The sequence below is a fragment of the Moraxella sp. CTOTU47579 genome (assembly GCF_032004885.1).
Taxonomy (GTDB): domain Bacteria; phylum Pseudomonadota; class Gammaproteobacteria; order Pseudomonadales; family Moraxellaceae; genus Faucicola; species Faucicola tetraodonis.
The window spans coordinates 1-57,671 of the sequence record NZ_DALZOJ010000006.1 but is presented as its reverse complement, the minus strand read 5'-3'; the positions used below and the strand labels follow the sequence as shown (position 1 = coordinate 57,671).

The following is a 57,671-nucleotide window of genomic DNA, read 5'->3' as shown; positions in this document are numbered from 1 at the left end:
ATATAAATTTTATAATTCTAAAATACTAAATAATGAGAGTGCTCAAAAACAGATTTCCAGTTCAATTGAGAGTGAAATTACATTAGGGGAAGCATTGAAAAAAGTTAGAGAAAATAAAGATAGATTCGAAAAAGACCCTTCAATTACAAATAAATCGAGTATATCTTTTATCATCGAGTCTAATAATTTTACAGGACTTTTCTTGGGTGATGCACATGCTGAAGACATCTTAGAAGGTCTCAAAATTTCAGGTTATATAAATAAGAAATTTAATGTTGTGAAGCTATCTCATCATGGTAGTCATAGAAATACGAGTAGTGAACTATTAGAAGCAATAGGAAAAACTGAGTATATAATATGTGCAAATAAAACCAAGCATAATCACCCTAATAATGTGACACTTGCTAGGATACTAAATTACAATCCAAATCCCACTTTCCACTTAAGTTCAGACAGCTCAACTTTGACTCAAAATATAGAAGCTTGCGTTGCCTTAGGTTTTAAACCCACAATTACGATTCCTAAATCTGGTATAAATAAATTAACTTATGAATGAAAATAATCTTATTAAAGTTAAGTTGACTAATAGTCAGTCAACTGGGTACTTATTTAAGTCCTATGATGAAAAAAAGTCATTGGTTATTACATCAAGGCATAGTATTTGTACCAGCGTAGATACCTGTAATGACCATTCTGGACATCCAAGTCAATTTAGAACCGATGATGTAGAATTCTTCCATAATGGAAATAAGATTGGAATAGAAAAAATTTATATCCATACAACCAAAGATATAGCGATTGTTTGTGTAGACTCGGTTGCAAGTGATAGTTTATTTATTAATGAACAAATTGAAAGTGACAAATATTATGCAAGTGGCTTCATTAAAACTGAGAATGAACCAACAGGTTTAGTATTAGAGGCGGCAAGAAAAAGAGGCTTATTGATTTTATTTAGAGAGTCTAGCCCTACCCCTAACTTGGAAGAAAAGAAGGATAGCTTTGATGGTATGTCTGGTTCAGTAGTTTTTACTGAATCAAATAATAGGTTTGGCATTTTTTTCGCCAAAGCATTAATCGTGCTCAATGAGACTCATAATGATTTTGGAGCAGAAAACTTAGAAGATTTAGATTTTGATGAAATAAATGCTTTTTTCGACTGTAAGGTTTTCTGTTTAAAAGAAGATTTATTGAAAGACTCTTTCAAATACTATAAAAATTTAAATGCTCAATGGTTAAATAATATTTTCCAAGACGAAGCGAAGGCTAAATACTATTTTAGGCAGTCACTCACTCCTATAAACTCTAATTTTCCACAACTGCTGTTAAGACGAAATCTAATAGACGAACTTTCTCAATGTATAAAATCAAGGAATATAGTTTTTATATTAGGAGATGAAGGAGTTGGAAAGACATGGATTACAGCGCAATTTTGGTTAACTTTAGAAGAAAAGCCTTTTTTTGTTTTTTTTACTGCTCATGATTTCATTGATACTAATTATCAAAACCAATCATTTAGAGATTTAATCATTGAAAAGATGATTAAGCAATCAGGGTATACCTTTGACGATAGTTCAATAAAAATCTTTAACGAAATTTTTGAAGTATTGAAGAGGAAAGAAAAAGAATCTGATATTAAACTATTCCTAGTCATAGATGGAATTAACCAAAAGCCTTCGGTGAATTGGGGACAAATTATAAATTTGTTAGTTATGGAATATTCACATTATGCTATCAAAACATTAGTTACCTCTAGAACTATCTTCTTCAAAGAGAAAGTCAAGCGAAAAATTATTAATAATGATTATGGTGAGCTATTAGTTTTAAATTGGTCACCCGAAGAAAGAAATAAAATATTAGAGTTAAAAAATATTGATTTTCAATATCTAAGTCACAAAGTTGCGAATTCTTTATTAAATCCCAGATTGCTAAATATTGCCATTAATCTTTTCGATGCAAATGATATTAAAAATATAAATGAACTAGATGTAAATAGAATTTTATTCGAACATATAAGGTTATTAGAGAAAGAAGATATTGAACCTGTTGAATATAGGGCATTTATAAAAGATTTACAAAATCACGCTCTATCAATAATTGAGAAATTAAAAGAAAAAAATTTTGATGATATTAAAATTTTTGAACAGGATTTAGAGAAAGTTGCTGATGGTAGGTTTTTCAAATCTATTGAAGGAGACTCATGCTTATATGAGATTAATGAGGAGGGTTTACCCTTAGCGTTATCATTTGCAATTATTTCTAATTTAAAGGCATTAGAGCGAAATAATAAGGATGTAGAGGAAGGTTTAGCAAAAATCATTGATCCTATAAATGCTTTAGATAGGACTTCGGACATTATCATGTCTTGCTTAACTGTTATCACAGTTGAACAAGAGCTTTATTCGATTAAAATTTTCAAAGCTTTAGTTAAATGTTTACTCAACCTACAAAACACTGATGATGATTTTTTTGATGCTTTTGCTAGGATTATACAATCCAAAGTATCTGAATCTCTTAATGTTATGGAAGACTTGTGTTTATGTGGTGGCAATCAATCAAATCTTGATTGGTTATTAATGATATTCATAAAAATTGATGTGGATGATTCTGCCTGGATCACAGTAAGTGACAGTATAAAAACTTGGCTAAAGTATTATTCACTATCTGTAGAAAAAAATATTGGTTATTATTCAGATAAAGATGACCCAAGTAGATTAGAAGCCATAGAGAAAAAGAAAAATGAAATCGAAGATAAACTTACAAATTTGACTAGTCAAGAAAAGTCAAAATTGACATACTTTACACAGAAATCAGAAGATATCGATATCTTATCCCTAACAGCGTTTAGAATGCTAGCTGGTAAGCCTCTAAATAACTTTGTATCATCATTTTTAGACTGGAGCTTTGCTCATAGCCTTAATCCTAGCTATCAATCTGTTGATAAAGAATTTAAAGACTTAATAAAATTTAATACAGTTGATTGGTTGAACACACATCAAAATTTAACTAGTAACTTTAATCCTGATAATAATCTTTCTAATGTTTCAAAATGGGCAATTGTAAGATTATTGTATGCAACTGGAGATTCCAATGACGCAATTTTAGCTAAATCGATTATAACGGCTATAAGGGGGCATAGAGATAATAAAAATTGGAGATCAGTTGAAAATTATTGTGATACCGATCCCTGTGACCCACAGTCCCCAACACCCAATAATATCTCTAATGCTTTACAAGCAATTGAGAGTTTAGATATTTCGAATGTCTACAATTCAAGATTTCAAACTTCAGAAAATTTATTATTGGATAGAATTTTAAGAGGTTTGGCAAGATTCAGCCCGAATGAAATTATTGAACTTTATAGAAAATTAATTTTGGAAATTTTGAATAAGTCTGGTTATGCTTTGAGATATGGCTTAATAAATATCTACAATCATAATGCTCTACTTAAGGAAGAACATATCAGTAAAGTCTTTGATATTTTCAATCATCAAGATGAATTACTTAAGGGTCTAACAAATCAAGATTCTTTGTTTGTGAAGAATTATCTTAGAGTGCTAATTGCTCCTTTTTTAAAACCGAAGAAACAAGTTGAATTACTTCTAACATTTAGTGCAGACGATAATGTGTTCATAAATCTTTTGGAAACAATGGATAGTATTGAACTAGAAGATATTGACCTATTCGTATCTCAAAATTCAGAAGAAAATCAAATTTTAAACTTTCTATTCTATGCAAACATTAAAAATCTGCCACTTACCAATCAATACAAGGATCTATTGAATAGACTTATAAAACATGAAAATTATTTAATCCGTATAGAAGTTTTTAAAACTATTCTGTTTAAAGAAGATATGGAATTATTACAAGCATTTTTAAATGAGGAATGGGATTTCTTAGATGAAAGAAATCAACAAATGGAATCATTTTATGGGTCTTTAGTATATTTATTGGCTATAAAACTTAATTTAGTGGATGAAGATCAATTTATAAGAAAAATAAATCCTATAGCCTTTGGAGAGGCTTTTAAGTATGTTTCTACTAACGGATTAAGCTTAATATCTAATTTATTGGATAAAATGTTTGAGGTTATCCTAGTTGAGAATATTCAGCCACCAGAAATGCCAGTAACAGAAGTCTTATCAGATGATAGTCCAATAAGGACACTTTCTATTGATTCTTTAATTTCTCACAATCAGGATGAGAAATTAAAATTTGTTTCTGAAACAGACGAGGAATTTCAAGAAAGACAGGAAAGGAACTATAAAGATTTTGAAAAATATCGAGAATTTTATAAGTCTAAACACATAGACCTAATCATTTATGGAATGTTACCAAAAGCTTTTGAAAAAATAGTCAACTCAAATTTAGAAATTAAGGAAAAATGGTTTACTTTATTTGTCAATCTTTCTGAAAAAGCAGTTGGTAAATTCTATAACTATATAATACTACTGGCTAGCATTTTCTCAGAAACAGATATCAATAAAGCAAAAAGATTATGGGGGAAAGTTAAAGATAATACGCCATACATGAACGTCAAAATTGGCTCAGAAAAAATACCTTTAGAAATGTTTTGCTTATGGCACTATGAAGGTAACGATGATTTAGATACTTATCGGTTTGATTTATTGGATAAAGCTACGTCGGATGAACAAATAAATGAGCATGTACTTTCTGCAATTATAAATGGAAACGAAAGTAGTATCAAAAAATATATCCAAACAAAGCTAGCTAGAATTGAACCTGCCCAGAAAGCGAGAGGGTTAATAGCTGCTGGTTATCTAGATAAAAATGAGTTTAGTGAAAATATATTAAATAACTATAGTAATTTTGATGGGATAATGGGTGCTGCATATCAAACAGCTAAATATATTTATGAACGAAATATATGGGCAAGACATTGGTATTTACAAGCTAGCTCCGCAAGTACATATGAAGATTTTTGGATTAATATGGTTCTATTAACGAAAGTTGTTGATATGAGATTTTATCAGTGGAGAAATACTATTAATGATAATAATAAAAGTTCGCTATATGAGAAATTTCATCATAGTTTCGATAATGAAATTCTTAAACGCTGTGAAAAGTGGCAAGAAAGTAGAGATAAAAAATTATTTGGACTTGAGCCACCGAATCCAATTTATATAATTTAACTGAGAAGAAAACTTGAGTAAAGAATTTTATTTGACTCGAAGATTAGTGAATCCAAAAGGTGATTTAACAGTCAATGAGTCTGATTTAAATCAATTAGGCGAAATCATTATCATCCTTGGTGAGCCTGGCATCGGCAAAACTAGTTTACTTGAAAATTTAGCTAATAAATTTCAAACAACTTGTAAGTCAGCAAATGTAATTAACTATAAAAATTCATCACTAGATAATACGTATGATAAGATTTTGATCATAGATGCTTTTGATGAACTTGTCAAAATTGATTCATCAAGCGTCATGAATCTATTAGGAAAAATTAGTTCATCCCCATTTAAAAAAATTTTCATTTCCAGTAGATCAAGTGAATGGTTAGATTCCTATAATCGCAAAATCGAGCAATTTTTTGGTAAAAGTCCAATTGTATTATATTTACAACCTTTCGATATAGATGATCAAAGATCATTTTTTAATTTTCATTTTGTTGATGAAGATTTTGAAAAATTTTATTATCAAATCAGTAAATTTGACTTACAGCCTCTACTTTCTACACCTCAAATGTTGAAAATGCTAGGAATGGCTTATATTCAAAAAAATAGAGAATTCTTAGATAAGAAATCGATTTTTCCAGCTGCATTTATTGCAGCAGCAACTGATACTAATAAAGAGCTTTCGATCCCAAGATATTTAACCACTCAGCAGAAAGTTGCAATTGCACAACAAGTCTTTGCAAATTTGCTTCTATCAGGGTCTGAAGGTGTTAGTAATACTGAAATCAATTCTGAGAGATTATTTCCCTTTTTAAATGCTATTGTAGTTAATGAGCATGTTAAGGAGATATTGGCAAGTCAATTGTTTAGACCAAGTGATAAATCTGATCATCATCAACCAGTGCACAAAATACTTGCTGAATATGGTGCAGCAGAATATCTGAGTCATAGATTAAAGGACTCTGTAAATCCCTTATCTATAAATCAACTACTAGCCATTATTGCACCCAATGGATTTGTAAGAGACGAATTGAGAGGAATGGTGGGATGGCTAGCCACAGTTGGAAATAAAAGTATTCAGGAAAGATTAATTGAATTAGATCCTTATGCAATAATTGCTAATGGTGATCCATCTCAATTATTAAACTCATCCAAAAAATTAATTTTTAAAAATTTAAAAGATTTATCTATTAGTGATCCTTACTTTAGAAGAGGTGATTTTTTTAGGTCTTCATTTAGTACTGTTGGCTTTTTTACCTTTGATATTATCGATGAAGTAAAAGTAGAGTTATTAGAAAATAAAAATAACTATTTTCGAAAGTTGCTTTTGGGCATGTTGGAGAGTTCAAACGAAGCTATTCACTTTAAAAACGAGCTTGAGGGGCTAGTTTTAGATGCACACGAAGATAGTAATGTAAGATTCGAAGCCAACGCTTGTATAGCTAATATGAAAGATTACAGTGTTATAGAGACTTTAAATTCCTTAATGATTGAGTTGTCTACTACTTCGTTGCATATGATAACTTATACTTTAACGAGAAAGGGTATTGAGAAATTCGACGATCAATTTCTTGAAAAATTATTTTTCTGCTTTATACAGCTTTACACGCCTAACAATTTTGTTAATACAAAATTTACTAGAATAATCGGTGAACGCTATTTTGTTAATGAGTTTATAAAACAACTTCCTATTTATAAAGTTATCTATTTGCTTGATCAACTAACAAATAAATTACTTTGCACTAAGAGCACCGAATCTATACTGAATGAGTCTCTTTATGCTCAAAGTAAAGTTATAGGTTATCTCCTTGATCAATATTTCACTGTAAATAATGGTTTATTTGATGCAGAAAAAATTTGGTATTGGATAAGGAATTTACGATTTGAAAACTCTATTTTAATCGAAAGCAGTGCATCTGTAAAATTCCTAAAAAATAATAATCAACTAAGGCAGCAAGTTTTTAAAATCGCATTTAATAGGATAACCGATCCTGATCATATACATGACTTATGGATTAGCAATTTTTCCGTCAAAGGTCACTCTGGCTTGACGATAACTTATGAGGATTGGCAGTTTTTTACCGATTATGCTTATGAAAGTGATAATCATAATCTATGGCGAAGACTCATTCCTTATCATAGTAGGTTTGATAGTGAAAATCATAAAAGACGGCATTATATGAGGCAGCAAGCAAAAAATAAATCAAATTTTATGCTAGCTTGGTCAGCCTTCCATTTCAGACCAAATAGAGTTAGTGAATATTATAAGTATGAGAAAAAACACAAGCGTTATGAAAAGCGTTGTAAAAATTGGCAAGAAATAGTTTTTCAAAGAAATAGACGATATATTAACGAAAACCGTCAAATTATTGAAAATGGAGAGCAATTAAATTGTCTAAAAAAATTTGCGAATTTGGTATTACATCATCCTAGTGAAATTAGCACACAGATTGGTGATGAAAATCTTGTGAGAAATTCACTATATAATGCTTTGTCTACAATAGATGGTTTACTCAACGATGATGGGAAATTTAAACCGTTAGATAAGAATGAAAATTATCATTCGTTGGTAGAAATTATTACTGCGTGCATTCATGAAAGGTTTAGAAAAAATGGAGATTTAAATAATATAAGTAGAAAGCTGTTAATTAACTACCGTTTAAATACTCATTTTTCCTATTCAGGAATAAATTTTTTAGAAAAGAAATCTATTATTGAGGAAGTTGATAAAATATTATTTAAAGATACTGAAAGTGCTGAAATTTTTATACGTGAGGTTGTTGAGTTTGAGTTGGAATCAAGAAGCGAATATTCACGAGTAGAGTGGCTTGAAATTTATGAGGTATTCCAATCTTTTATCCCGAAACTACCTTTAGAGTGGTTAAAAAAGTTTCCTGAAACTAATATTCGTTCTTTATCTGAATTATTTAATAAAGCGTATCATGAATCAACGATTCAAGAGCTATCTGGCTTCGTAAAAGAATATACAGATAATCTTTTGTTAAAGTATCCAAAAGAAACTGAAGATACAGGATTTGAAAAGCGTAGAGTATTTTGGTTAATTAGAGCCTTCTACTTAATAGAGGATAATGATGTCTATTGGGACTGGCTTAAGGAAGATGAGGATAATATTTTTGAGTTTGAGATTCTTTCAGATACTTGGAATAGAGGTGGCGATGGTAAATGGTCAGCTTTGAATGCTATCAGGATTGAGAAAATTTTAAACCATTATTTAACTAAGTGGGAAAAAATAGATTTACCTAATAGTTGGGGTACTGATAGTCCAAAAGAAGAAAGGGCATATAGGTTTTTGCAAGATTTAGTTTATCAAATAAAAGATGATAAATCTGATGATAGTGTGAAAGTTATAGAAAGATTATTGCTTAGCCCATTATTTAATGAGTTTTATGCTACCTTAAAAAGCCAATTAGCAGAGAAAAAACGCTTTAAGGCATTCGAAAATTTTAAAGCTCCCACTTCTGAAGCTATTACTGACTTTTTCCAGACTAATACGATTCTTACAGTTGAACATTTAAGGGCACTTATCAAAGATGAAATTGAAGTTTATCAAAAAGATTTGAATGGGGGCGATACAACTACAAAACGTATCTTCTATGAGAATAATAAGCATAAGAATGAAGTGGATTGTGCTCTCATTATTGCAGAAAGATTACGATTACGGCTTGAGCCCAAAAGCATAATCGTTACGCCAGAGCACCAAATGCATGAAGCTAGGCGTGCAGATATTACTTTTACCAAAATGGATGAGAAACGTCAGCTTTTAGTGATGGAAATTAAAGGACAATGGCATCCTGAGCTATTTAATGCTATGTCAAACCAATTATTCGAAAGTTACTCTATACATCCTGATGCTTATGAACAAGGCATATATCTAGTTTTATGGTTTGGTTCTAGTGTGAAAATAGCAAATAGAAGCTCTAAGGATATCGAGATGCCAGAGCAACTCCTCACGAAATTAAATAATCAACTACCTGATAGATTGAAGGGCAAGGTCGATATTCTCGTCCTTGATTTAAGTATACAAGTTTATTAGCTTTAATCTTTCTAAGAATATGAAAATTAACTTTATAGTCTAAATTTTTAACATCAATACCAATTTCGAAGGTAATATTCAAAAATCTGTGTTATTCCACTAAACTATTTGAAATAGAAGGAATGACAATATGAAAGTATAGACAGATATCTTGATCAAAACCTTAGTAGCAACTATTAAATTAGCAGTGGGCAGCTTTGAGCTAGAAACCCCCCGTGACCGCAGTAGTTAGATTTTTATCATTATTTTTATAAAAGGCACTATCAGATAATGGGAAGTTTCGATACCACGATATTGATGCTTTTCATACCAACTCATATCTTGTTGATAGAAGAGAGTGGTAGTAAAGCCTACTAGTTCAATATTCATATTGCCTAATTTAGTTGTTAAATTGCTTGAAAACTGGCAAATAAGCTGATTACGGGGAGAATAAAAACCTGATGTCACTTTATGCTTATTCCAATCTTTGATAATAAATCGACTAAATACAGCATTTGATTTGCCCCAGCCATCTTTAACAAAAACCTGAGTGACAAACTCTCGTCCTTCTTCATTGACCAAGGCTTTTGGTGTCAATACGATTTCTTCGAGTTGCAAGAATCGGTGAAAGCATAAATAATCTGGCTTACTGACTGTTGGTATTTCAAGTTTATGACCTTGGTTAGCCAACAAATCAGCTAATATTTGATGATTATTTTGTTGATGTTGCAAGACAGTAAGTGATTGCTTGGGTCGTGTTAGAGCAACATACAAGGGTCTGATTGTATCTTGGCTATTTTCTTGGTTTCGAGTGTACTTACTCACTTGGTCAATCACATAGATATGGTCAAATTCCATGCCCTTGGCACTGTGGTAACTGAGCAAGTAAACTGCTTTTTCACTGTCATATTGGGTTACTTCAAGGCGTTGTAAAACTTGTTCGTAGGTAACATTAGCTAAATCTGTGATACTACCTAAAATAGCCTGCCATGCCTTATCCAAAGCGGTTAAGTGCTTTTCTTTTCGCCAATTTTCTAAAAACGTGGTCACTTGTCCATCAATTATCGCCAAGCGTTCATTATCTAAGAACTGGTACAAAGCCTGTCCGATAAAGCTATTTAAGGGAATTAATTGCTCGCTTTCATTATAGCGTTGGCTGTTAATGCCTAAAATTTCTAGATAATGCTGTATCGCATCAAAGTCTCGCCATTGTGGGGCTAAAATGGCGATGCTAGGTTTATGCTCTAAACTGTCGAATTCAGCCAGTTTGGCTTGAATATCGTGGGCGACCCAGCTTGCCATATCAATGCCTTTTGGCTGATAAAATATGCCATAGCGAATCGGTAATTCTGGGTGAATATGAGTGGGCTTGATGCTATTATCAGCATCTTTTAACCGTTCTTCATTGGGCAATGACTGACTAATAAAGTCATTGGCAAGATTCACGATATTATCGGCACTGCGATAATTATTGAGCAGATAATATTTTTGTGAAACGTCAATATGATAGTTTTGTTCAAACTGCTGAATAAACTTGATACTTGCCCCACGAAACGCATATAAATTCTGGTCATCATCACCCACGACCATTAGATAACCACGCTGTTCATAGTTGACTGACGATCGGTTGTCATTGATATCGTCTTCAGTTTCCGCTTCTTGTAAGTCAGCTAATAAACCAATTAACTCGTATTGGTACTCGTCGATATCTTGGAATTCATCAACCATGATGTACTGAAAATACTGGGGGGATTCTTTAAGTTGGGCAATCGCTTGCTCGATAAGCCATTGGTAGCGGGCATTATTTCTGCGTTTATCGTCACTTTTTTCTTCATTTAAATGATCAATCCGAGAACAAATTTCATCCAATTGTTCATTGGTGGCATCTTTTTCTGACAGTCCTGTGATTTGTCTAGCCAAGGCATGGAAAGTCAAAATCGTCACGCCATTGGCATTATTTCCTACTAGAGCCTTTAGGCGGTCTCGCAATTCACACACCGCCAAACGGTTATAAGCCAAAATCAAAATTTTCTCAGGCTTAATTTCTTCAATCATTAACAGATGGGCGACCCGATGCACAACCACCGTGGTTTTGCCTGAACCAGGCCCTGCCAAAATCATCGATGCACGGCTTTTATCTTCAATGATTTGCTTTTGTACTTCGCTTAAATAGCTGGGTAAAATCAGTTTTTTATAATCTTTGAGATAGGGGCGAGTGACATCGGTTTCTTTGGGTATATATTGCTTAATCACATCGGATAACGGTTTTCTAAAGTAGTCTTCCATCAGTGAGCGTTTGGTATCTATGTCGCTACCCAGCCAATGATTTAACACATGGATTCGCATACAACGGTCAGTATAATGCTTTTGTAAGTAATCATAGGCTTGTTTATCGTAGCGACTTGGAGTTTTTTTACCATTAACAAACTGTCTAAAATTTTCGCCAATAAAGAAAATCGCATTGGCATCATCGTCAAGCCGTGATAGCTCAATGATGCCCAGTTTTTGTAGTTGTTCAAGTTGTTGCAAAATAACTATTGGTGAGCGGTTAAACTGCTCGGCAATATCGTCCAACGAGAAATTTTCGCCAACTTCTTTCCCCTTTCCATCAAGCTTGGCAAAAATATACTCATCCAGCAATCGGGCAAATTGATTAAATTGCTGTTCAGCAAGATTTAGCCAATTATGCCAGTTGTCACTGAGCTGCTCAGTTGCCAGTTGCTCTTTGGTCTCGGCGGTCGAGCTGACCGTAAAATACTGGCGTGAATGATGGCGTGTGGCAATGATATTTAACGCTCGTAACATTGGAAAAATGTCTTTAGCTGTGCGGAACTGATACTGATGAGACACAAGCCAATTATCTAGAGCTCTGCTGTCAAAACGCTCAAACCCTTCCACATTATTTATCTCTTGATAATGTGTTTGAAAAAAATCGCTCGCAATAAACGCTTTTAGGGCATCAAGCATACGCTTTTTCTTGTTAAACTCGCTTTTTAAATGCCTGACGGTATAGTTTAGGCGAATATTGACCACGATTTCCCATTGAGCAAACCCTAGTTTGACCAGTTGACGAAGTAAATTTAGCAATTGCTTGACCGAATAACCTAACGCTACCGCAAGTTCGGGCAGATGATAACGAGTGGGCTGTTTTTCAGCGGTTTTATAAATACTGGTTTGGGTCGGTAGGTTATCGTTAATTTGCTGCAATTGGTTATATAGTTTAAGTAGTTTACTATTATGGTCTACTGTGGGGCTTTGCAATAATTTAATGGTAATAAAAGCAGGTTGCTGTTCTTTTTCAATCAGCAAGCCATAGCGTTCTAATGCCAATAAAGCCACACGGATTTGGGTGTTAAGCTGCTCCACATCATCGTCAATGCCCAAAATTGGCAATAGTAAATTGCCTGCAAACCATTGATCACTAGGCTGTCTGCTCAGAATTGGTCTGATTTGTTCCCAACAGTTTTTTAAGGTGTCTGTATTGGGAATGCGAGAATTACGTTCTTGTTGAAACTGATTTTCGATGTCGCTATTGTCCCACAACATATAAGCGTGGGCGTGTTCATGTGATTTTCTTGCTCCACGCCCGATTTCTTGCACGTACGACTCAAGATTGTTTGGCACCCCACTATGGATAACGGTATGAATCCCTGCTTTATCAATACCCATCCCAAAGGCATTGGTACAAACAACCACATCCAATTCATTGTTTTTGAACTGTTGTAAGATTTGCTTTTTCTGTGATTCATCCAGTTTGCCATGATAGGCGACGGCTTTGAGATTTTGTTCGGCAAAGTGTTTAGCGTATTCTTCACAGACTTTGCGGTTTCGCAGGTAAACAAGGGCAATGCCTTGCTCTGGATGTTCAGGATGTTTTTGTTCATACCAGGCTTGACGTTCACGCAAGATTTGATAAATTCTGGTCATGCGGTTGTCTTTTGGCACTTGTTCAAAGTGTGGCGTGATATTCTCTCGCCAAATTTTTAGGCTTTCAATAGGTGTACCATACTGCACCAAAGGCTTATTATCGGTTAAAGCCACCAGTTTATTGACCAATTCTTTATCCAAATCTTCTTTGACACGGCTCGATGCCGTAGCGGTCACCAGGCTAACTTTTGGAGCAATAAACTCGTAATCTTTGACAGGCTCATTGACAGTTTGGGTAATATCTTCTGCTAACAAATCAAATTGGTTGTCGTTTTTACTGGGCTTTTGTGTCATCGCCTCAATGCTTGACTGTACCTTTTGAGCGATATCCGGATTGTAACAAGCAACAATATGATCAGCAATTCGCAAAAAGTCAGGACGAAAATCAGTACCCCATTGACTTAAAGTATGGGCTTCATCCAGTACCCAAAATGCAGGCGGGCGATTTTTAAACAATTGACGAATGCTGTGAGTTCGCAAGCGTTCTGGGCTTAAATATAGGATGTCAATATCACCTTGCCACACGCCTGTGATAATGTTTTTTTGCGTTTCGGGCGTTTGTCCTGATGTCAGATAGGCGATACGGCTTTCATAGTTAGGTAGTTGGGTATGAAGATTAATGACTTGGTCTTCAATCAAGGCTTTGAGCGGTGAAATAACGACCGTGAGTTGGCGTTGATACTTGCTAAAAATCAACGCAGGTAATTGGAAAGTTAGGCTTTTCCCGCCCCCTGTTGGCAAAATCCCCAATGGAATATCTTGATTGGCAAGGGTAGCTTTGACAATCTGCATTTGACCATCACGCAGTTTGTCAAACCCAAAAAATTCTTGGCATTGGCTGTTAATCCAATCCTCATTCGGCTCATGAATTTGCCAAAAAGTTTCTTCGGCTTGCTGAAAGCTTATTTTGTAAACAGGGTGCTTGCTAATCCATACAGGACGGCGAGCTTGGGGTTTGGCAAAGTAGCGAAGCCAATTAACAAAACACGCCAAACCTAAATACTGCCAAGGATTAATGTTTTCTTTTGGTGTGATTTTTTGCTGTTTGAGTGTATCACAAGCTTGCTTTAGCAAGGCAATAAGCTCATATTGATTGCCTTCGGGCATTTCGCTCGTGATATTATCCCAGTCAAAGATACAGTCATTATCGACATAAAAATACGATTTACTGGATAATTGCTCAAGATTTGGCAGTAGTTGATGGTATAAAAACTGACTATCCAAAGTTAGATTAGCCCATGCTGTCAGGCAAAGCTCAAAGATGATACGACTTTCAACACAGTCGAGCACAGGATTGTTATAGGCAGTATTGGCTTTATAAAGTTTGGCTAACGCATGGGTCGGCTGATGTGGAATCAACAGGCAACTAAGAATAAGCGTATCCCATGTTTTGGCTTGCCATTGAGTCAACGTGATATCAGTGATATTCAAATCCTCAATACCGGTAAAAAAGTCTACTAATTTTGGCAGATCAAACTCAATTAAATTATGTCCACCCAAATAATGAGCCGTCTGAAAAATCTCAAAAAGCTGGCTTGCATTGTTATTAAACAACGTTTCATCAAATTGCCAATACAAATCATCAGCGATAACTGCTCCATCAAGCAGTTTTTGAGTGTCTGGATCAATTTCTAGGTCAAGCCATACGATAGTATCTTTATTTAATTTAATCTGGTCTAAAATGGCTTGGATGTCGCTTACAGCTGTTAAGCTTTCAAAAAAGTCGCTAAGATTTGATTGTAGATACTCACCGAGTCCTGCAATAGGACTAGGTTCTTTAGGAGGCTGTGAAACAGGTTCAATAAATTCTAAATCAGTCGTCATGGGCTTCATTTATTCAAAGTATTGAATATTAAACTTATATCTGCTATTTATAGCATAGCAGATATAATGCTAGATATTTTAATAATTATTGGTTGTAATGAATTGCTATGGATAACTTTTTAATTATTGGTCATAAGGAAATATCATGAAGTTTGTGTTGCATGAAGCACATGGCCCATTATCTGATATGGAAGAGATGAGAGCGTTATATGAAAATCTGGTTTATTCTGACTTTCTACTCTATCAGTATCGAGAAGGCAACTTTACGCTTGATACACTTATAGACATGATAGCTCTACCAAATATAGCAATCACGGAAGAAGCGATTGACCAATTTAGTAAAAATAGTATTCAGGTAAACAATCTATTTAAAAATTGGTTTTTACAACTTGGCTTTTTTGAAGATGAAAAACTTTATCAACGAATTAATAGTCTCGATAAAATCATATTAAGTGCTAAGTATGGTAAGCCTTTTGCTTATCGCTATGAAAGCCTTGTACCAATTGAAAATTTGGTGCTCAATAGTAAAAGAAATTTTTGGCAACATTTTTACGGCATTGTCGGGTCATATCATCATAAAGAAAGCTTGGAGCGAAGAGATCATGCTAAGAGAAAATTGATTGAAGAAAAACGAGCTGAAGCCAAAGAAATTGAGCCAATTCACTCGTATAACAAATTTATTGAGTTTCTCTGTCCTGAGTTGAATGGACGGATTTTATTTTGGGGAGAGTATAATAAGGCTCTTCACAACGCTAAACCTGAGGAACTAGCTACTTTTTTTAATTGGATAAATTTCTATCGAGAATTCATAAGCAATTCTCCAAAAATAGACTTTGAAAATATTGCTCAACATGAAAAATTGGCTTTAGCTTTATTAAAAGAATACGCTCAATCCTACTTTTCACTTTTATCATCCAAGCATTGGAAAGTTATTCTTGTATTCTTAAGAAAATATCCATCAAATGAAAGAAAGATTATCGAAATTGCAGGAGCATTTCAGAATGATACTAAAAATAATGAAGCAATCAGAGATTTTGAACTACTGACTGTGTTTTTCGATGCCGATAAATATCTGCTTCATGCAATATATAATGGTCACTTATCTTATGATTTGAGCGTTGTCGATAAAAAAACATATGAGAAATGGGAATTAGCGAATGCAACCTATTTAGATTACTTTGCAAAAGTCATAGCTTTGGCTGAAGAATCTCGTAATACCTATAATGTTATAAACATTAAGACATTAGAAAATATTTTCTCTGAAAGACTACGCCATAATTTTTACCCTGTAAGCAAAAACATGGTCGATGAATGGATTGAAAAAAGATTAAATTACGAACGTTACCTAAACGTAGAATATATAATCAAGGAAATTTCTCAATTTATCTTTGACAATGAAAGTTTTCTAAAAACTCGCTCAGATAACATATAATGACTATGAATGTTATTAAATATTATAAGAGTTATCAGCACGCTTTGTGCATTGAGAATACTTGCTTTAGAGCCTAGTAAATGTACAAATTGTTGAAGTTAGATGTACAAGTTATTGAAATTATATGTACGGATTATTGAATTAAGATGTACAGATTATTGGTATAGATGTACAAATTATTGAATTGAAAACTTGGTTACCTTTTGTAACCGATGTCACTTAAGGTCACTTACGATTTCATGCTTTTTTTGTCCATTCTTATAATTAAGCGAAATGCTTAATAACGAGTGGTATGATGGCAGAGTCAAATTTTTACTGTAAGAGTAGTGATACAATCATGATTACCAAATCCAATACCTTAGTCGAAGCCGGCTATGACTTGACGATGGCAGAACATGATTTAATGACGCTTGCTATCAACAAAATCCATAAACTACAATCGGGTGGTAAGCAAGTGATGATTACTGCCAAGGAGTTCGCTGCCGCTAATCAAGTCAGTGACATTTACGCTTATAAAACGCTTAAAGATACCGCAAAAACACTGGGTGAAAAAAAACTAAAATTCACGCTTTATCGTGACCTTTCAATCATATCTGACAAAGAAGAAGATAAATTATCAGTGCTTAAACCTCCTCATAATAACTTTACAACACTTCGTGCGGAGTACAATTGGCTACAGGGTATCTCCTACCAAGACCAACAAGGCTACCTGCTGCTGCATTTTTCTGACCCATTGGCATTTCTAATTGAACATACGGGTAAAGCATACACCAAATACGACTATGTCAAAACCGTAGCTTTCACAGGAGCAAGTAGTAAAAGAATCTATGAGTTAATCACCAAATGGCAAAAACTGGGTAGTACCCCTGAGATGTCTATCTTTGAGTGGAAAGATTTATTTGGCGTGGCTGACAAGTACCCGAAGGTCGCTGAATTCAGACGGCGAGTGCTAGACCCTGCTATTGAGCAAATTAACAAGCAAGGCGATTTTAAACTTGAGATCGCCCCAATCAAGGCAGGTCGCAACATCACTCACTTTCGTATCGATATTAGCGTTAAAAAGAAGACCGATACAGCGGAAAATAGCGAGTCGAGCGTCAAAATGCTTCACCTTTTAACAGCTTCACAAGCCAGTACCTTTGCAGTCAAGCTTGCCAATGATACAAATTTTGGCAGTAAATTTGCTCGATCTGGTGAATCAATGAATACCTTCATCAGTCGGATTTCTCAAGAATTACAGCGAGAGCAGGACAAGGTGACGTTATACATGCCGTACTTGTCAAAGCTTGGATTTAAATGCTAACCCATGTTTTAAACTTTACTCTGAAGCTTGTTCATCAGGCACGTATTCAAAAATTTCCCCCATTGTAACGCCCAAAAAATCACACAATTTATCTATCGTATCAAAATCGATTTGTGTTGATTCGTCTTTATAAATCTTATGCAACGTGGTTTTGCTAATGCCTGTCTGCCTTACCACATCTGCTACACGCAATTTTCTTTCAGCCAATAATAACGGCAAGCGATTATTTATCATCATTCACCTCTGGCTCTTTTAGAGCATCTTCTGCGTCATTAGGGATATGGTCAAACAGTTCATCTACACTCACTTCTAAAAACGCACATAGCTTATCAATCGTCTCAAATTCTATTCTCGTTGATTGCTCATTATAAATTTTATGCAAGGTCGTTTTGCTAATGCCTGTTTCTCGGACGGCATCTGCGACTTTAAGCCTTCTTTCAGCTAATAGAAGTGGCAATTTACATTTAATCATAAAAAAGTACCATAAGAGTTGTAAAAAGTACTTGCTCAATTATAAAATTATGATAAAGTATATCTCAGATAGAAAAAATCCTATCTCAATTATACTTTTTACAAGGAGTCTATTATGACAACACAAACGTATCTTACCACAGAAGAGCTTTCTAAGCGTATCAAATACAATCCTCGCACGATTCGTACTCGCTTAAAAGACAGTGTACTTATCGAAAATATTCACTACATCCGCCCCTTTGGTGGTCGCAAAATTCTATATGTTTGGGAGCGTATCGAAGAAGATATGTGCAAACCTGCCATGAGCCTAATCAACGGCATGGCGCTACAATAAGGAGTAATGAAATGGCATCAATAAGAGCTAGGCATGGCGTATTGGTGGTGGATTTTCGCTACCACAATATTCGTTGCCGTGAAAAAACCAACTTAACCGATACCCCTGCCAACCGCAAAGCCTTGGCAAAGATTATCGAAAAGATGGAAGCAGAGATCACATTGGGGATTTTTGATTATGCGGCTTACTTTCCCAAGAGCGAAAAAATTGAGCAAATGAAACAGCTTGATGACCGAGTGGAAGCTTGTGTCAGTCGTAAGCCTACGTTTAAAGATTTTTCCAAGACGTGGTTTGAAGAAAAACAAGTGGAATGGCAACCTGCCTACCAACAAAAGATACAGATAATTTTGGACAACTACCTGGTTCCGTATTTTGGACAAAAGACTTTACCCAGTATTAAAAAATCAGACTTGCTTGACTTCCGTACCTCGCTCGCCAAAGTTCGTTACGGTAAAAATAGCCAAGCCAGTCTGTCGGTAGCACGAATTAATCAAATTATGATACCTCTGCGTATGATACTACAAGAGGGTAGTGACCGCTATGAATTTGATACCCCGTTTAAAGGCATTAAAAACTTAAAAGAGCAGAAGCCTGATGTTCATCCGTTTACGTTGGATGAAGTGTGGATTTTTCTTAATCATGTTCGCCATGACTATAAGCCGTATTATACGACACGCTTTTTCACGGGCATGCGAAGTAGTGAGATTGATGGGCTTAAATGGGAGTGTGTGGATTTCGACCGCAGAGAAATTAAAGTGCGTAGTGCCATCGTTGATGGCATTGAAGGTCCAACTAAAACCTATGGTTCTAATCGTGAAATTGCTATGTCACAGTTGGTCTATGATGCCCTACAAGAACAAAAACGCTATACCTTTGGTAAATCAGACTATGTGTTTTGCAATTCACAAGGTAATCCACTAGAGCATCGTAATGTCAATCGTCGTGTTTGGACACCCACGTTAAAGCTATTGGGGCTCAAACATCGTAGAGCGTATCAGACTCGGCATACCGCTGCTACCCTTTGGCTTGCAGCAGGGGAGAATCCTGAATGGATTGCTCGGCAAATGGGGCATAGTAGCACTGAGATGCTGTTTCGCGTGTATAGCCGATATGTGCCTGATGTAACACGTCAAGATGGTTCAGCAATTGATAGTTTATTGCTAGCCAGTAAACAATTAGCGGCTGAACAAACAAAAAATCGACTTCATTATAATGCAGAACAGGATAACTAAGATGAAAAATGCAAACCAACTATTACAGCAATTACTTGGACAAAAAAATGATTATGTGAGTGCTGAAGCATTGCATCTGAGCAATGAATTAATCAAAGAATTTCATATCATGCCAACCAAGGACCTGGCAGAATTTTTGGAGATTGAGTTGGATGTGAATGACCAAAAGGCGGTGCGTATTTGGACACAGCGTCAGCTACATCGCATTGACCCAGATGAAACTGCTAATGAGCGTTATCGGCAGTTACGCCATCTTTTTGATAAGCAGTTTCCAGAATCGATGTTAGGAGGCTACCATGAGTGATAAAGAGCTAACAAGCTACAATATAATATATGATCCTGTCTTGACACCAAAGCAGGTCAAGGCATGTCATTTCTATCTGACCCCAAATTTCGATGAAGATTGTAAGCCAAGTCATATCGTCTATGTGAATATGGTCTGTGACATGTATGACATGACATCCGATGAGTTGGCTTGGGCATTGAGTAAATTGCGGTTATATAGCAACGATATTACTTGTATTCACTGTGGTATAAAATATCTGCTCAATGAACCGATACAATATCATCAAATGCCTAGCGACTGGGAAAATTGGGAATGTGTTGTCTGTCGTGCATTTTTAAAGAAGCCTATGCAATTTGATCAAATGATTGATTCCTATCCTGTTAATAAAGACGATTGGGAAGATGACGATGCTGACGCTATAGAGTCCTTTTGAAAAAAGTTCCTAATTGACACCGACCTGACAAAAAAGCCACTAAGTTTTTAGTGGCTTTTTTCTGTAACATCGCATGTTAACCCCTATAAGCTTACCTAGAATAATTTCAGCTAAAATATAGGTCGGGGTATGCTATAGTAAATCAAAAGCCTACCGCATGGATGTCACATGAATTTTGTCGATGTTGAACCCACCTTAGAGAATTACTGGCGAGCCATTATCTTATTTGGTAAAAATTCTGCTTCGTACAAATTTGCTCTCGCTAAAAGTTTGATTGATGTCAGCCTTGAGCGAAAATCGGATTTAATCACCCTTGATGATCTAGCCTTGCCATATGCCTTACACCTTGCCGAGCATCTTAAACACAGCCCCAAACAAACTACGGGTAGAACGGGTAAATTTATTCAAGCCTGTCAAGATTTTAACGCAGGTTTAATCGATGAAAATAGACTGCGAGATATAACGACCAAAGAAGGCTTTAAATATGTGCTCAACGCGTTTCACGTAGTCAATACCAAAGCCGTGACTGAGCGATTTTATGACGTGGTGAATGAAGAATTTTTTATTGATGAGCGTAGATACAACAAAGGCATTCGCTTAACTGATAATCTGTTTAAATTGTTTTATGTTTACGACAACTCAGCCCAAGACTTAAATCAAGAAACTGAATCGCGTTGGAATTTGGTTGAAAAAGCGTGGGAACTCAACATAAATAAAAATCTTATCGCAGTCGAGTTTGACCAAGACACCAAGCAACTTTTTACTCAAGATGCCAAGCACCGCAGAACCAATATTACAACGTCTCGTGGAGCACTAAATGGCTACCAAAAAAGCCGTTGTTTTTACTGTTTTAAAGAAATTAGTATTTCATCAGATGACGATTTGCTTGCTGACGTTGACCATTTTTTTCCACATTTACTAAAGCCAGATGTTGTCAACGCTGGGTGTTGTCGTCCTGTCAATATCGATGGCGTTTGGAATTTAGTATTGTCATGTGCCGAATGCAATCGAGGAGAAAGTGGCAAGTTTGCCCAAGTACCCAGTATTGAATTATTGAATCGCCTTCATACTCGTAATGAGTATTTAATCAGTAGTCACCATCCGCTTCGTGAAACGTTAATGATGCAAACAGGCGATAAAGTGGAAGACAGAGAGTATTTTTTAAAAAAATCCTATCGGTTCTCAAAAGAACGCTTAATTCACAACTGGCAACCCAAGCCACAAGGGATTAGTATTTTCTAATGAACACATTAAATTATTACCAAAATCATGCGAAAGATTTTTTCGAGCAAACTTTAAATGTAAATATGCAAAATATTTATCAGCTATTTTTAGAACATTTGCCAAAAACTCCTTTGCGCAATCAGCAAAAAATTTTGGACGTTGGCTGTGGCTCAGGGCGAGATAGTGTATTTTTTGCCAATCAGGGATTTGAAGTTGTCGCCATTGATGGCTCGCAAAATTTAATTGATTTAGCTAAGGAAACTGATACGCGTATTGACTGGCAATGTCTAAGATTTGATGAGATAGCGAAACAAAGCTGGCAAAATCATTTTACTGGTATTTGGGCATGTGCATCATTGCTGCATGTGCCTTTCGATGATTTATCCAAAATCTTAAACGAATTAATCACTTGTCTAACGCCCAATGGTGTCTTGTATGCCTCATTCAAATATGGTGATAGTGAACGAGAACAAGACGGGCGCTTTTTTTGTGATATGAATGAACAGCGTTGGCAATTGATCGAAAATCAGCTAGAGTTAGCCAAAACATTGAAAGTTTGGCAGACGGTTGATAATCGAGTGGATAGACAAGAAATTTGGTGGAATGTACTGCTCAAAATATACTAATCGCAAACAGTACTTTTGAGTAACCAAACCCTATCATCGAAATGACATAATAATGAACTAGAGTTATCTAATTTACCCAGTACGTTAATCATAGTTTATTACCTATTTTGAGGAAAGTTATGTCAACCATGTTAACCAAGACCAAGCTAACCCTGTTAGCCGTGGCCACAGCTAGCCTGTTAGCCGCCTGTAATAATGATAATAATTCTAACGTGTCTTTTGATAACCCAACTCCCAATACCAGTTATGAAACCTTACTTACCACTTTCAAAAATGGCACTGCGCTGCCAAGCAAAGTATTACTGACCACCAAAGACGCAGATGGCAAAACCGTCAACGTCTATCAAGGCGGCTATGGTTCAGACGCATTTGTTAATCCCGCGAATCCAACGCAGTTTTATGCCTTAACTGATCGTGGTCCCAATGCTGATGTGGTGAATGGCGACCCTAATCTGGATAAAGGGGAAGGCAAAGCTTTCCCTGTGCCTAGTTATACGCCTAATCTTGGCTTGTTCCAACTTGGCAATGACGGCAAAATCAGCTTAGTTAAAGTGATAGAGTTTAAACGCCCAGACGGTACCACCAAAGTCACTGGCTTGCCCAACCCAGTCAATGGGGCAACCAAAGAAGTCGCTTATATCCAAAACACCATGGATACTGCCTTTGACCGCTTAATGTTGGTTGACCAAACCAAGCCTTATGATGCGCTTACCAACCCTACCAAAACTGACCCGTATGGCTTTGACCCAGAAGGTTTAGCAGTGATGAAAGATGGGACCTTTTGGGTGAGTGATGAGTATGGCCCACACATCGTTCACTTTGATGCCACTGGTCGCGAGATTGCCCGTATCAATGCCTTTGACATCGGCGAAGGCGCCAGTACCTATAAAGTAAATGGTAAGCTGATTACCTTACCGGCTGAATTTAAAAAACGCCGCGCCAATCGCGGTATGGAAGGTTTAACGGTTACCCCTGACCAAAAATACTTGGTTGGTATCATGCAATCAGCTCTATATAACCCTGATAAAACCACCAAAAAATCGACCATGACCCGTATTGTGCGTATTGAATTGGCAACGGGTAATATCGAGCAATTTATTTACCAACAACAAAACACTGCTACCGACTCTAACTCAGGCATTGTCGCTATTGATAAAGACACGTTTTATGTCATCGAACGTGATGGCGAGCTGCCACAGCTTAATGCCGCAGCGATTAAAAAGGTATATAAAATTAGCCTAGCCGGTGCGACAAACCTAGAATCAATCACCAACACAGCCGATATCATGCAAGACCCAAGCCTTGGCTTACTAGTCGAAGGTAAAACATTGGAGCAGTTGACGCTTACTGCCGATGGCTGGAATGTGTTAGCAAGTAAAGGCATTCGCCCAGTGAGTAAAACCGAGTATCTCGATGCAGTGATGAAGCTAAACTACCCACATGATAAGCTTGAAGGTTTGCTCCTGTTCCCGAATGGTACATTGGGGCTGATCAATGATGACGACTTTGGCATCGCTGCGCACGTCAAAGACAGCAAAGACTTTATCACGCCAAAATACATCGACAAAGCCAACAGCGATATTGACAGCGATCGCTTGTATATCTACCGTCCCTAAAATTCTGCTCTTGATTGAAAAGGGCTTGGCATAAATTAGTGTGCCAAGCCTTTTTTAAATGTCACATTACCTGACGAATTCAATAACAAAACGAATCCGGAAAAAATCCCCATCTCGTGCAACACGATGGTGGCTTTGCCAATTAAGAGCAAAAACTTGAAACAGATTAAAACTTCATGATCATTAACCAATGTACGATATGTTTTATCATCACTGAATTGGGCTGTTTTTTGGTGGGCCTGCCTTTATCATTTGGGCGTATCATACTGATACTAAACCCGCTATAAATCGGCTTTTGGGTAATATCCCCTTTGAAGTCAGCAAATTTTTCATTAAATTTTTTGTTAGCGTGTTCCGTTTCTTTCTTATCGATCGGCATGGTAAAAGATTTTTCACCTGTTACCTCATTAACTACTGTGGTCGGTGTATATTTACAAATATTGATACGCCAATATTCGCTTGGAAGGATTTTTAATGCCGTTTCAAGATAGCCATAGAACTGCTTGGTTTCTTTGAATGGAAACCGAATTTCTGGTTTTGACGGAATGGTTTTTTCATAAAAAGTTTGTACAAATTCAGCGATTTCACGTTTGCCTGCTTTAGACTGGCACAATTTTTCAATATTATCAAAGCAAAGATTTGATAAAGCGATTTCTTGATGATAGTGCAATGGCGTTGGCGTAATAATCGGATGAGATGACAGTTGCTGACGTTTTTGACTGACAAATTTATAATTGGGTGAGCCGTCTTCATTTTTAATTAGTTTTAGGGCATTTTGATAAATTAGCATCGCGTCGCTAAAGTCAAAATTAAGCTGACTGGCAGTCGACAAATCCATGCCTGATTCCATATCACTCAGCATTTTTTCAATGCAAAGACGATTGTATTTACCAAAAATTGATGATTGCGGCGTATTTTCCAATGCGTCTGAAACGGTTGTTAAAACCGCGTCATTTTTTATAGTTACTTTAGCGTTATGGGCGAGCTTTTGGGTGGCAAGGGTATTGTTGATAAAGCTTCGAATATGCCAAAGATTAACGGCTTCATTATCAAAATCTACCGCGTCTTTGTGATATTGATTAAAGCTGCGTCTTGCCTTACCTGATAGTTTGATGACGGTCGCTAATGGTAATTGAATTTTGGCTTTTGATAGTTGATGATGGGCAATGATATCAGCGGTGTGAATATAAGAACTAAAGGTGGTGTTCAAATCGGCATGCCCGGCAAAGTCTTCCAATACTTGCCAAAAACTTGGGCTGACCTTTCTTTTTGGACCCAATGCAGACTGTCGAATAGCTTTCACCTGGTCACGACTATAATCGGTAAAATGCTCAATCACACTATAATCACAACGTAATATCATCGTCATATTTGAAATGGCATTGTGACGAAAGCTGTGCATACTGATGTCATGATAGCGGTTTTGTAAAATGGGGTCAGTTAAAATCCCACGAAACGGTAGCTCGACACTGTTTCTATCGATAGGCTGAGCATGGTGTGGTAGGGTAAATAAATACTGGGCATTTTGTCGTAATTTTTGATGAAAATATTTTGTGAATGCAGCCAGTTCAGTAGGCTGCAACAGCACATTGAGCATAAAACGGCGGGTCGAATCATCGGATTTTAAATCGCGCTGTGCATGTGGTCTTAAGACAATATTGTAATCAATAAACCCCTGATTATCATACTCAATATCTGAAAGCCTAATTGATAGCACTTCCATAAACCGCATCCCTGTGCGATACAATAGAATCAGTATCAGTTTTAGCACATCTCTTAGCTTGTCATTAATAGATGGATGGTTCTCTAGTTGCGTGAGCATATGCTGATATAGCTCGACAGGAATCAGACAGCTATTAACGACTAAGGGGTCTTTATCTCGATTTAATCTCAGATAGGGGGCGTTAAATTCTTTGACCAGTACGTCGTGCAAGGAGGCAATCACAGTTTGGGTATAGCCCATTTTTAAGGTGTTTTTTGTGCTTATAATTTTGTCATAAATAAATTTATATTCAAAATCTTGCCAACCAATAAAATCTGCATCACGGGTTTCTGCCAAAAAATCGTTACCAATTTCTGATAAATAGCGTCGTAAGGTGCTGGGTTTATTGCCTTTTTTAGTTAAATCTATGAGCCATTTTACTAAGCGTTGTTGGTTAGGCAATAACGGGCTTTCAGCGTAAAACCGCGCCAATTGACTTAGAATTTGACTTTTCTGACCATTTAAAATGTTGCGAATGACTTTAACAATATCATCCTTAAAATCGTCTTCTAGGCTAGGTATTTTAGCGCTGCTTTTTGAGGTCATAAGCCGATCAATCGCTATACCCGGCTCGTCGCTAGTGATGGTTAACGAAGCTTTGGTACGCGCATCTATTTTGATTGGGCTAAAATAGCGCAGCAGTTGCTCAAAGGTGATAGCAGTATGGCGTTGACGACCTACAAGGGTTTCAACCATTTGCTGGTCAATCTTCACATTGGGTAGGGTTTGCCAAAAAATATTGATATGAGTTAGGAAACGGGAATTTGCAAAATTATCGGCGTTAAACTTTTCTCCAACCAGGTCGCTCAGTCTGCGAATACATTCTGCATAACTGGGAAATTTGCTGCTTTCAGTAAAATGCGTATTGAAATACACCAGCCAAAGCCGACTGACATCATTTAAAAACACCCACCTTGAATAATATAATTGAACCTCATCAGGGTTGTCGTTATCTGGCCTGACAATACGATTGGCATACTCGGTTGACGTTAATTCAATCGGTAGTAATAGCTGCTCTTTACCGACGTGATAAATGGCTGTTTTGTCTTTTAATGCTTGATAGACAGCCTTTATGACCACCGCTTCGTTATAACCGCCAAAGACGATCTGGGAAAATAATAACCAAGTCACACTATCGAGTAGGGTAAAGCTATTCTTAACTTGCCAAATTTGTAGGGCATTATTAACGATTTGCTCGGCCGTTTCCAAATATAAAAAATTGTCTAGATCATTGGTATTAGCGGGACGTTTCGGTATGTCGGCTATAACAGGCGTTGGAAACGGTTTTAGGTTCGCTTGACTACGCTTTTTATTGATATGATTAAAAAATTTTAGGCGGTGAGCCATTGCAGCAGGTAGTTGAGTAGCCTTAAGCTGCTCATTGAATTGTTTTAAAATCCTATCATATAATTCATCAATGAGTTCATCTTTGACTTGGATTTTATAGCCTTCAGCGCTGTCAACTTTAAATTCATTTAGAAAGCTTTGCCATTCGCTTTCGCAAATTTCTTGGCTAATTTCAATCGCGTGTCTGTTGTCAGCTTTTCGAGCGATTTTAAGTGCTGCTTGTCGACGTTCATAACCAAATAAATCAGAATTGGGCATGCGTTGGTTTCCCATGTGTTTTTCAGCAATTTGACGGTTATGGATGATAAGTAATGCGTTTATTTTCGACCAATAAATCTATCAAATGTTGGTGTAAAAACAGTTTTTCTCGCCCAGCATCCACTTCTTGTAACACACCAAGTTCAACTAGCTTAGCTAGATAATTGCTAGCGGTTTGGCGTTTGGCGATTTGCTTATTTACCACTGTACCAATACGGATATACGGCTGTTCAAATATGGCATCGACAAGCTCTCGTGAATAAACATTGGGTGCTTTCGCTTTGATGTATTCACTGGTATCAACATGTAGCAAACGGATCGCCTCTATCTTGTGAATGGTCCATTCACACGTCTCAATAATGCCTTTAAGGATATATAAAACCCAGCTTATCCAGTCTTGGTCTTTGGTTACACCAAGTAGTAAGCGATAATAGTCTTCTTTAGTTTGAATGATATAACGGCTTAAATATAAAATCGGTAAGTTAAGCAAGTTTTCGTGCATCAAATATAGCATATTAAGGATTCGACCTGTACGCCCATTGCCGTCAGTAAAGGGGTGAATTGCTTCAAACTGATAATGGGCTATTGCCATTTTGATAAGCGGATCAAGCTCATCATGGTAGTGTAGAAACTGCTCCCAATTGGCGAGTTTTTCTCGAATGAATGTTTCACCTACAGGTGGTGTGTAAATAGTTTCACCCGTTACGCTATTAGTTAACGAGGTACCTGTGATCGAGCGAATATCAAGGTTGACACCTTTAATGGTTCGGCAGACTTCGATGGCTGTTTGGGTGCTAAAAGGTCGCTCTTTAATTGATGTGATACCTTGATATAAAGCATTACGATAACGCAAAGCCTCTTTTGTTGCATTATTGGCATTCTCAGATTGTTCAGCGTAGCGAAATAGCTCATCTGTGGTCGTGACAATATTCTCAATCTCACTACTATCTTTGGCTTCGAGTAGCGGAATAATATGAATCAAAATGCTGTCATTGGGTATCAGCATACTGGCTTGTTTGAGTTCAGCAAGTTTGGCTCGGGCTTCGATACATTGCTTTAATACCGCTTTGGTTTCAACGTCGATATTTGGGGGCAAATTTGGTAACTGGTTATAAGGTTGATTGGCTCGCCAAGTGACAGTATTACTTAAAATAGAAGATGAAGCATTCATGTCGATTTTACACCTTAATTTGTACATATCAGCTTGATATGTCGATAGTATAAACATATCAGAATGGATATGTCGATTTTCATGATAAAAATCGACATATCGTATTTTAGTGTCGATCCTATCGACATGAAAACTGCTTATGTCGATTTCCTGATGGAATTTCGACATATATTCTATTGTTGTTGCTGGTGGTCTATCACCTAAATTCAACTAAACTCGCTTACTACATACCTTAATTCTTCCAATGAGCTATCACGCAATCTGCTGTAATTGGAGTTTTTGAGCTAAATCATCGTAGATATACCGAACCGCGATGATATCACCCACACTCATTGATGAATGTTTTTGCCAGGTTTCTTGTCCAAACATCTCATGCGCAAATAGGGCCGAAATAATGGCCTCATCAACTTGCTGCTCTAGCAAAAAACGTTGTCCAACATGGCGTGTCCAATCTGCTTTAAACTTAAAATGCTCTGCTAATTGTCTTTGAATAATGGCAGGTCGCATACTTTCCATGTTGCCTTTAGGATCTAGCCAATTAATTAAAGGACGTTTAGATTGTAGAATTTGCTCAATCTGCTGGGCTAACGTAGGATTTAATCGTCCAAACTTGGCAGAAAATACCGACAGAAAGCCCAAGTAATCTTGTATTGCTTTAACCAGAAAATCACAGATTGGTACAAGGCGTTGGGCATTGGTGGTGAAACGTTCTTCTTTGTCTTGAATCCAAGCGATTTTTCGGCTTAGATTAAATTGCTTCAAAAAGCCAGGTGCGCCTTCCACCGCACGAATAGAAGTTAGAATTAGCGACACATGCCAGAGCCATAAGCTATAAGCATTAAACTTATCAATGTAATGCGTCTGGGTAATAAGCTGTTTGTGTAAATGCTCAAAGAAGCGTTTTACCAATAAATATTCAGGCGTATTTTGGCTACCGATACGAAAATCAGCATCTGGCTTAGTGCTGAAATAACTTAAATCTAAACAACTACGTTGATTCAGCAGTGCAATCGCTTGTTGATAAACCTCGAAAATTTGTATTTGTTTAAGAGAGGTATACGATAGGTCAGCACGTTTGCGAGCATTTCTGCCTGTAATAATACTAGCAATCTGTGTGGTCGTAATTTTCTGAATAAGTAAGGTATAAAGTGACTTTTCGATACGGGCTAAGCTCAGGTATGGTAGATCCAATTCGTGACGTAAATCACCAATGACCGCTTCAATCCATTGTGCCATCGGCTCACCTTTATATGCCAAAAAACTCGCTAACTCAGGAGGTAGCGGTAATTTTATTGATGACAAGCGATTTGCTAGAACATTTTCAATACCTACCTGCCGAATACGCAGTGGGGTAATATCAAGCTTTATAAAAAAATCAAATTGTTGAGTTCGATTACTAACATCAACAATTTTTTTCTCATTATTATTAATATCAACGGATAACTGTTGTATCGAATAACCGGTGTGTAACGAAAGCAGTAAATAAGCCATAGCGCGCTTTTTATCTCTCTCGATGTCTGCTTGATGAAAATACTGCCACAGCTTGCTACAAACATTTTGTATCACGAAAGGCGGTAAATGACGGATGTTGATCAGACTAAATAGCTCATTGCGGTTAGCATGGGAAACTTTTGCCTTGGTTCGAAGCTGAATTTGTTTTGGGGAAAATTTTTCGGTGGCTTTTAGGCTACGTTGTTCAAGAACGACGTAAGTAGGCAAATTATTATCAAGACGCTCGCGCAACGGATCAATATCATTCTGCGTTGATTCAATCTCTCTAACCTCTACCAATTCATCAGTATCATCATCAATATCATTGACGGCCAACGTTTGGGTATAGCTCTCGTCAATTTTTGGTTTTGCTCGGCTCTTTCTACCTTGAGTCTTTCGCGTAATGGGTTGGCGATGATGATAAGCGAATTCAAGCGTACGATAAATTGACTGTAGTTTTGATAAATTTGGGTGATTAGCGTTTTCAAAAATTTGTAGTTGTTGTTTAACGTTTAAATAGGTTCGTTCCAGTGTATCTGCCTGCCAAGTGGTATAACAACTTTGCCAAAGCGATTGATAACTAGACTTGGGTGTAAGCCACTTTCTCGCTTCAACGCTGGTTTCGCTAATACGCCGAGTCAACTTGTTATTAGCAAAATATAGTAAAAGGTGGCAAAGCTTAGATATCCATTGCCACTCCAATGATGGATTTTTTATATCAAATGGTGTGAGAACATAGCTACTAGCAAGAAATGCTTTAACTTCATAACTCTCTTTCGTAGTTTTGCCTTTGTAACTTTCAAAAATCTCTTTTAACTGTTTAGGTTCCAATATGACATTCGATTTATCCGTAATATCAAAACCGACAAATGAAGAATCAGTAATAGATGTAACCGTCAGAAAAAAGTCTCGTAACGACTGCACATACTCGTCATCGTGCTTTGGCAATAGGACAGCAATTAATTTATCAATATCCATCTAGAGCCTCTTGAATTAATTGGGAAAATAATGGAAAAGTATATTGCCGATGCTCTCGTTGTAACTTGGCTTGATAATCATAATGATGACGTTCTAACTGCAAATCAGCTAAAATTTTTTCAATTGTCATATTGCCCCCAAATAGTTCTTCAGCAATTTTTTTTGGCATATATTGCTTAAGCTCATTAAAAATTTTGGGATTGATAGGCTTAAGTGCATAAAAATCAGCTTTTAAAGATGCCCAAGCCCTTCTTTCAATGTCGATATTTGACAAAGGAAGTGGTCTAATTGTTACATTGGTGTCATCATTGACTAGTACCACTTCAGCAAAGTTATCAAAAAAATAAAATCTGTCATCATCTTTTATTACGTCAAATATCAAGGGCTTATGCGAATTTTGGTGAGTAGAAGGAGTAGAGAAGTTTTCACAGTAAATTTGAAAGGCTTTAGCTACCGAAGGATGGACAACAAAATTTTCAGTCGTTACAGACAGAGTTTTGGTGGTGATTCTGTGAGTTATTTTTGATGTGTTTTTTGCCATTTCCCTATCTCCCCATCTCGTTTAAATTATTTCACTACTGCTTTACCTAGTGTAGTAAGACGGTATTGTTGGTTAGGGCTATTGGGCTTATCGGGGATGGTCATTTCAATCAACCCTGCTGTTAGGGCGGGATTAAGGTATACTTTTCTAAAGTTTCGGCTGTCCTTTAAACCTAACAAATCCATCCATTCTTGACGAGTTATCACCTGATTGTCGTAGTTATTTAAGCTTGTCAGTAGTTTTATAGCTTGGGGGGTAGCTTGGGGGGTAGCTTGGGGGGTAAATGTATTTTGCTCAATCACGCTTTCATCTAGCATTGCTTTTTGATGAATGGGTAATTTTACTAAGAAATAGGTGCGTTCATCATCCGTCTCAAAAGTTGGCATAGGCGAACCATTCTTTTTCATGGCTCGTAAAATTTTGGGAACACCTGTTGAGCGACCTTCGGTTAAGTCCAACTCCTTTAAGAATTCACCAATACGTCGATTACGATAACGCCTTGTTACAGCACGTCCTGCTTGCAAGTCATCAAGCCTAATAGAACGGTCTGCACCTGGATAGCTTAATATGATGATTTCATCAGGATAAATGCGGATTTCGATGGGATTGCGTTCTTCATAAGAGCGGTGATATACCGCATTGACCACTGCTTCTTCAATCGCAATGAATGGATAATTCCAAAACCGTTCCGCTTGTGCACGGTCAGGATGTTTAATCACGGTCTCTTTTAGAAAGCGACTTTTAATGTAATCTAAGCTATCTTGAGTGATACGCCCCAATGGTCCAGTAAAAATTTTTTCTTCAAAACTGTCACCACCTGCCCCATCGGGAAAATACACCACATCAATTTGGGTGGCAGGAAAAAATTTACTGGGTTGGCTATTAAAGAACAGCAAGCCGACATTTTTAGGAAATAAGGCCTCAGGGGTACCACCGACTAAGTTCATGCGTTTTGCCAAGGCTTCAACCGACAAATGATAAGCATCTTTAGCAAGTTCGCTTTTAATCTGATTCAAAAACTCTCGAATCAAATGGGGCTCTAAATCATTAAGCGTTGAAAATTGGCAATAGCGGTCATCAAAGGGTACTTTATTAGCTAGGCTTAGTAATTCTTGCTCATCATTCCCTTTAGCAAGCACCGTACTGGTATGCTTACGAATGTAATATGCCCAGTCAGTTTTATCTTTACCATGACTTACTTTAGTCTTATAGGGTCGCATTTCACCTGCGATTACCCATAAGACAAGTATCAACTTACCTTTAATATCATAAATCGCAGACAATGTGTTATAGGCAGGAATGATTGCTGTACGTTCAAGATTCAACAACTCTTTTTGGATTTTATCAATTTTCTCAGCAGCTAACCCCACAGGTGGCAATACAGGCATGCCGTTTTCTTCGGCAATGCCAATAACTATATAACCACTACCTAAATTATGAAAATCATTAGCGAAGGCACAGATGGTATGCAAAATAGATTCAGGATTCCAATCAGCCTTGTATTCAATACGCTCACTTTCAATCGTCCTTTGATATAGCAGGTCTTCAATGCTAATAGGTAGTTTAGTATTCATAATCATTACCTTTTCATTTAGAAAATATTAAATAAATATCGATAGAGAATTAATTTGACCTATCATCCCTTAAAAATACTAGTAAACGTATATTTTAATTTTATTTAATAAATATTTAAGATAATATATTAAATAAATTTTTAATTAAAAATTTAGTTATTTTTGATAATATGATTTACAAAATTTTCAAAAATAGGGGAGAGCAGATTTAGGTTGGTGTCAATTATAAATAAATACGTTAGAATTAACGTGACCAAAAACTATCAAAGATACCTCAATATACACTAGAATTCTAAAATAATAAAGACAATAAAAAAGCTGAAATCCTTTTAAATAAAGGACTTCAGCTTAAGGTAAATTTAGGTATTTTAGGTTTACGTCATTGCCAAGGTCGGGGTTTCCCGCTCCACTTAATCTTAAGTGATTAGCAAAAAAGCCACTTTATAGCAAAGTGGCTTTTTTATTGCTTTAAAATCAGCAAGTTAGATAATCTATTTTATTTAATTAGTACTCATTTGCTGTGACCCCGTTTTGTCACTAAGGCACATAAAAAAATCTTTGTGCCATAATTGTGCCTTAAATGTGCCATGGTTATTTCTCGACCAATCCGAAATCTGACTACAACCTTGATTTTTTTATTTAGATTGGCTTAACAGGGTTGCTTTCTGATAAATAAACTATGAGCTCATTGGTCATGCTTTTCAAACTTATCTCGAAGATAAATTAAGGCATGTCCCTCATTCACTTGAGCTTGGATTATTAAGCAAGCAAGGTAAATCATCGACTTAAAATTACGAGCTAATTTCTCATATTTCGTGGCCATACTACGAAACTGCTTTAACCTTGTAAACGTATTTTCTACTAAATGTCTGAGCTTGTATAAATAACTATCCAAATTGGGATTTGGCTGTTTGGCATTCTTGCATGTTGGTACGACAGTTGTCATAAATGGATTTTTGTAGTTCGTCCACCATGGCATTGTCCAATTGGTTTATCAAAGCCCGCCCTAGCTCCACTTGCATGCTGATGACACCGTATGTAGCTTCCGTCACGGTACGAGTGTTTGTAGTGATGTAACACCCATTCTACGTCAAAGTATGCTCTACCTGCTCCCATAGTTCATCTGTCAGTGCGATTCATGCCATTTTTTCCTATACTAAATCCTATGAATCTAGGTGTATTTGGCACTTTTTATTTGCTTTTTGAAGTGAGGATATAGCCTAGTGAAAAATAAAATTATTTACCGTAAAGCTTTAAATCAGCGTTTTAGCTACATTGGAAAGAATAATTACCTGTCGTATGTGTTTCAATTGGCTCGTATTCATGATTCGGTTGAGGAGAAAAGGCAAGTGAGTGGGAATTGGAATAATATGAGTAATTATCTAAATGAGCGCCAGTTATAAACTTATATAATTTAGAAACACGACATTAAATTTGTTTGAATTTTATATTGACTTACACCCTAAAACCTTAATAAGCTCAATAAAATCCAATTAAATAAACTCAGATTATTTATGAAACTTATCGATAACATCAATAGCACTTTGGGAATAGATATTGGCAAGAATCTTAATAATCAATCTAAACTCAAAATTGCTGCTTCCTATTTTTCAATTTACGCTTATGCGGCCTTAAAACAAGAATTAGAAAAAGTTGATTCCCTTCAATTTGTATTTACATCACCCACATTTATTACGGAAGATGTAACCGAAAAACTCAAAAAGGAAAAACGAGAGTTTATTATTCCAAAAATTGATCGTGAAAGTAGCCTATATGGTACCGAGTTTGAAATTCATCTAAAAAACCAATTATCACAAAAGGCAATCGCTAAAGAATGTGCTGATTGGATAAGACGAAAAGCGATATTTAAATCAAACACTAGTAGTGCACCTATGCAGGAATTTATTAGTATTCAACAACCCGAGACATCTCTGACATACATGCCAATTCAAGGTTTTACCCCAACAGGTTTGGGCTTTGAAAAGGGCAATGCCATATCTAACATGGTTAATTGCTTTGATGAGCAATCTACGACACAAACCTTTATCCAGCTTTTCAATCGGATTTGGCATGATCCGACCAAAGTAGAAGACGTTACTAGCCAAATCGTGCAGCATATTGAATCTGTATATCAGGAGAATCCACCTGAACGGATTTATTTCTTAATGCTTTATAATATCTTCAAGGATTTTTTGGAGGATATCAGCACGGATGTCATACCCAATGACTTAACTGGCTACCAAGATACGGTAGTATGGAATAAGTTATTCAATTTTCAAAAAGATGCCGCTTTTGGAATTATCAATAAATTAGAAACTTATAATGGCTGTATTTTGGCAGACAGTGTCGGTCTGGGTAAAACATTCACCGCATTGGCTGTGATTAAATATTATGAGTTACGTAATAAAAGCGTACTGGTACTTTGCCCTAAGAAATTGGGGGCAAACTGGACCAACTATAATGCCAACTTAGTCACCAATATTTTTGCCAACGATCGCTTTAGTTATGATGTCCTTTATCATACTGACCTATCTCGAAACAATGGTGAAACGTTAGGGATTGATTTGGCGAAAATTAATTGGTGTAACTACGACTTAATCGTTATCGATGAATCGCATAATTTTCGTAACCGTGGTGCGTATAAGGAACGAGAATCGCGTTATGATCGTTTAATGAACAAGGTCATTCGTCAAGGAGTAAAAACCAAGGTGTTGATGTTATCAGCGACGCCTGTAAATAATCATTTTACGGATCTCAAAAATCAGCTAGCCCTGGCATACGAAGGCAATGCAGACTTTATAGAAAGTAAACTTGACACTGAGCGCGATATTGAGACTATCTTTCGTAGGGCACAAGCAAGTTTCAATACTTGGGCAAAGCTAGAACCTGAAGAACGTACAACCCAAGCAATCCTAAACTTGCTTGATTTTGACTTTTTTAAACTGCTTGATAGTGTGACAATTGCTAGATCGCGCAAACATATCCAGACATTCTATGACACTACAGCTATTGGACAGTTTCCTACGCGTCTTAAACCCCTATCATATCGCACTCCCTTATCCAATGATAAACAGGCTGTAACGCTCAACCGAATTTATGCAGAGCTGTCATTAATTAAAATGGCGGTCTATGCGCCTGTCACGTATATTTTCCCTAGCGCCTTGCGTAAATATGAGGAGATTTTTGATACTTTGGTTGAAGGAAAAGGGCGACTGAAGCAGGTTGATCGTGAGCGTAGTCTGCAAGCATTAATGACGGTCAATCTGCTTAAGCGTCTTGAAAGCTCAATCCATGCATTTAGATTAACGCTAACTTTTCTAGAGAAAAGTATCAGCAATGTGATTGCGAAAATTGATGATTTTGACGCGCGTGCGGCAGATGACGAAGTAAGTATTGCGCCTTTGATGGGGTATGATCAAGATGAGAACGGCGAACTGCTTAATCCAGAAGACTTAATTGGCAATAAGTTGAAAATTCATTTGGCGGATATGGATCGCTTATCTTGGAGAATGGATCTTGATGGTGATCGAGAAATCATCAAAGGGTTGTTACGGATGATTGCTACGATTGACACTAAGAATGATGCTAAGCTACAACACGTTAAAAGTCATATCATTGAGAAGCTACAGCATCCCATTAATCCCGGTAATCACAAAGTAATTATATTTACCGCCTTTGCGGATACCGCTAATTATCTATATGAAAACATTGCTCCTTTTTTATTGGAGAACTATGGATTGCATAGTGCCAAAATTACAGGCAACGATAATACGTCTACCATCAAAACCCGCGTTAAGCGTCGACAGAGCTATGATATGCAGGGCTTATTAACTTTGTTCTCACCAAAATCGAAACAAAAACGAGATATTTTTCCAGAAGAATCTCGGGAGATTGATATTCTGATTGCGACTGACTGTATTTCAGAAGGTCAGAACTTACAAGATTGTGATTATCTCATTAACTTTGATATTCACTGGAACCCGGTACGAATTATCCAGCGTTTTGGACGGGTAGACCGCATTGGTTCATCAAACAGTGTGATTCAATTGGTAAATTATTGGCCAGATATCAGTCTTGACGATTATATCAATCTAAGAGAGCGGGTGGAAAATCGCATGGTTATTGTCGATATGACCAGTACAGGGGATGATAATGTCTTAAGTGCCCAAGCTAACGATATGGCATATCGACGTGAGCAGCTGCAAAAGCTACAAAATGAGGTGCTAGACCTAGAAGACGCCAATACAGGTGTGTCTATTACAGACTTGGGGCTTAATGATTTTCGTATGGATTTATTAGGGTATTTAGAGGTGCATGAGGAACTAAAACGTCTACCGAATGGGCTGCATACCGTAGTACCCGCACAGCCAGAAATTGGCTTAGAAGCAGGCGTTATATTTACATTAAGAGCAAGAAACCCCCAGATGGCAGGTAATCAAGCCAATCGTTTGTATCCGTATTACTTGGTGTATATCAATCAAAGTGGCGATGTGGTATATGATTACACCCAAGCCAAATATCTGCTAGATGTCGCTCGTAAAGCGTGTCGTGGCATATACCAACCCATACCAAAAGCGTATGAGTCTTTTAACCGCAAAACCGATGATGGACGAAACATGGGACAGTATTCGGCATTATTGGATATTGTGATTCATTCGATTCAGCGGCTAAAAGATGAGAAAGATATTGATAGCTTATTTTCAGGACTGTCAACGACTGCCTTGGTGGATGTAGTATCTGGGCTTAATGACTTTGAACTGATTAGCTTTATTGTGATTGAAGACAATTAGACAACGATGGTTTCTTACTTACGACATTAGTGGTAGGGAACAGTTGGCTATTTGAGTATAAGAAGTCGTACTGAATGAATTTCTTTATAGGGTATTTGCACAAGTTTTCTATATAACTAAGGAAGTTACCCATGCTATATCACTATCCGTCAACGGCTAAAGTGGATAAAATTATTCCAAAAAATAAGTTCTACCAACGAGGCAGTGCCAATCACCGTATCGAACGCTTGTTTGTGGAGCAAGTGGAAAGTATCCGATGGGCGTATAAGCTCTCACCGCATACAATTAATCTAAACGATAGCGAGACAATTAAAGAAATCCAAATTTTTAGTATCGTCAGTCGTGTTGAAAGGCTAGATACGGAAGTTTTGCAGTTTATCGATAAATTGATACCATCACCGATTATCTTTGAGATTCTCTTTGGCGATAAAATCAAAGTCATCGCAAACTATAAACGTCAAAGCCAAGCAGACAGCCAAAAATTCGTCCTAGGCAAATACTACGCAACTGATTGGCAGGACCTAACACAGCGTGAAGATTTACCGATTGTATTTGGAATTGCGGATTTGTATGAGTATTTTATTGAGCAGTTACTTATTCATACCAACAAAACGACAAATAAAACGTCTTCGAATGTCTTTTTGTCGCCAAACGTCGGAGCTAACCTATCTACAACGCATCAAAAGATTGCTAGTATTGAAGAAAAGATTGCCCATACCGAAAAAATGGCACTGCTTACCAAACAAATCAATGAGTTGCAAAAACGCATGTATAAAGAAAAGCAGTTTAATCGGCAAGTGGAGATGAATTTGCAATTACAAACGCTACAAAAGCAGCTCAAAGATTTAACCCGTTAAAAGGTCAATGAATGATTTCAAATAATGATTGTGAAACGGTACTACGTCTTCAACAATTAATTGCTGAAGAAGAAATGTTATGGTTAAAGCAGTTTGATAGTTTGACAGATACAGAAGCCGAAGTGTTAATCCTTGCTAAGAAAATGGGGCAAATTACCAATAAAGATATTCGAGAGAATATTGGATTAGATACGCTTCAAGCGAGTAGCATTTTACGAAAATTTTGTAAAAACAACTATTTACTACAACATGGTAAAAGTAGTAACAGCTATTACCTTTTAAATAGTTGCTATACTGATAACTGCGACAGCCTAGCAGGTAATGACCAAGCCTTGACAGGTGCAAGCACTGGTAATAACGTTTCTAGCTACCTTAATAATGACCTAAGCACTGGGATTAACGAGCCGAGCACTGGGATTAACGAGGCGAACACTGGGATTAACGAGCCGAGCACTGGGATTAATGATGTCATTATCATCAAGGAAGTAGGGGATTTAAGTAATGATATGCTACTAAATCTACAATCCATTGTAGCGTCCGCAAGGGCTAAAGGCAGATTCACCCCTGAGCAATCGAAAAGCATCGTATTACAAATTTGTCAAAGGCAATTTATGAGCAGTAGTATTTTAAAACATTTTCTCAATCGAGAGATTGATACGATACGCAGAAAGTATTTATCACCCTTGCTTAAGGAAGGGTTACTTGAACTTGCTTATCCTAAAACATTACAGCATCCAAGCCAAGCCTATCGCACAACCGACAAAGGGCTAGCGTATCTACAAACGCTAGACGACAGTCCACAACAAGGCTGTCTCATCTAATCCGCTTAAACCAATTAAAAATAAGGACTATTCATGACCACACTAAAAATGCACACCCCAAACCTAGTCGATAGCAATATTGAGCGTCTTGCCGAGGTGTTCCCCAACTGTGTCACCGAGAAGCCAAAAACCGATGAGCAAGGCAAGGTTATCCGTGATATGAACGGTGAAGTAGTGCTTGAGCGGGGCATTGATTTTGAATTGCTCAAGCAAGAATTATCGCATTCGGTCATTGATGGGTCACAAGAGCGTTATCGCCTTGACTGGGTGGGCAAGCGTGAGGCGATTGTGACGGCGAACAGTCCGATAGCCAAAACGTTACGCCCGTGCCGTGAGGAGAGTGTGGATTTTGAGACGACGGGCAATTTGTTTATTGAGGGGGATAATCTTGAGGCGTTGAAGCTATTGCAGGAGAGTTATCTTGGCAAGGTGAAGATGATTTATATTGACCCGCCGTACAATACGGGGAATGATTTTATTTATAACGATGATTTTGCGGCGGATACGCAGGCGTTTTTTGAGCGGTCGGGGCAGGTGGATGGCGATGGTAATCGGTTGGTGGCGAATACGGAGAGTAATGGGCGGTTTCATAGTGATTGGTTGTCGATGATGTATAGTCGCTTGAAATTGGCTCGTAATCTGTTGTCGGATGATGGCGTGATTTTTATTTCAATTAATGATGTTGAGCAAGGAAATTTAAGAAAAATTTGCGATGAAATTTTTGGTATTTCAAATTTTATAGCCAATATTCCAAGGAAAGGGTCTGGTGGTCGTCAAGATAGCACGCACTATGCAGTTGTTCATGAATATATTCTTGTTTATGCGAAAGAGATTTCAAAATTTAATGCAGGTAAAGATAAAAAGGAAAGTTCTGGCTTTAATAAGGTAGAACAAGTTACAAATAGAAAATATAAAACTCAACTTTTAAGAAAGTGGGGTGAAAATAGCAGAAAAGAAGATAGACCTAATTTATTCTATCCAATTTCCGCCCCTGATGGCTCTGAACTTTATCCAATGTTGTCTGATGGTAAAGAGGGTTGTTGGCGGTGGGGTGATAAAACAATGAAAGAGGCTATAAATGAAAATAAGGTGGAATTTCAAAAAGACAATGAAGGTAATTGGATTGCCTACGAAAAATTATATGAAGATGAAAGCAGTGATGAAAAATTATTTGCAACTTGGATTGATGATATTGGTTTAAATAGTGGTGCAAAACTAATCAAATCATTGTTTGATAACAAAAAGGTTTTTAATTATCCAAAACCTGTAGATTTAATTAAACTTTTAATACAAATGGCGAATATTAAGGACAATGAAATTGTTCTAGATTTTTTTGGTGGCTCAGCTACCACAGCAAATGCTGTCATTGAATTAAATGCTGAAGATGAATCAATAGGCAGAAGAAAGTTTATCCTAGTACAAATTAATGAAAATATAAATGAAGATAAATTAAAAGAGGCTTTTGATTTTTGTATAGAAAACAATCTACAAACAACCATCGCTGAAATATCCAAAGAACGCATCCGCCGAGCAGGGGCAAAAATCAAAACCGATAATGCCGATAAAGATGGTATCAACGAACTTGACACAGGCTTTCGAGTCCTAAAAATCGACACCAGCAACATGAACGACATCTACTACCGCCCCCAAGACTACAACCAAGACCTACTCGCCACACTCGAAAACAACATCAAAGAAGACCGCAGCGACGAAGACTTACTATTCCAATTCATGCTAGACACCGGCGTGCCGTTATCCTTGCCCATTGAACGCACCGAGCTTTCTAGCAAATCAGGCGGACACACCATCTACCAAGTGGGCGGTAACTCATTGATTGCCAGCCTAGACTACATCGACGCAACCATGGTCAATGACATCGCCGCACTCAATCCACTCAAATTCATCACCAGCGAACGCGCCATCGCCACCGACAGCGACAAAACCAACATCAAAGAACGCTTTAAACAACTATCACCGCATACCGATGTCCGCTTTATCTAAGGGAAAAGGAGAAAAACATGAAAATCACCTTTAAACCCTTAACCTACCAACTCGATGCCGTGCAAGCCGTCGTCGATGTGTTCCGTGGACAACAGCAGCTTATCGGGCAAACCCGCTACACACTCGATAGAGGCATACAGCCAACCCCCAAACGCGTGACACAACAGGCAGGGCTAGATTTTGGCGAAACTGATATATTGCAAAATTCTGCCTTACAAACCTATGATATGTTAGACGATGAAAATATCGGCTTTGCCAATACGCCGTTATTTGACTTGAATGAAATTCTTAAAAACATCCAAACGGTGCAAGCCAATAGACAATTACCAAAATCCACCGAGCTTGTCACAGCTGACAACAAAAAAGGCGACAGCCTGACCCAAAGCCCGCTCAATCTCAACATCGAAATGGAAACAGGCACAGGCAAAACCTACACCTATTTACGCACCATATTTGAGATGAACAAACAATACGGCTGGTCAAAATTTATTATCGTCGTGCCCAGTATCGCTATTCGGGAAGGCGTGAACAAAAGCATTAGCATGATGGCGGATGACTTACTGGCAGAATACGGCAAAAAGCCACGAGCCTTTATCTACGACTCCAAAGCCTTGCACCACCTAGAGAGCTTTAGCTCAGATGGCGGTATCAATATCATGATTATTAATGTGCAAGCCTTTAACACCATCAAAGAAGGGGCGAACAACGAAGCATCACGCAAAATCTACGCCAGCCTAGATGAATTCGGCTCTCGCCGTCCCATTGACGTGATACGCCGTAACCGTCCTATTATCATCCTAGATGAACCGCAAAAAATGGGCGCGGACAAGACCTTACAAAGCCTTGCCAACTTTAACCCGTTATTTATCCTACGCTATTCCGCCACCCACAAGCGTGACTATAACCTAGTGTATCGCCTTGACGCACTGGATGCCTATAACCAAAAACTGGTCAAAAAAATCACCGTTAAAGGCATTGAAGTCAAAGGCTTGACGGGCACAAATGGCTATCTGTATTTGCAAGACGTGGTTGTCTCAAGCAAAGCGCCCGTTGCACGGCTAGAGCTAGAAATCAAATCAACCAAAGGCGAGTTTCGCCGTGAAATCCGCAATGTCGCAAAAGGCGATGACTTATTTGTGGTATCCAAAGAAGCCGAACAATACAAAGACCGCTATACCGTCACCCAAGTCACCGCCGATAGTATCGAATTTGCCAATGGTATTGTGCTACACGTTGGGCAGGGCAACAGTAATAAAGGCGATGGCGACGATAAAGATTTACGCCGTATCCAAATCCGTGAAACCATCCGTTCGCACTTGGATATCGAACAACGCTTGTTTCACAAAGGCATTAAAGTTTTAAGTTTATTCTTTATTGACGAAGTCGCCAAATACCGCCAGTACGACAGCGACGGCAATGCGGTGAACGGGGAATATGCCGATATCTTCGAACAGACTTACAGCGAAGAAGTGGGCAAACGCATTGACTTAAACTTAACCAATGACCCTTATCAAAACTACCTTAAATCCATCACTGCCCAAAGTACCCATAACGGCTACTTTAGCCTTGATAAAAACCGCCACTTGGTCGATCCCAATGTCAAGAGCGTTAAAGATGAAGAACTGGGCGAAAAAGTGCTGGTCGCTGATGACATCGATGCCTATGACTTGATTTTAAAAGACAAAGAATCCTTGCTTGCTTTCCCCGAACGGCTCGATAGTGACGAACAAATCGCGCGTAAAAATGTGCGTTTTATCTTTTCGCATTCTGCCTTGCGTGAAGGCTGGGATAATCCCAATGTCTTTGTCATCTGTACGCTTAAGCACTCGGACAACGTCATCTCTCGCCGTCAAGAAGTAGGGCGGGGATTACGTCTAGCCGTGGATAAACATGGCACACGCATGGACAGTGGCTATCTACCACTCGGTGAAGTACATCGGCTCAATAACCTAACCGTGATTACCAATGAAAGCTATGCTGAATTTGTCGGTAATCTACAAAAAGAAATGCTGGCAAATCTAGCCACTCGCCCAAGCAAAGCCAATCCACAATATTTTACGGGTAAAACCTTGGTGAGTGAACTGGGTGGGCAAATGGTCATTGATGCAGATACAGCTAATGAAATTTTCTTCTATTTACGTTCGCATGGTTACACGGATAAAGCAGGTAATCTGTCAGAAAGCTATCATCAAGATAAAGAAAACGGCAAATTGCCAGAATTACCAGAAGAATTAAAACCATTTGAAAATTCCGTTCATAAGTTAATTGGCAGCGTTGTTAATCCCAACGCCTTTGATAGCATGTTTAACAACGGTAATAAACCCAAAAATACCATCAACCCAGACAATCTAAACCGTAAAGAATTCCAAGCCCTATGGCGACGCATCAACCAAAAATCGATTTATCAAATCCAGCTTGATAGCGAAAAATTAATTGCTGGGAGTATCAGCGAAATTGATAAAGTTAGCCGTGAGCGTAACAACAACTTTGTCCAGTCACTCACCTATACCGTCAAAACATCTGAGCAAAAAGATAGTCTAGATTACGACACACTCAGACAAGGTGACAGCTTTGGGCAAGTGCAGTCTAATCGTGAGCAGTACAGTGTCAATGTACAAACGCCGATTCGCTATGACCTTATCGGGCAAGTGGCAAGCCGTACCAATCTGACCCGTGGCACCGTCGTTGCTGTATTGAGTAAAATAAACTCAGCGGTCTTTTCACAGTTTAAACATAACCCAGAAGCCTTTATCAGCGAAGTTAGCCGTCTCATCAATGAGCAACAGGCCAAACTGATCGTGCAAAATATCGCGTATGAATTGACATCTGAGCGGTATGACAGTAACGATATCTTTGTGAGTAATATTCCGTTGTCAGATACCGCCATTAAAGCCAATCGTCATGTCTGGGAGTATGTGGAAACAGACTCGGATGTTGAACGCAAATTCTTGGCAGAGCTAGAACAGCACATCAATGAAGTTGTGGTGTATGCCAAACTGCCCAAAAACTTTGTCATCCCCACGCCATTTGGCGGTTATAACCCTGACTGGGCGATTGCCTTTAATCAAGACAAGGTACGTCATGTCTATTTTGTCGCAGAGACCAAAGGCTCTACCAGCGAAATAGACTTGAGAGAGACCGAAAAACAAAAAATCGCCAGTGCCAAAGCGTTTTTTGCCAAACTGCAACAGACACAAGGTAACAATAGCGAATTTGAACAAGTGGATACCTTGGCGGCAGTTGAAAAAATGCCAGTTAGCTATGAAGTAGTTAATAGCTTTGACAGCTTAATGCAAATCGTAGGGATGAAATAGACAGAGGGCGTATCGCATAAGCCCAAACAACATAGACTAAAAAAGGCATCATCATGAGCTTTATGGCAAAATCGGCAAATTACCAACGTCACTTTCGAGAGTCGGCTGCATGGCGACTACTGCGAGCCGATAATGCCCCATTTGTTTTAGCTTTTATTGCTACTGCTTTTGAGACCGACAATGAAATTAGTTATGGGCAAGCTAGAATATTGCTCGATAATGCTTTGGATGAAGCACGGCTTGATGGCAGTTGGCAAACCGAATCTAACGCAATGACCTATCTGAATGATTGGATAAAAAAAGGTTGGCTTAGAGAAATGGATAACCGCCTGACAGTCACTGACGCTACTGATAGGGTATTACGGTTTTGCCAAAGTTTTGATGAGCGGATTATCAGTACATCTGCATCGCATCTGCGGATTGTCCAAGAGTCGGTTCGAGATTTGGCGGTGATGATGAGTGAAAATACGGCCGAGCGTATCGCTATTTTAGAGAAACAAAAAGCCCAGTTAGAAAGCCAAATCAATGACTTAAATGTAGGTAAAATGGTCTATCTCAATGACTATGAGAAAAAGGAACGAATTCGAGAAATTTATAACCTTGCGTACAGTTTAACAGGGGATTTTCGGCTACTTGAAGAAGAAATCCGCAAAATGGATAAGACCTTACGCGTACAAATGATTGATGATAACTTGAGTAAAGGCGAGTTACTGCAAAAAGTATTTGAACAAGAAGACTTACTTGCCAAAACTGATGCGGGTAGTGCATTTGATGGATTTTTTCATTTGTTATCCGATGACAATCGCTTAACCGAGTTTACCGAGCAGATGCGAAGTGTGCTCAAAACCACTGATAAAAACCAACTTGCCCCACATCACCACCAGTTTTTGAGCACCATTATTTCAGAGCTAACACGAGAAAGTGATAGAGTATTTCGTATCAGACGACGTACTGAAGAACAGTTAAAGTCTTATATTGAAAGTGGCGCAATGAGCGAGAATCATGCAGTTGATAGGCTAATTAGTCAACTTGAAAAACGGGCAATTGCCTTTAAAGACACGCCAAAAATTATTGATAAAGACCTGAATCTAACAATTAAAGTCGGCAAAATGCCGTATTCATCGCCTGATAGTATACGGCTCAGAATTGCTGAAGAAAAACTTGATTTAAGCGACATTCAAGAGCATGAAAACAATCACACCCTAAGCCAAAAAACGTTAGAAAATTTAGAAACCGTCCAGGTCGTTGAAGTCGCCAAAAAAATCTATTACACCTTAGATCAATACGGTGCGATGAGCATAGCGAGTATCAATAACTATATGCCAATTCAAGCAGGACTTGAGGAATTGGTCGCGTTCATCCGTATTGCAAAAGCTGTCAAAGCCACCGACATCGGACAAACAGAGTTGATTTTGGTCAATGATAAATTTGGTAATCAGCTACAAGCAACTATACCTAAGCTAATTTTGACAACTGAGCATTTCCCTCAAGATTTTATCGATAATCCGATGGCGTTAGCGTTATAAAAATCTCTTACAGCGAATAAATCTGGAAAAATAATGACAAACAGCTTTTTTGACATGGTAACTAGCACCGATAATTCGACCTGTTTTGACACCCAACAGCAAAATGATTCAAAGGCTTCGAGAGGATTAAGCCAAAATATTGATCATGGTAGCGATAGGCAAAAACTGAACACACAAAAGATGGATGAAAATGGGTCATTCGATGCGCGATCAGATGCTCAATCGACCGCTATTACTGAGAGTGACATGCCAGCTGACGCACGCCGAGCGTTGATTTATTTATCTCAGCAAGGCGTGATACTGCACAGTGCCAAACCGCAATTATTTGACAATATTGTGCGTCATCAAACCAGTATTCGCCGTCATTTATCCGAGATCTATTGTAGCTTAATTATTGATGAACATAGCGGGGTTGCTTTCGTAGCGAGAGCGGATTTTGTCGCAGAAAACCATGAACAGCTTACAGGGCTAGATAATTTCGAAAATGACACCGAGCAAGCTGAACTGGATGGCGAAGATATTACGTCCATGATTCAAAAACGTACGCTCAACGTATATGACACGCTTTTATTGCTCAATTTGCGTAAGTACTATCAAGAACGCCAAAACTTGGGCGAGACTGAAATCATCATCGATATCGAAAAACTAGAAAGTTTAATGTCACCATTTTTGCCACTCACCGACCACGGTTCAAAAGATAAGAAAAAACTCTCAGCGAGACTGGAGCATTTTGCTAAAAATCATAAATTGGTTACTCTCAAACGGGGCAACGTTGAACGCTATGAGATCACACCTATGATACGTTATATCGTCAATGCAAGCCTATTACAAGCCATGCTCAATGAATACATCGCATTGCTTGGTGAGATGCCAGACAAGTATGACGATAAAGAACACAATCTAGAACAGTCGAGCGATGCTGTCACTAATCAAGTGAAAAATGACACAGTAGTAGAACTTAACTTGCCAACAAAAAATACAGCAGGGGACACGCAACTATTCGGACAGCAGGACAGCCTATTTTAATATTAACACAGCACTAGAAATAAATCTTATCAGTAAAAAGAGATATGTCATGGAAGCCACGCTACTTAATCAATCTGATAACGGACAAATAAAACTACGAGAAATTTCGCTATTTAATTGGGCTTTAATAACCAATCCTTATTAAACTCACTGCTTTCTCAACAACAAACGTTCAAAACTCAACTTGTCGAACAAGGAAAAATACTCGCACAAGCTCGCCAAGCCATGACCAACATAGAAATATTAAAAAATCGTTGGCACAAATTACTTGAAACCAACTGGGATGATATCAATGCACCGTTTTGGCAAACCCAACTCGATTACCAACAGCAAGAACTTGCCACGCTTGAAAATGCCCAAGGCGATATTGCCAAAGCAAAACAACTATATCAACAAGCTGAACAAAATCTTAACGAGTTACAAAGCCAGCTAATTAAACTTAATCGCAAAGAAGGGGCGAAATCTCAAGAATTAAAAAGCCATCAGCTTAAAATCACCCAAAACGATATCTTAGCCAACCACCCGATGAGCGAAGCCATCATAGAGCAACTGGATAAAAAATTTAAACAACTCGCTCACAATGCCGATGTATTAAAAACTCGCCTTAATGAAGACATTGAAAGTGCTAGTAATCGTATCAGTCGAGACAGTAAGTCAGCGATTGGTATTATGGGTAATTTTAAAGGCAATGAAAAATGGCAACCTATCACGTCAGATTGGTCAGCAACTGAGCAAGGTATGCCAGATTTTCTTGCCCATTATGACCATCTAATACAAGAAGGGCTTGCAAAACTTACGACAAAATTTAAAAGCCGTATGAATAATAATCTCACCCAATCGTTGGCGAACTTTAAGACCAAAATGAATAGTGAGTTAGAACAAATCAAACAAGGTATTGAGCAAGTCAATCTGGTACTTCAAAAAACCGAATTTCGCCAAGGTACATTTTTACGCCTAAAAATCAAGCCAGAACGCATTGTCAATGTAGTCGAATTTAATAAACAGCTTGCCATGCTCATGGAACTCATGACCACAGAAGAACATGAAAAACGCTTTAAGCTGCTTAGTGATATCAACGCGGTACTTGATAAAGCCGCTAATGGCACTACAGCAAGTAACCTTGAAAGCTTAAGACTGCTCGACCCACGTTACCAAATGAGTTTTAATGCTGAAGAGTTTAAAATAGATTCTGAAACAGGTGATGATATCGTGATAGATATATTAAGCTCATCAAGCGGTAAATCAGGGGGAGAAAAAGAATCGTTCGCAGGTATTATTGTTGCTGCAAGTCTTGCCTATGTACTTACGCCAACAGGAGGCGATAAGCCGATTTACAGTACTGTATTTTTAGATGAAGCTTTCTCCAACACCCAGGAATCGGTCAGTCGCCGTGTGCTGAAAGTATTTAAAGAACTCAATATCCATATCAACTTAATAACCCCTTACAAAAACCTTAACCTAGCCCGTGAAGCTGCCAATAGCCTGATTATCTGTGAGCGCAACATCAATGACCATGAAAGCAGGCTTACCGAAGTGACTTGGCAAGACTACGATAAACAAAAAGCGCAACAGCAAACAAGTCATCTGAATGAACAGCTAGCTGAAATGAACATTCAAATTACCCATGTTGAAACATAGGAACATGGTATGAATCAAATTCAAACTACGTGGGGCAAGCTGCCTAATGATGTTCTCAAAGAACTTAATCAGCGTTACTGGCAAAATTTAGGCAGATTTAAACAACTGCTGAACCATGGGATCTCCCAAGAAAATGCTATTGAAATAACACTTAAACCCCCAAGTTCTGGTAAAGTAGCCGCTCAAAACACGCTACATTTTCAAGCTTTTGTTAAAGCGTGGCAGATTTTCGAAACTCAGCATCCAAATAGCCATATCCAATTAGAAACTAAAAATTTAGGTTTTCTTGGTGAGCAATCTATTCCAGTAAAGTTAATTATCCATGACCTTAATACGCTTGCTGAAATTTTGGGCAAAGTGGCGATTGAACGCCTTGATAGTTTGCAATTTAAATTTAAAAGTCTAGTTCAACTTAGCCCAAATCCAGACACACAAAAAAGGATTTTTGATAGTTTAATTAATCACTTAGATATGATTGAACGTTTATCTAATGAACAAATTGCCAATCTAGTCATCTTGATTCCACAACTATATGAAGGTATGGGTAAAGGTAATTACCTTAGAGCGGTAAACGTCGCAGGTATTGACACTAAGTTTATAGAAAATAATTTTAGAACAATTGAGATTCTAGTGCAAAGCCTGCACCAAACCGACAAAGCTATTGCTTTAGATACCATTGATGAAAACAACCAGCTTGAATTATTAGATTGGCTCGGCTGTGAAAGTAAACCAAAAGATTGGCTATTTATCCGACCACTATGCGATGCATCAAAATTGGCTTTGGCGAATTTACCTATTTTAAAACTATCTTCTCAAACGTTATTAAACTTCGAATTACCTGCAGATAATATCTTAATCATCGAAAACGAAACACCTTGTTTTATGCTACCAAATTTAGCCAATACGATTGCTGTCGCTGGCGGTGGAAAGAACCTAACATGGTTAAAAGCACAATGGCTGAAGCATAAAAAAGTGGGCTATTGGGGTGATATTGACTCAGAAGGGCTAGCAATGCTCTCTTATGCCCGTAAATGCTGTGCTCATGTTGAGTCATTAATGATGGATAAACATACGCTAGGAAGCCATGATCATAAACGCGTTGCCGAGCCTGTTTTTAATCAAGTAGCACCCAAATTTTTAACCATTGACGAAGCCGAGTTGTTTGCGTTTATTCAGCAGCAAGATATTGACAAGCGACGACTTGAGCAGGAGTTTATCCATCAAGATGTTATTTTACAGGTATTAAAAAACTGGGTTCTTGGGTTAAAAATCTAATTTATTCATTATAGCAGTGGCATAAAGCTAATACGTTTTTTCAAACCCCGCCCTCACCAAATACGGCATATACTCCCCAATTTGGTACTGGTTTGAAAAGTATGCTGAGGTGTAAATAAAAAAGACAGCTTGAGAAAAAGATGCTAATTTGAGGTTATGAAGACACAAATTACAATCAGATGCCCAAGCTGTCTTGGCTTTAGTATAAAGAAAAACGGCTGGAAAATCTATGGCAAGCAGAACTACCAATGCAAAGACTGTCATCGACAATTCATTCATGAGACGGAGCTAAGTTACCAAGGCTGTAAAAGCGATATTGATGACAAGATACGTTTAATGTTAGTACGAGGCTGTAGCATTGCTGACATTGTTGTCATCGAGAAAGTCAGCAAGTACAAGGTATTAAGCGTTTTGGTCAATTCCAGTTATGAGATAAAACCTAAACGACGCTATTACCGAAAACTGCAAGTGGATGAGTTTTGGACATATGTGGGGCATAAGAAAAACAAGGTATGGCTTGTTTACGCCTATGACCCAGAAACAAGTGAGATTGTCGCTTTCATATGGGGCAAACGCAACTTAAAGACAGCCAAACAGCTACGAGCCAAGCTTGATGAATTAGGTGTTGATTTTGGCTATGTCTGCTGTGATAACTGGGATAGCTTTTTAACCGCCTTTGATTTTGATTTTAAAAAGGTGGGTAAATACCATACGGTTGATATTGAAGGGAACAACAATCGTTTTAGGCAAAGGCTTAGGCGAGTCTTTCGAAAGACAAGCTGTTTTTCGAAAAAGCTAGCAAATCATTTTAAAGCGTTTGATTTACTGTTCCACTATGTCAATTATGGCTGGGTCTAGGAAGCATACTTTTTATACCACAGCCAAAAAACGTATTGAATCACGGACTATATCGAATAAAGAAACCTAGAATATATTTTTCCAACTTTACGGTTATAATCAGATTAACCTTCTTACTCGACTCGTGATATGACCAGACTCTCCACTACGATTTGTGCGATGACCTTTCAAGGCAATGCCAGCAACCGCTTGCAGCAAGATGCATTTTTCTTTGTCGATGATTATTACCAAGAAGCGATTGGTATCACACCTGTGCATCGATGTGATGACGCCTTTTGTGTTGCGGTATCCGATGGTGTAGCAGAATCTAATCTATCGCAATATGCTAGCCTTAAGACAGTTAAAACAGTCAAACAACTGTGGCAAAACTATTTAGACAATTCAAATCAATCGGCTGTCATGGATATCTCAAAGATTTATGAAAAAGTCGCAACCCTACCAAAACGCTTTTATGGCGCGTCCGCGACGCTTGCCCTAGTCTATCGACCACTTGCTAAAGCCAGTGAAACCAATCCGCCCATCGTTATCAAACACATCGGTGACAGTAGAGTTTATTATTTTTCAGCTGCCACAAAAACTTGGCACTGTATCACCAGTGACCATAATCTAATCAATCAATTGATTGATGAAAAAGCGGAAAATGAAAATCGCCAAGCCGACTTTGGCGAATATAACCAAGACGGTATGGCAAGTCCTATGTATGCATTAACCGATTGTTTGATTGCCGATAGTGACTTAGACAACAATCCAATGCCTACTTTTGACAGTCAAACGTTAAAGGTCTCATCAGATGATTGCTTAGTGGTATGTACCGATGGCGTACATGACTTAGTGCCTTGCGATAAATGGCAAAGTATCGATAAGCATACCGATTTGCAAGCATGGCTTAAACAGTTACGTAAGCAGATTTATGCCTCTGAAGGTCGTGCGTATGATAACGCAACAGCAATTTTAGTAAGGTTTGATGAGCATTAAAGAAAAAAGGCGTGTGTGAAATGGAAAATAATTCATCAGTACTTGATAGTGACATTGTAAAAGTCGATAAATATGAACCACATAAAATTGCCAATGGCAAAAATGAAGTCACTTTTTTTGTGGCGAGTGATGAGGTTGATTTGGCAGATTTGCAACGCTATCGGATACAGGCGCAAACGGATTATTTGATTGCGATTAATGGCACTGGTAAAGATTATGATTGCCTAAAACTTGCGGATAATGTCATCTTGTGTTCACTAAATGAAGTGCCTTTAGTTATGCAAGCATTTCAACGACTACATAGCGGTAGTGGCATCATTGGTATGAGTTGGGACGAAGTAAAATGGGCAATTTCTGGTAACAAAAATATTGAATTTTTACATGGTGTAGCAGGTGGTGAAAATTGCGTGGCTTTAGCATGTGAACAGTTTATCTCAAAACTACAGAGACTATCATCCAACTATCCGATTAAAAACGTGATGATTAATATGTTTGCGGATATTAGTTTTGGTTGTGAGCAGCAAGATTTTATTATCCAACAAATAGATAAAAATTTAATGGTTAATGATGCGACTACATTTTATCAGTTAAGTTTCTTTCATGAGTTTGATTACTGGAAAAAAGGTGAGCAGGGTTGTTGTATCTGTATGTTTTTGGTTTATGCCGATAAAGAAGATGATATTGAGCCAGTTATTATAGAAGACGATATACCGATGAAAACCACTAATCCAACTCAAAGAGCAGGCAACTCAATTAAATAGTATCTCAGACGACAACAGCAAAGGAATAAAAATGGATAATACAACCAAGTTAACCCATTTTGCCGAACACCTTAAACAAGCTGATGGTTTACTCATCACTGCAGGCGCAGGGATGGGGGTCGATTCAGGTTTGCCTGACTTTCGAGGTGCCCAAGGATTTTGGAAAGCCTATCCACCGCTAAAGCACCTTGGTAAAAGTTTTGTCGATATGGCAACGCCAGAACTGTTCCACGCCAATCCAAAATTGGCGTGGGGGTTTTATGGTTTGAGGCTCAATGCGTATCGAGCAGTCGAACCGCATCAAGGTTTTCATCTACTTAAAAAATGGTCAGAAACATTACCCAATCTTAAAAACGGCTCATTTGTGTTTACCAGTAATGTCGATGGTGAGTTCCAAAAGGTCGGATTTGACGATAATAAGGTTTTTGAATGTCATGGCTCAATTCATTGGTTGCAATGTTTGGATAATTGTACCCGTGATATTTGGTCAGCCGATAGCTTTGTGCCTGTTGTTGATGAATATCATTGTCAATTAATCAATGATTTTCCCTTTTGTCCGCACTGCGGCGGAATGGCGCGCCCCAATATCTTGATGTTTAGCGATTGGCATTGGCAATCGCAGATGCAAGACGAAAAAGAGCGGAAGTTAATGGCTTGGCTGAAGCAAGTTAACAAACTAGCCATTATTGAATTGGGGGCAGGGACAGCGGTGCCGAGCGTGCGAAATTTTAGTGAGCGATTAATTGGTTATCCAATTAATGAGTCGGTAAATTTATTGCGTGTTAATTTGCGAGAACCGCAAGTGCCTGATAATAGTAATTGTTTTGGGGTGAGTGTGGGGGCACTCGAGGGTTTAAATATGTTAAATGAAAAAATGTTTTTAACTTAAAAAGTATATTTGTAATTAATTAGCGACACACCCTAATTTGAAATAAGTCCTAATTAAAAGACTAAGGATTAAAAAATGTTATCAGCGGTTTTGCATGGTAAAAAACTAGGTACTGGCTTTGCCGGAACACGACTAAAAATTGGAGAGACACAAGGAGCAGAAGATGTTTTAACAGCAAGTGTATTTGAGCGTATCGCATATTTACCTGATGATGTGTTTATCCGTTTTATTCAAAACCTTTTTAATTTTAATAATCAAATAACAGCGAATCCTTTAAGTGAAATTACTTTTTGGGCAAGTTGGCAAAACCAAAGCGGTTGTAAAGTTGAGCCTGATGTTATTTTAAAATTTGGTGGTCGAACGGTTATTGTTGAAGCGAAAAGATATGATAACGTTCAACAACAATATGCTTATCAACTTGCTAATGAGATATCAACGGCTTATCTTGAAGGAATCACGAATCCAATTTTATTAACTGTGGGTGGTATGAGTGATTATAAACGACAAAATATTGATAATCTTAAAAAACAAATTGATAGTGCCTTGGAATCAAGTTTTGCCTATGAATTTTACGCTGTCAGTTGGCAACAACTATACTTAGCTTTAGAGTTTGCTATTGCTGAACACCAGTTAGAGCCTTTAGAACGCTTACTAAGCGATATTAGAGAAGCATACGCTTGGCATGGCATTCGACATCAGCCACGGCAATGGTTAGAAAATATTAATCGTGATAACTGTAATATTAACTTTGAAGCTATACCAAATTCCAAAATTGAGAAGAAATCTTGGAAAAATCCAAAACCAATTTACTTAACGCATGAAACTTTTCCATCATTTTTAGGATAACAAAATGAATAAAAATCAAATGTTAGAAGTTCTACAAGACGTACGTAAAGCCTATAGATTACTTGCTGATTATCAGCAACGTATCGTAGAATTACTTGATTTTACCAAGGATAAACTTGGGGCAGAACATTATTATCATGATTTACCTAATAACTATAGTCCACAATCAATTCATAAAATATACACTGATGAAAATGTGGGAAAACGCTTTCTACCTATGTTAGATATGCACCTACTATGGCACAAAACAAAATCTATTCCTGAAGGTGAAGAGTGGCAAAATCATTTGCAAAAAGACGACTTGGTGTTCGATATTATTGTCAAAAGTAATGAAACCGAAACATCAAGTACATTACATTTATATGTTTATCAATGTGTCAAATATACAAGAAAAAATAACTGGTATCGAGATGTGTGGTATAACAGTAATTATCCTAATTTTGGAGAAGTAGGCATATATAAAGATAATTCAGATTTAATTGAATATCGCATTTACGGCGAACGAATTGATTTAGCAGATTTATTCAATGAACAAGAAGCCAATAAAATCATTGAAGCATTTAAAAGCAGAACATCACACACATTAGGATGTAAAATCTGATTTATGCCTAAAACTTACGCCATTGGCGACATACACGGCTTTAACGAGCAACTTAACATCTTGCTATCCGCCCTAGATATCCAATCTGATGACATCCTTATCTTCTTAGGCGATGTCATCGATAGGGGAGCAGATAGTAAAGGCGTGCTTGATACTATCATGCAATATCAGATGCTTTGTCATGTTATTTTGATAAAGGGCAACCACGAAGAAATGATGCTAGGTGCAGTATACGAACGAGAATATCTCAAATACTGGCTAAAATTTGGCGGTATCGAAACCCTACAATCTTTTGGCGTAACCATTGATTTGCAAGGGCTACTGCAAATTCCTTATGTTTACTACAAACTGTTAAAAACGAGTCTGCCTTATTTCCAAACAGATGATTTTATCTTTACCCATGCCACACCCTTGCCACACCTACCAATGGATAAACAAACCGGTGACAGTTTACGCTGGCGATTTATTCCGCTCGATGGACAAGAAGATCACATCTCAGGCAAAACCATCATTTGCGGACATTCGGCACAAAAAAACGGTAAAGTTTACCATCAAAATGGCTTAATTTGTGTCGATACCTTTGCACATGGCGGTGGTTATCTGACAGCGATTGAAGTTAGTCAAATGAGGATTTATCAAGTCGATTTAAATGGCAATGTGCAACATTTTGATTTAGCCAAACTTTAGCATTTTAGGAAAAATAATGCCTAGTATCATGGAAAAAAACCGTGGCGAACGCTTAATTCTGCTATATCAAAATTTACCCAAAGGCGAGAAGAATGCCAAAACCTTAAGCGAGCTTCTAGCCATTTTTAACCCTATAGGCGAAAAAGCACAGAGCCGAGCCAAACTGCTAGAGCAAGACTTACTTTCCTTGTATTCACTGTTTGGCAGTAACTCAATTTGTCGTATTCCACCATGGGCAGAGGGTTCAGTAGCGGGCAAAACCCCAAAATACTACCTTCACCCCAACTTTACCTTAGACAGCTTTGACAACGAAAACCTATTCTTTTGGGAAATGCTCGATAAATTTACTGCCAACTATTTACCGAAAGATATTCACAACACCCTAACTGCCAAAATCGCCAACGTCAAAAATCATCAAAATCTGCAATATCAAATCAGTCAGCTTGGGCAATGGAAAAACCACCTATTTACGATACCAAGTTTATTGCAAGCGCCTAAATATGACGAGCATATTCTAAAAACTATTCATCAAGCGATCATCGATGGTAAAAGATTAAAAATAAGTTATCTAGCAAAATGGGCAAATGAGCCTGTTACACGGTGGGTTTATCCAAGGGGATTAATATTTATTGATAATATGATTTACCTAACTGCTTTTTACAAAGTAGAGGAAAGTATATCAACCCCTGAAAAAGTGTATTTAGATGCCAACCGAAATTACGCCATCATACGCATCCAATCCGTACAGATTTTAGAAGAACCAATACCAAGTTGGGTGCACGACTTAAGTTTGGAAGAATTAAGTCGAAAGGGCATGCTTGAAACCCATCTAACGCAGCGAGGAAAGCCAATTAAATTAAAGCTTAAAATTAATCATATGGCTGCCCAACATCTGACCGAGCGACCGCTATCAAACGATCAGACTTTAGAAAAAATGGATGAAAAAAACTTGTTACTTACAGCGACCGTGATGAATACCGTAAGGCTAGAGGATTGGCTGATCAGTATGTCGCATATGTCAGAAGTTATTGAGCCTGTTAAGCTTAGAGAAATTATTATTGATAGATTGACGGATGGATTAAATCAATATGATAAATAAAACTCTGAATAGATAGGCATCGATTAAATTTAATCTAGTGCTATATTGATATTGATTAGGAACTAAATTAGAACCAAATTACCGTTAGTCTTTCAAAATTAACATGCTGTTTTATGTCATTCAAGAATAGCAATTATAACTACCCAGTTTATCTGTAAAATCGACTAGTCATAGAAAATGTATACGAAAAACTATCAGAATATTTAACTAACTTACCTTATTATTTTGACAGACACTTTCACCCCAGTGTAACACTTGATTTAACCATAAAAAGGACTTTGACACGATGAACCAGCAAATAAAAAATCAGGATGACCTTAAAAAGTATGAACAAAATTTTCCTTTAAACCTGCCTAGCAGCACCTATCAGATGCTATGTGATAGCGAGGCTCAGTTTGGTGATAAAAAAGCCCTTACCTTTGTGTTAAATGCTACGCAGTATCAAAACAGCACCAGTTATAGCTATCAGGAACTATTGGGATATATACGTCAAACGGCCAATATGCTTTATTCATTGGGTGCGGATAAAGATACGGTCATTGGGATTTTATTGCCAAATTTACCCGAAACCCATTTTTGTATCTGGGGCAGTGAGGCAACGGGTATTATTTTTCCGATTAACCCATTGCTTGAACCTTCTGTGATTGCAGGCTTATTAACTGAAGTTACGCAGCCCTTTAAAAAAGCGCTATCATAACAAAAAAAGCAG

General features: G+C 37.6%; 39 protein-coding genes and 1 pseudogene (1 of these 40 running past the window's edge). 30 read left to right on the top strand and 10 right to left on the bottom strand.

What is annotated here, in order from left to right; translation table 11 throughout:
* The 3 genes in view from RTP55_RS05850 to RTP55_RS05840 are tightly spaced (at most 13 nt apart) and all read left to right on the top strand, a layout consistent with a single transcriptional unit that may run on beyond the window.
* Positions 1-556 carry the 3' portion of a ComEC/Rec2 family competence protein gene (locus RTP55_RS05850; protein WP_188875667.1) on the top strand. The gene continues 452 nt to the left of window position 1, outside the view, so the window shows 556 of its 1,008 coding nt (coding positions 453-1,008); the start codon falls outside the window, past its left edge; it ends in the stop codon at positions 554-556.
* Positions 549-5,150, top strand: coding sequence for an NACHT domain-containing protein (locus RTP55_RS05845; protein WP_312384891.1), 4,602 nt, complete (start codon positions 549-551; stop codon positions 5,148-5,150). The genes RTP55_RS05850 and RTP55_RS05845 overlap by 8 nt, the downstream gene beginning before the upstream one ends.
* A gap of 13 nt (positions 5,151-5,163) precedes the next feature.
* Positions 5,164-9,189: an NACHT domain-containing protein gene (locus RTP55_RS05840; RefSeq protein ID WP_312384889.1), complete on the top strand. Its 4,026-nt coding sequence runs from the start codon at positions 5,164-5,166 to the stop codon at positions 9,187-9,189.
* 228 nt (positions 9,190-9,417) lie between these two features.
* Here the strand turns inward: RTP55_RS05840 and RTP55_RS05835 are convergent, their stop codons facing one another.
* On the bottom strand, positions 9,418-14,919 hold the full coding sequence (locus RTP55_RS05835; RefSeq protein WP_188875649.1) for a UvrD-helicase domain-containing protein: 5,502 nt from the start codon (positions 14,917-14,919) through the stop codon (positions 9,418-9,420).
* Positions 14,920-15,064: 145 nt separating this feature from the next.
* Here RTP55_RS05835 and RTP55_RS05830 point away from each other — a divergent pair, with 145 nt between their 5' ends.
* Both RTP55_RS05830 and RTP55_RS05825 read left to right on the top strand, forming a co-directional pair.
* Positions 15,065-16,351: a hypothetical protein gene (locus RTP55_RS05830; protein WP_188875648.1), complete on the top strand. Its 1,287-nt coding sequence runs from the start codon at positions 15,065-15,067 to the stop codon at positions 16,349-16,351.
* Positions 16,352-16,688: 337 nt separating this feature from the next.
* The gene (locus tag RTP55_RS05825) at positions 16,689-17,654 is read left to right on the top strand and encodes a RepB family plasmid replication initiator protein (protein ID WP_188875647.1); all 966 of its coding nucleotides are present in this window, start codon (positions 16,689-16,691) and stop codon (positions 17,652-17,654) included.
* 15 nt (positions 17,655-17,669) lie between these two features.
* Here RTP55_RS05825 and RTP55_RS05820 read toward each other — a convergent pair whose 3' ends face one another.
* Positions 17,670-17,888: a helix-turn-helix domain-containing protein gene (locus tag RTP55_RS05820; RefSeq protein ID WP_188875652.1), complete on the bottom strand. Its 219-nt coding sequence runs from the start codon at positions 17,886-17,888 to the stop codon at positions 17,670-17,672.
* Positions 17,878-18,126, bottom strand: coding sequence for a helix-turn-helix domain-containing protein (locus RTP55_RS05815; protein WP_188875646.1), 249 nt, complete (start codon positions 18,124-18,126; stop codon positions 17,878-17,880). The genes RTP55_RS05820 and RTP55_RS05815 overlap by 11 nt, the downstream gene beginning before the upstream one ends.
* 114 nt (positions 18,127-18,240) lie before the next feature.
* Here RTP55_RS05815 and RTP55_RS05810 point away from each other — a divergent pair, with 114 nt between their 5' ends.
* The 7 genes from RTP55_RS05810 to RTP55_RS05780 all read left to right on the top strand — a co-directional run bounded on the left by RTP55_RS05810 (position 18,241) and on the right by RTP55_RS05780 (position 23,876).
* Positions 18,241-18,459, top strand: a complete 219-nt coding sequence (locus tag RTP55_RS05810) for a hypothetical protein (protein ID WP_312384885.1) — start codon at positions 18,241-18,243, stop codon at positions 18,457-18,459.
* A gap of 11 nt (positions 18,460-18,470) precedes the next feature.
* Positions 18,471-19,691, top strand: a complete 1,221-nt coding sequence (locus RTP55_RS05805) for a tyrosine-type recombinase/integrase (RefSeq protein WP_188875644.1) — start codon at positions 18,471-18,473, stop codon at positions 19,689-19,691.
* 1 nt (position 19,692) lies between these two features.
* A complete protein-coding gene (locus RTP55_RS05800) occupies positions 19,693-19,995 on the top strand; it encodes a hypothetical protein (RefSeq protein ID WP_188875643.1) in 303 nt (100 codons plus the stop codon).
* Positions 19,988-20,410, top strand: coding sequence for a hypothetical protein (locus RTP55_RS05795; protein WP_188875642.1), 423 nt, complete (start codon positions 19,988-19,990; stop codon positions 20,408-20,410). Before RTP55_RS05800 ends, RTP55_RS05795 begins: the two co-directional genes overlap by 8 nt.
* Before the next feature lie 168 nt (positions 20,411-20,578).
* Positions 20,579-21,652, top strand: coding sequence for an HNH endonuclease family protein (locus RTP55_RS05790; RefSeq protein WP_188875641.1), 1,074 nt, complete (start codon positions 20,579-20,581; stop codon positions 21,650-21,652).
* Complete coding sequence (locus RTP55_RS05785) at positions 21,652-22,260, top strand: class I SAM-dependent methyltransferase (RefSeq protein ID WP_188875640.1); 609 nt, start codon at positions 21,652-21,654, stop codon at positions 22,258-22,260. Before RTP55_RS05790 ends, RTP55_RS05785 begins: the two co-directional genes overlap by 1 nt.
* 119 nt (positions 22,261-22,379) lie before the next feature.
* Complete coding sequence (locus tag RTP55_RS05780; RefSeq protein WP_286190480.1) at positions 22,380-23,876, top strand: esterase-like activity of phytase family protein; 1,497 nt, start codon at positions 22,380-22,382, stop codon at positions 23,874-23,876.
* A gap of 166 nt (positions 23,877-24,042) precedes the next feature.
* On the opposite strand, the gene RTP55_RS05775 is transcribed toward RTP55_RS05780, so the two are convergent.
* The 7 genes and pseudogenes from RTP55_RS05775 to RTP55_RS11070 form a co-directional block, all read right to left on the bottom strand.
* Positions 24,043-27,243 carry a site-specific integrase gene (locus tag RTP55_RS05775; protein WP_312384873.1) on the bottom strand — a complete coding sequence of 1,067 codons (3,201 nt, stop codon included), beginning with the start codon at positions 27,241-27,243 and terminating at the stop codon, positions 24,043-24,045.
* A 37-nt stretch (positions 27,244-27,280) separates the two neighbouring features.
* Positions 27,281-28,414 (bottom strand): protein adenylyltransferase Fic, encoded by a 1,134-nt coding sequence (gene fic, locus RTP55_RS05770; protein WP_312384872.1) that lies wholly within the window; start codon positions 28,412-28,414, stop codon positions 27,281-27,283.
* A 252-nt stretch (positions 28,415-28,666) separates the two neighbouring features.
* On the bottom strand, positions 28,667-30,883 hold the full coding sequence (locus RTP55_RS05765) for a hypothetical protein (protein ID WP_312384869.1): 2,217 nt from the start codon (positions 30,881-30,883) through the stop codon (positions 28,667-28,669).
* Complete coding sequence (locus RTP55_RS05760; protein WP_312384868.1) at positions 30,873-31,424, bottom strand: hypothetical protein; 552 nt, start codon at positions 31,422-31,424, stop codon at positions 30,873-30,875. Before RTP55_RS05760 ends, RTP55_RS05765 begins: the two co-directional genes overlap by 11 nt.
* A gap of 26 nt (positions 31,425-31,450) precedes the next feature.
* Positions 31,451-32,998 carry a Fic family protein gene (locus tag RTP55_RS05755; RefSeq protein ID WP_312384866.1) on the bottom strand — a complete coding sequence of 516 codons (1,548 nt, stop codon included), beginning with the start codon at positions 32,996-32,998 and terminating at the stop codon, positions 31,451-31,453.
* 685 nt (positions 32,999-33,683) lie between these two features.
* Positions 33,684-33,893 (bottom strand): annotated as a pseudogene (locus RTP55_RS11075) (transposase); the annotation flags it as partial.
* Entirely contained in the window at positions 33,886-34,050 is a 165-nt protein-coding gene (locus tag RTP55_RS11070; RefSeq protein ID WP_409418421.1) for a hypothetical protein, read from the bottom strand. The gene RTP55_RS11070 and the pseudogene RTP55_RS11075, both read right to left, overlap by 8 nt.
* Before the next feature lie 462 nt (positions 34,051-34,512).
* On the opposite strand from RTP55_RS11070, the gene RTP55_RS05745 reads away from it, so the two are divergent.
* The 18 genes from RTP55_RS05745 (at position 34,513) to RTP55_RS05660 (ending at position 57,659) form a co-directional block, all read left to right on the top strand.
* Entirely contained in the window at positions 34,513-37,788 is a 3,276-nt protein-coding gene (locus RTP55_RS05745) for a helicase-related protein (protein ID WP_312384864.1), read from the top strand.
* A gap of 131 nt (positions 37,789-37,919) precedes the next feature.
* The gene (locus RTP55_RS05740; RefSeq protein ID WP_312384862.1) at positions 37,920-38,645 is read left to right on the top strand and encodes a DUF4391 domain-containing protein; all 726 of its coding nucleotides are present in this window, start codon (positions 37,920-37,922) and stop codon (positions 38,643-38,645) included.
* An 11-nt stretch (positions 38,646-38,656) separates the two neighbouring features.
* Positions 38,657-39,466: a hypothetical protein gene (locus tag RTP55_RS05735; RefSeq protein ID WP_312384861.1), complete on the top strand. Its 810-nt coding sequence runs from the start codon at positions 38,657-38,659 to the stop codon at positions 39,464-39,466.
* Between the two features lie 33 nt (positions 39,467-39,499).
* Positions 39,500-41,467: a site-specific DNA-methyltransferase gene (locus RTP55_RS05730; protein ID WP_312384859.1), complete on the top strand. Its 1,968-nt coding sequence runs from the start codon at positions 39,500-39,502 to the stop codon at positions 41,465-41,467.
* Positions 41,468-41,484: 17 nt separating this feature from the next.
* Positions 41,485-44,781: a type III restriction-modification system endonuclease gene (locus tag RTP55_RS05725; RefSeq protein WP_312384857.1), complete on the top strand. Its 3,297-nt coding sequence runs from the start codon at positions 41,485-41,487 to the stop codon at positions 44,779-44,781.
* 53 nt (positions 44,782-44,834) lie between these two features.
* Positions 44,835-46,307: a DUF3375 domain-containing protein gene (locus RTP55_RS05720; protein WP_312384856.1), complete on the top strand. Its 1,473-nt coding sequence runs from the start codon at positions 44,835-44,837 to the stop codon at positions 46,305-46,307.
* A 33-nt stretch (positions 46,308-46,340) separates the two neighbouring features.
* A complete protein-coding gene (locus RTP55_RS05715) occupies positions 46,341-47,333 on the top strand; it encodes a DUF4194 domain-containing protein (protein WP_312384854.1) in 993 nt (330 codons plus the stop codon).
* A 225-nt stretch (positions 47,334-47,558) separates the two neighbouring features.
* The gene (locus RTP55_RS05710; RefSeq protein WP_095356326.1) at positions 47,559-48,971 is read left to right on the top strand and encodes an SbcC/MukB-like Walker B domain-containing protein; all 1,413 of its coding nucleotides are present in this window, start codon (positions 47,559-47,561) and stop codon (positions 48,969-48,971) included.
* A 9-nt stretch (positions 48,972-48,980) separates the two neighbouring features.
* Complete coding sequence (locus RTP55_RS05705; protein WP_312384850.1) at positions 48,981-50,246, top strand: Wadjet anti-phage system protein JetD domain-containing protein; 1,266 nt, start codon at positions 48,981-48,983, stop codon at positions 50,244-50,246.
* A 156-nt stretch (positions 50,247-50,402) separates the two neighbouring features.
* Positions 50,403-51,104 (top strand): IS1 family transposase, encoded by a 702-nt coding sequence (locus RTP55_RS05700; protein WP_312384848.1) that lies wholly within the window; start codon positions 50,403-50,405, stop codon positions 51,102-51,104.
* 129 nt (positions 51,105-51,233) lie between these two features.
* Positions 51,234-52,079, top strand: a complete 846-nt coding sequence (locus RTP55_RS05695; protein WP_312384846.1) for a PP2C family protein-serine/threonine phosphatase — start codon at positions 51,234-51,236, stop codon at positions 52,077-52,079.
* A gap of 20 nt (positions 52,080-52,099) precedes the next feature.
* Positions 52,100-52,840 (top strand): hypothetical protein, encoded by a 741-nt coding sequence (locus tag RTP55_RS05690; RefSeq protein WP_312116990.1) that lies wholly within the window; start codon positions 52,100-52,102, stop codon positions 52,838-52,840.
* 31 nt (positions 52,841-52,871) lie between these two features.
* The gene (locus RTP55_RS05685) at positions 52,872-53,729 is read left to right on the top strand and encodes an SIR2 family NAD-dependent protein deacylase (RefSeq protein ID WP_312384844.1); all 858 of its coding nucleotides are present in this window, start codon (positions 52,872-52,874) and stop codon (positions 53,727-53,729) included.
* Between the two features lie 75 nt (positions 53,730-53,804).
* On the top strand, positions 53,805-54,575 hold the full coding sequence (locus RTP55_RS05680) for an F-box domain-containing protein (protein ID WP_203171186.1): 771 nt from the start codon (positions 53,805-53,807) through the stop codon (positions 54,573-54,575).
* Positions 54,576-54,579: 4 nt separating this feature from the next.
* A complete protein-coding gene (locus RTP55_RS05675) occupies positions 54,580-55,176 on the top strand; it encodes a hypothetical protein (RefSeq protein ID WP_203171185.1) in 597 nt (198 codons plus the stop codon).
* 3 nt (positions 55,177-55,179) lie between these two features.
* Positions 55,180-55,863: a metallophosphoesterase family protein gene (locus RTP55_RS05670; RefSeq protein WP_060995972.1), complete on the top strand. Its 684-nt coding sequence runs from the start codon at positions 55,180-55,182 to the stop codon at positions 55,861-55,863.
* A 16-nt stretch (positions 55,864-55,879) separates the two neighbouring features.
* Positions 55,880-56,962 (top strand): helix-turn-helix transcriptional regulator, encoded by a 1,083-nt coding sequence (locus RTP55_RS05665; protein ID WP_060995973.1) that lies wholly within the window; start codon positions 55,880-55,882, stop codon positions 56,960-56,962.
* Between the two features lie 286 nt (positions 56,963-57,248).
* Complete coding sequence (locus tag RTP55_RS05660) at positions 57,249-57,659, top strand: AMP-binding protein (RefSeq protein WP_100285270.1); 411 nt, start codon at positions 57,249-57,251, stop codon at positions 57,657-57,659.
* Positions 57,660-57,671 lie beyond the last annotated feature (12 nt).

What these genes read in the sequence shown, in the direction of transcription:
- RTP55_RS05740 (WP_312384862.1), top strand. Translation starts at nt 37,920, where the DNA reads ATGCTATATCACTATCCGTCAACGGCTAAAGTGGATAAAATTATTCCA.
- RTP55_RS05725 (WP_312384857.1), top strand. Translation starts at nt 41,485, where the DNA reads ATGAAAATCACCTTTAAACCCTTAACCTACCAACTCGATGCCGTGCAA.
- RTP55_RS05820 (WP_188875652.1), bottom strand. Translation starts at nt 17,888, where the DNA reads ATGATAAATAATCGCTTGCCGTTATTATTGGCTGAAAGAAAATTGCGT.
- RTP55_RS05765 (WP_312384869.1), bottom strand. Translation starts at nt 30,883, where the DNA reads ATGGATATTGATAAATTAATTGCTGTCCTATTGCCAAAGCACGATGAC.
- RTP55_RS05785 (WP_188875640.1), top strand. Translation starts at nt 21,652, where the DNA reads ATGAACACATTAAATTATTACCAAAATCATGCGAAAGATTTTTTCGAG.
- RTP55_RS05685 (WP_312384844.1), top strand. Translation starts at nt 52,872, where the DNA reads ATGGATAATACAACCAAGTTAACCCATTTTGCCGAACACCTTAAACAA.
- RTP55_RS05720 (WP_312384856.1), top strand. Translation starts at nt 44,835, where the DNA reads ATGAGCTTTATGGCAAAATCGGCAAATTACCAACGTCACTTTCGAGAG.
- RTP55_RS05795 (WP_188875642.1), top strand. Translation starts at nt 19,988, where the DNA reads ATGAGTGATAAAGAGCTAACAAGCTACAATATAATATATGATCCTGTC.
- RTP55_RS05705 (WP_312384850.1), top strand. Translation starts at nt 48,981, where the DNA reads ATGAATCAAATTCAAACTACGTGGGGCAAGCTGCCTAATGATGTTCTC.
- RTP55_RS05775 (WP_312384873.1), bottom strand. Translation starts at nt 27,243, where the DNA reads ATGCCCAATTCTGATTTATTTGGTTATGAACGTCGACAAGCAGCACTT.
- RTP55_RS05670 (WP_060995972.1), top strand. Translation starts at nt 55,180, where the DNA reads ATGCCTAAAACTTACGCCATTGGCGACATACACGGCTTTAACGAGCAA.
- RTP55_RS05790 (WP_188875641.1), top strand. Translation starts at nt 20,579, where the DNA reads ATGAATTTTGTCGATGTTGAACCCACCTTAGAGAATTACTGGCGAGCC.
- RTP55_RS05695 (WP_312384846.1), top strand. Translation starts at nt 51,234, where the DNA reads ATGACCAGACTCTCCACTACGATTTGTGCGATGACCTTTCAAGGCAAT.
- RTP55_RS05780 (WP_286190480.1), top strand. Translation starts at nt 22,380, where the DNA reads ATGTCAACCATGTTAACCAAGACCAAGCTAACCCTGTTAGCCGTGGCC.
- RTP55_RS05830 (WP_188875648.1), top strand. Translation starts at nt 15,065, where the DNA reads ATGAAGTTTGTGTTGCATGAAGCACATGGCCCATTATCTGATATGGAA.
- RTP55_RS05735 (WP_312384861.1), top strand. Translation starts at nt 38,657, where the DNA reads ATGATTTCAAATAATGATTGTGAAACGGTACTACGTCTTCAACAATTA.
- RTP55_RS05710 (WP_095356326.1), top strand. Translation starts at nt 47,559, where the DNA reads ATGACCAACATAGAAATATTAAAAAATCGTTGGCACAAATTACTTGAA.
- RTP55_RS05805 (WP_188875644.1), top strand. Translation starts at nt 18,471, where the DNA reads ATGGCATCAATAAGAGCTAGGCATGGCGTATTGGTGGTGGATTTTCGC.
- RTP55_RS05845 (WP_312384891.1), top strand. Translation starts at nt 549, where the DNA reads ATGAATGAAAATAATCTTATTAAAGTTAAGTTGACTAATAGTCAGTCA.
- RTP55_RS05825 (WP_188875647.1), top strand. Translation starts at nt 16,689, where the DNA reads ATGATTACCAAATCCAATACCTTAGTCGAAGCCGGCTATGACTTGACG.
- RTP55_RS05690 (WP_312116990.1), top strand. Translation starts at nt 52,100, where the DNA reads ATGGAAAATAATTCATCAGTACTTGATAGTGACATTGTAAAAGTCGAT.
- RTP55_RS05730 (WP_312384859.1), top strand. Translation starts at nt 39,500, where the DNA reads ATGACCACACTAAAAATGCACACCCCAAACCTAGTCGATAGCAATATT.
- RTP55_RS05835 (WP_188875649.1), bottom strand. Translation starts at nt 14,919, where the DNA reads ATGACGACTGATTTAGAATTTATTGAACCTGTTTCACAGCCTCCTAAA.
- RTP55_RS05810 (WP_312384885.1), top strand. Translation starts at nt 18,241, where the DNA reads ATGACAACACAAACGTATCTTACCACAGAAGAGCTTTCTAAGCGTATC.
- RTP55_RS05700 (WP_312384848.1), top strand. Translation starts at nt 50,403, where the DNA reads ATGAAGACACAAATTACAATCAGATGCCCAAGCTGTCTTGGCTTTAGT.
- RTP55_RS05715 (WP_312384854.1), top strand. Translation starts at nt 46,341, where the DNA reads ATGACAAACAGCTTTTTTGACATGGTAACTAGCACCGATAATTCGACC.
- RTP55_RS05760 (WP_312384868.1), bottom strand. Translation starts at nt 31,424, where the DNA reads ATGGCAAAAAACACATCAAAAATAACTCACAGAATCACCACCAAAACT.
- RTP55_RS05675 (WP_203171185.1), top strand. Translation starts at nt 54,580, where the DNA reads ATGAATAAAAATCAAATGTTAGAAGTTCTACAAGACGTACGTAAAGCC.
- RTP55_RS05665 (WP_060995973.1), top strand. Translation starts at nt 55,880, where the DNA reads ATGCCTAGTATCATGGAAAAAAACCGTGGCGAACGCTTAATTCTGCTA.
- fic (WP_312384872.1), bottom strand. Translation starts at nt 28,414, where the DNA reads ATGAATGCTTCATCTTCTATTTTAAGTAATACTGTCACTTGGCGAGCC.
- RTP55_RS05680 (WP_203171186.1), top strand. Translation starts at nt 53,805, where the DNA reads ATGTTATCAGCGGTTTTGCATGGTAAAAAACTAGGTACTGGCTTTGCC.
- RTP55_RS05755 (WP_312384866.1), bottom strand. Translation starts at nt 32,998, where the DNA reads ATGAATACTAAACTACCTATTAGCATTGAAGACCTGCTATATCAAAGG.
- RTP55_RS05800 (WP_188875643.1), top strand. Translation starts at nt 19,693, where the DNA reads ATGAAAAATGCAAACCAACTATTACAGCAATTACTTGGACAAAAAAAT.
- RTP55_RS05745 (WP_312384864.1), top strand. Translation starts at nt 34,513, where the DNA reads ATGAAACTTATCGATAACATCAATAGCACTTTGGGAATAGATATTGGC.
- RTP55_RS05660 (WP_100285270.1), top strand. Translation starts at nt 57,249, where the DNA reads ATGAACCAGCAAATAAAAAATCAGGATGACCTTAAAAAGTATGAACAA.
- RTP55_RS05815 (WP_188875646.1), bottom strand. Translation starts at nt 18,126, where the DNA reads ATGATTAAATGTAAATTGCCACTTCTATTAGCTGAAAGAAGGCTTAAA.